This window comes from Streptomyces olindensis (assembly GCF_040645895.1).
Lineage (GTDB): Bacteria > Actinomycetota > Actinomycetes > Streptomycetales > Streptomycetaceae > Streptomyces > Streptomyces olindensis.
On the sequence record NZ_JBEYZD010000034.1, the window covers coordinates 1 to 55741 of the forward strand.

56 protein-coding genes (1 of these 56 cut by a window edge) are annotated in these 55741 nt (G+C 72.0%); 33 read left to right on the plus strand and 23 right to left on the minus strand.

Annotated features, from left to right (window positions below):
* The 6 genes from ABZ948_RS22175 to ABZ948_RS22200 all read left to right on the plus strand — a co-directional run.
* Nucleotides 1-1710: ICP22 family protein (locus ABZ948_RS22175; RefSeq protein ID WP_494487294.1), on the plus strand; the 1710-nt coding region annotated here is incomplete at its 5' end.
* Nucleotides 1711-1796: 86 nt separating this feature from the next.
* Nucleotides 1797-2726, plus strand: coding sequence for a hypothetical protein (locus ABZ948_RS22180; RefSeq protein ID WP_359762052.1), 930 nt, complete (start codon nt 1797-1799; stop codon nt 2724-2726).
* Between the two features lie 56 nt (nt 2727-2782).
* On the plus strand, nt 2783-3010 hold the full coding sequence (locus tag ABZ948_RS22185) for a hypothetical protein (RefSeq protein ID WP_359762054.1): 228 nt from the start codon (nt 2783-2785) through the stop codon (nt 3008-3010).
* Nucleotides 3011-3127: 117 nt separating this feature from the next.
* Entirely contained in the window at nt 3128-3511 is a 384-nt protein-coding gene (locus ABZ948_RS22190; protein ID WP_359762056.1) for a hypothetical protein, read from the plus strand.
* 90 nt (nt 3512-3601) lie between these two features.
* Nucleotides 3602-4300, plus strand: coding sequence for a hypothetical protein (locus ABZ948_RS22195; RefSeq protein ID WP_359762058.1), 699 nt, complete (start codon nt 3602-3604; stop codon nt 4298-4300).
* Nucleotides 4297-4848, plus strand: a complete 552-nt coding sequence (locus ABZ948_RS22200) for a pentapeptide repeat-containing protein (RefSeq protein ID WP_359762060.1) — start codon at nt 4297-4299, stop codon at nt 4846-4848. Before ABZ948_RS22195 ends, ABZ948_RS22200 begins: the two co-directional genes overlap by 4 nt.
* Nucleotides 4849-4980: 132 nt before the next feature.
* Here ABZ948_RS22200 and ABZ948_RS22205 read toward each other — a convergent pair whose 3' ends face one another.
* Nucleotides 4981-5859: a helix-turn-helix transcriptional regulator gene (locus tag ABZ948_RS22205; protein ID WP_359762062.1), complete on the minus strand. Its 879-nt coding sequence runs from the start codon at nt 5857-5859 to the stop codon at nt 4981-4983.
* 147 nt (nt 5860-6006) lie between these two features.
* Between ABZ948_RS22205 and ABZ948_RS22210 the strand changes: the two genes are divergently transcribed.
* Entirely contained in the window at nt 6007-6954 is a 948-nt protein-coding gene (locus tag ABZ948_RS22210) for an SDR family NAD(P)-dependent oxidoreductase (RefSeq protein WP_359762064.1), read from the plus strand.
* On the opposite strand, the gene ABZ948_RS22215 is transcribed toward ABZ948_RS22210, so the two are convergent.
* Together ABZ948_RS22215 and ABZ948_RS22220 are read right to left on the minus strand one after the other, a co-directional pair.
* Nucleotides 6936-7232, minus strand: coding sequence for a hypothetical protein (locus ABZ948_RS22215; RefSeq protein WP_359762065.1), 297 nt, complete (start codon nt 7230-7232; stop codon nt 6936-6938). The genes ABZ948_RS22210 and ABZ948_RS22215 overlap by 19 nt on opposite strands.
* Nucleotides 7232-7453: a hypothetical protein gene (locus ABZ948_RS22220; RefSeq protein ID WP_359762067.1), complete on the minus strand. Its 222-nt coding sequence runs from the start codon at nt 7451-7453 to the stop codon at nt 7232-7234. Before ABZ948_RS22220 ends, ABZ948_RS22215 begins: the two co-directional genes overlap by 1 nt.
* Before the next feature lie 129 nt (nt 7454-7582).
* On the opposite strand from ABZ948_RS22220, the gene ABZ948_RS22225 reads away from it, so the two are divergent.
* Together ABZ948_RS22225 and ABZ948_RS22230 are read left to right on the plus strand one after the other, a co-directional pair.
* Nucleotides 7583-8407, plus strand: coding sequence for a helix-turn-helix domain-containing protein (locus ABZ948_RS22225; protein WP_359762069.1), 825 nt, complete (start codon nt 7583-7585; stop codon nt 8405-8407).
* Nucleotides 8394-8612 carry a DUF397 domain-containing protein gene (locus ABZ948_RS22230; protein WP_359762071.1) on the plus strand — a complete coding sequence of 73 codons (219 nt, stop codon included), beginning with the start codon at nt 8394-8396 and terminating at the stop codon, nt 8610-8612. The genes ABZ948_RS22225 and ABZ948_RS22230 overlap by 14 nt, the downstream gene beginning before the upstream one ends.
* Here ABZ948_RS22230 and ABZ948_RS22235 read toward each other — a convergent pair.
* Nucleotides 8590-8760 carry a hypothetical protein gene (locus tag ABZ948_RS22235; protein ID WP_158761778.1) on the minus strand — a complete coding sequence of 57 codons (171 nt, stop codon included), beginning with the start codon at nt 8758-8760 and terminating at the stop codon, nt 8590-8592. The two genes, ABZ948_RS22230 and ABZ948_RS22235, sit on opposite strands and share 23 nt — an antisense overlap.
* 528 nt (nt 8761-9288) lie before the next feature.
* Here ABZ948_RS22235 and recD2 point away from each other — a divergent pair.
* Both recD2 and ABZ948_RS22245 read left to right on the plus strand, forming a co-directional pair.
* Nucleotides 9289-11571 (plus strand): SF1B family DNA helicase RecD2, encoded by a 2283-nt coding sequence (gene recD2, locus ABZ948_RS22240; protein ID WP_359762073.1) that lies wholly within the window; start codon nt 9289-9291, stop codon nt 11569-11571.
* A 178-nt stretch (nt 11572-11749) separates the two neighbouring features.
* Nucleotides 11750-13039, plus strand: coding sequence for a citrate synthase (locus tag ABZ948_RS22245; RefSeq protein ID WP_359762075.1), 1290 nt, complete (start codon nt 11750-11752; stop codon nt 13037-13039).
* Between the two features lie 630 nt (nt 13040-13669).
* Here the strand turns inward: ABZ948_RS22245 and ABZ948_RS22250 are convergent.
* Nucleotides 13670-15910, minus strand: coding sequence for a heavy metal translocating P-type ATPase (locus tag ABZ948_RS22250; RefSeq protein ID WP_359762077.1), 2241 nt, complete (start codon nt 15908-15910; stop codon nt 13670-13672).
* A 166-nt stretch (nt 15911-16076) separates the two neighbouring features.
* The gene (locus tag ABZ948_RS22255) at nt 16077-16316 is read right to left on the minus strand and encodes a heavy-metal-associated domain-containing protein (RefSeq protein WP_359762079.1); all 240 of its coding nucleotides are present in this window, start codon (nt 16314-16316) and stop codon (nt 16077-16079) included.
* A gap of 247 nt (nt 16317-16563) precedes the next feature.
* On the opposite strand from ABZ948_RS22255, the gene ABZ948_RS22260 reads away from it, so the two are divergent.
* Entirely contained in the window at nt 16564-17607 is a 1044-nt protein-coding gene (locus tag ABZ948_RS22260) for a zinc-dependent alcohol dehydrogenase family protein (RefSeq protein WP_359762081.1), read from the plus strand.
* Nucleotides 17608-17667: 60 nt separating this feature from the next.
* Here the strand turns inward: ABZ948_RS22260 and ABZ948_RS22265 are convergent, their stop codons facing one another.
* Nucleotides 17668-17868, minus strand: coding sequence for a helix-turn-helix transcriptional regulator (locus ABZ948_RS22265; RefSeq protein ID WP_114252715.1), 201 nt, complete (start codon nt 17866-17868; stop codon nt 17668-17670).
* 274 nt (nt 17869-18142) lie between these two features.
* On the minus strand, nt 18143-18358 hold the full coding sequence (locus ABZ948_RS22270; protein ID WP_435857567.1) for a helix-turn-helix domain-containing protein: 216 nt from the start codon (nt 18356-18358) through the stop codon (nt 18143-18145).
* A 268-nt stretch (nt 18359-18626) separates the two neighbouring features.
* Between ABZ948_RS22270 and iolC the strand changes: the two genes are divergently transcribed.
* The 10 genes from iolC to ABZ948_RS22320 all read left to right on the plus strand — a co-directional run bounded on the left by iolC (nt 18627) and on the right by ABZ948_RS22320 (nt 33645).
* Nucleotides 18627-19577 (plus strand): 5-dehydro-2-deoxygluconokinase, encoded by a 951-nt coding sequence (iolC, locus tag ABZ948_RS22275; RefSeq protein WP_359762083.1) that lies wholly within the window; start codon nt 18627-18629, stop codon nt 19575-19577.
* Nucleotides 19574-20455: a Cgl0159 family (beta/alpha)8-fold protein gene (locus ABZ948_RS22280; protein WP_359762085.1), complete on the plus strand. Its 882-nt coding sequence runs from the start codon at nt 19574-19576 to the stop codon at nt 20453-20455. The genes iolC and ABZ948_RS22280 overlap by 4 nt, the downstream gene beginning before the upstream one ends.
* 10 nt (nt 20456-20465) lie before the next feature.
* Entirely contained in the window at nt 20466-21278 is an 813-nt protein-coding gene (iolB, locus tag ABZ948_RS22285; RefSeq protein ID WP_359762087.1) for a 5-deoxy-glucuronate isomerase, read from the plus strand.
* Complete coding sequence (gene iolD / locus ABZ948_RS22290; protein WP_359762089.1) at nt 21275-23152, plus strand: 3D-(3,5/4)-trihydroxycyclohexane-1,2-dione acylhydrolase (decyclizing); 1878 nt, start codon at nt 21275-21277, stop codon at nt 23150-23152. The genes iolB and iolD overlap by 4 nt, the downstream gene beginning before the upstream one ends.
* 14 nt (nt 23153-23166) lie before the next feature.
* Nucleotides 23167-24669 carry a CoA-acylating methylmalonate-semialdehyde dehydrogenase gene (gene mmsA / locus ABZ948_RS22295; protein ID WP_359762091.1) on the plus strand — a complete coding sequence of 501 codons (1503 nt, stop codon included), beginning with the start codon at nt 23167-23169 and terminating at the stop codon, nt 24667-24669.
* A 160-nt stretch (nt 24670-24829) separates the two neighbouring features.
* Nucleotides 24830-26218 carry an APC family permease gene (locus ABZ948_RS22300; protein WP_359762093.1) on the plus strand — a complete coding sequence of 463 codons (1389 nt, stop codon included), beginning with the start codon at nt 24830-24832 and terminating at the stop codon, nt 26216-26218.
* Nucleotides 26219-26417: 199 nt separating this feature from the next.
* Complete coding sequence (locus ABZ948_RS22305) at nt 26418-29072, plus strand: CocE/NonD family hydrolase (RefSeq protein WP_359762094.1); 2655 nt, start codon at nt 26418-26420, stop codon at nt 29070-29072.
* Nucleotides 29069-29935 (plus strand): ABC transporter permease, encoded by an 867-nt coding sequence (locus ABZ948_RS22310; protein ID WP_359762096.1) that lies wholly within the window; start codon nt 29069-29071, stop codon nt 29933-29935. The genes ABZ948_RS22305 and ABZ948_RS22310 overlap by 4 nt, the downstream gene beginning before the upstream one ends.
* Nucleotides 29936-30084: 149 nt before the next feature.
* Nucleotides 30085-31593: a vWA domain-containing protein gene (locus ABZ948_RS22315; protein WP_359762098.1), complete on the plus strand. Its 1509-nt coding sequence runs from the start codon at nt 30085-30087 to the stop codon at nt 31591-31593.
* Nucleotides 31594-31719: 126 nt separating this feature from the next.
* Nucleotides 31720-33645, plus strand: coding sequence for an AMP-dependent synthetase/ligase (locus ABZ948_RS22320; protein ID WP_359762100.1), 1926 nt, complete (start codon nt 31720-31722; stop codon nt 33643-33645).
* 61 nt (nt 33646-33706) lie between these two features.
* Here ABZ948_RS22320 and ABZ948_RS22325 read toward each other — a convergent pair whose 3' ends face one another.
* Nucleotides 33707-34102, minus strand: coding sequence for a rodlin (locus tag ABZ948_RS22325; RefSeq protein ID WP_359762102.1), 396 nt, complete (start codon nt 34100-34102; stop codon nt 33707-33709).
* A 245-nt stretch (nt 34103-34347) separates the two neighbouring features.
* Between ABZ948_RS22325 and ABZ948_RS22330 the strand changes: the two genes are divergently transcribed.
* From ABZ948_RS22330 to ABZ948_RS22340, 3 genes are all read left to right on the plus strand, one after another.
* Nucleotides 34348-34743, plus strand: a complete 396-nt coding sequence (locus ABZ948_RS22330; protein ID WP_359762104.1) for a rodlin — start codon at nt 34348-34350, stop codon at nt 34741-34743.
* Nucleotides 34744-34930: 187 nt separating this feature from the next.
* Nucleotides 34931-35158, plus strand: a complete 228-nt coding sequence (locus ABZ948_RS22335; protein ID WP_114252689.1) for a chaplin — start codon at nt 34931-34933, stop codon at nt 35156-35158.
* Between the two features lie 106 nt (nt 35159-35264).
* A complete protein-coding gene (locus ABZ948_RS22340) occupies nt 35265-36086 on the plus strand; it encodes a chaplin (protein ID WP_359762106.1) in 822 nt (273 codons plus the stop codon).
* A gap of 53 nt (nt 36087-36139) precedes the next feature.
* On the opposite strand, the gene ABZ948_RS22345 is transcribed toward ABZ948_RS22340, so the two are convergent.
* Entirely contained in the window at nt 36140-36340 is a 201-nt protein-coding gene (locus ABZ948_RS22345; protein ID WP_359762108.1) for a hypothetical protein, read from the minus strand.
* Between the two features lie 49 nt (nt 36341-36389).
* Nucleotides 36390-37598, minus strand: coding sequence for a carboxylate--amine ligase (locus ABZ948_RS22350; RefSeq protein WP_359762110.1), 1209 nt, complete (start codon nt 37596-37598; stop codon nt 36390-36392).
* Between the two features lie 128 nt (nt 37599-37726).
* Here ABZ948_RS22350 and ABZ948_RS22355 point away from each other — a divergent pair, with 128 nt between their 5' ends.
* The gene (locus tag ABZ948_RS22355; RefSeq protein ID WP_359762112.1) at nt 37727-39073 is read left to right on the plus strand and encodes a glycoside hydrolase family 26 protein; all 1347 of its coding nucleotides are present in this window, start codon (nt 37727-37729) and stop codon (nt 39071-39073) included.
* A 38-nt stretch (nt 39074-39111) separates the two neighbouring features.
* Here the strand turns inward: ABZ948_RS22355 and ABZ948_RS22360 are convergent, their stop codons facing one another.
* From ABZ948_RS22360 to ABZ948_RS22400, 9 genes are all read right to left on the minus strand, one after another.
* Nucleotides 39112-40218 carry a GNAT family N-acetyltransferase gene (locus ABZ948_RS22360; protein WP_359762114.1) on the minus strand — a complete coding sequence of 369 codons (1107 nt, stop codon included), beginning with the start codon at nt 40216-40218 and terminating at the stop codon, nt 39112-39114.
* A complete protein-coding gene (locus ABZ948_RS22365) occupies nt 40215-40865 on the minus strand; it encodes a YveK family protein (protein WP_359762116.1) in 651 nt (216 codons plus the stop codon). Before ABZ948_RS22365 ends, ABZ948_RS22360 begins: the two co-directional genes overlap by 4 nt.
* Nucleotides 40862-42013 carry a glycosyltransferase gene (locus tag ABZ948_RS22370; protein WP_359762118.1) on the minus strand — a complete coding sequence of 384 codons (1152 nt, stop codon included), beginning with the start codon at nt 42011-42013 and terminating at the stop codon, nt 40862-40864. The genes ABZ948_RS22365 and ABZ948_RS22370 overlap by 4 nt, the downstream gene beginning before the upstream one ends.
* Nucleotides 42010-42771: a polysaccharide deacetylase family protein gene (locus ABZ948_RS22375; protein ID WP_359762120.1), complete on the minus strand. Its 762-nt coding sequence runs from the start codon at nt 42769-42771 to the stop codon at nt 42010-42012. The genes ABZ948_RS22370 and ABZ948_RS22375 overlap by 4 nt, the downstream gene beginning before the upstream one ends.
* On the minus strand, nt 42755-44434 hold the full coding sequence (gene murJ / locus ABZ948_RS22380; protein ID WP_435857571.1) for a murein biosynthesis integral membrane protein MurJ: 1680 nt from the start codon (nt 44432-44434) through the stop codon (nt 42755-42757). The genes ABZ948_RS22375 and murJ overlap by 17 nt, the downstream gene beginning before the upstream one ends.
* A 536-nt stretch (nt 44435-44970) precedes the next feature.
* Nucleotides 44971-46314, minus strand: coding sequence for an O-antigen ligase family protein (locus tag ABZ948_RS22385; RefSeq protein ID WP_359762122.1), 1344 nt, complete (start codon nt 46312-46314; stop codon nt 44971-44973).
* 7 nt (nt 46315-46321) lie between these two features.
* Nucleotides 46322-47746: an exopolysaccharide biosynthesis polyprenyl glycosylphosphotransferase gene (locus ABZ948_RS22390; protein WP_359762124.1), complete on the minus strand. Its 1425-nt coding sequence runs from the start codon at nt 47744-47746 to the stop codon at nt 46322-46324.
* A complete protein-coding gene (locus tag ABZ948_RS22395) occupies nt 47743-48906 on the minus strand; it encodes a glycosyltransferase family 4 protein (protein WP_359762126.1) in 1164 nt (387 codons plus the stop codon). Before ABZ948_RS22395 ends, ABZ948_RS22390 begins: the two co-directional genes overlap by 4 nt.
* 50 nt (nt 48907-48956) lie before the next feature.
* On the minus strand, nt 48957-49172 hold the full coding sequence (locus ABZ948_RS22400) for a hypothetical protein (RefSeq protein ID WP_359762128.1): 216 nt from the start codon (nt 49170-49172) through the stop codon (nt 48957-48959).
* Nucleotides 49173-49433: 261 nt separating this feature from the next.
* Between ABZ948_RS22400 and chpG the strand changes: the two genes are divergently transcribed.
* The 7 genes from chpG (at nt 49434) to ABZ948_RS22435 (ending at nt 53683) form a co-directional block, all read left to right on the plus strand.
* Nucleotides 49434-49673, plus strand: coding sequence for a chaplin ChpG (gene chpG, locus ABZ948_RS22405; RefSeq protein WP_359762130.1), 240 nt, complete (start codon nt 49434-49436; stop codon nt 49671-49673).
* 246 nt (nt 49674-49919) lie between these two features.
* Nucleotides 49920-50558 carry a hypothetical protein gene (locus ABZ948_RS22410; protein ID WP_359762132.1) on the plus strand — a complete coding sequence of 213 codons (639 nt, stop codon included), beginning with the start codon at nt 49920-49922 and terminating at the stop codon, nt 50556-50558.
* A gap of 154 nt (nt 50559-50712) precedes the next feature.
* Nucleotides 50713-50997 (plus strand): hypothetical protein, encoded by a 285-nt coding sequence (locus ABZ948_RS22415; RefSeq protein WP_359762133.1) that lies wholly within the window; start codon nt 50713-50715, stop codon nt 50995-50997.
* On the plus strand, nt 50994-51599 hold the full coding sequence (locus tag ABZ948_RS22420; RefSeq protein WP_359762135.1) for a vitamin K epoxide reductase family protein: 606 nt from the start codon (nt 50994-50996) through the stop codon (nt 51597-51599). The genes ABZ948_RS22415 and ABZ948_RS22420 overlap by 4 nt, the downstream gene beginning before the upstream one ends.
* A 117-nt stretch (nt 51600-51716) precedes the next feature.
* The gene (locus ABZ948_RS22425) at nt 51717-52235 is read left to right on the plus strand and encodes a hypothetical protein (RefSeq protein WP_359762137.1); all 519 of its coding nucleotides are present in this window, start codon (nt 51717-51719) and stop codon (nt 52233-52235) included.
* 103 nt (nt 52236-52338) lie between these two features.
* The gene (locus ABZ948_RS22430; protein WP_359762139.1) at nt 52339-52833 is read left to right on the plus strand and encodes a tyrosinase family oxidase copper chaperone; all 495 of its coding nucleotides are present in this window, start codon (nt 52339-52341) and stop codon (nt 52831-52833) included.
* Nucleotides 52817-53683: a tyrosinase family protein gene (locus ABZ948_RS22435; protein ID WP_359762141.1), complete on the plus strand. Its 867-nt coding sequence runs from the start codon at nt 52817-52819 to the stop codon at nt 53681-53683. Before ABZ948_RS22430 ends, ABZ948_RS22435 begins: the two co-directional genes overlap by 17 nt.
* A gap of 160 nt (nt 53684-53843) precedes the next feature.
* On the opposite strand, the gene ABZ948_RS22440 is transcribed toward ABZ948_RS22435, so the two are convergent.
* From ABZ948_RS22440 to ABZ948_RS22450, 3 genes are all read right to left on the minus strand, one after another.
* The gene (locus ABZ948_RS22440; RefSeq protein ID WP_359762143.1) at nt 53844-54125 is read right to left on the minus strand and encodes a chaplin; all 282 of its coding nucleotides are present in this window, start codon (nt 54123-54125) and stop codon (nt 53844-53846) included.
* Between the two features lie 119 nt (nt 54126-54244).
* Entirely contained in the window at nt 54245-55204 is a 960-nt protein-coding gene (locus tag ABZ948_RS22445) for a D-2-hydroxyacid dehydrogenase family protein (protein WP_359762144.1), read from the minus strand.
* Nucleotides 55205-55347: 143 nt separating this feature from the next.
* On the minus strand, nt 55348-55741 hold the 3' portion of the coding sequence (locus ABZ948_RS22450) for a DinB family protein (RefSeq protein WP_359762146.1). It continues 122 nt past the right edge of the window; 394 of the gene's 516 nt are visible here — the last part of the coding sequence; its start codon lies beyond the right edge, outside the window; it ends in the stop codon at nt 55348-55350.

Here is a 55741-nt window from a genome sequence, read left to right on the forward strand (position 1 = left end):
AAGGCGGGTGCGGTGGCGAAGGCGTTGTCGGTGGCGGGCAAGGCCGGCCGGGTCATCGACCCGATGACCTACATCGCCAAGGGCGCGGGCGCGGGCCTGTCGAAGATCGGCGACATCACCAAGGGCCTGAAGGGCGTCGGCAACATCGACATCCCGGCCCTGCCCGAGAACGCGGTCACGCTGCCCGAGGGCACGGTCAGACTCCCCGACGGCACGGTGCACCTGCCCGAAGGCGCGGCGATCCCGGACGGCGCGACGAAACTGCCCGACGGCAACGTCCGGCTGCCCGACGACGCCCCGGTCCTGCCCGAAGGCACCACGAAACTCCCCACCGAGGACGGCGCCCCGGCCCGCTACTACGACCCGGACGGCAACATCCTCGACGAGCACGGCAACGTCCTGCAGAAATCCGCCGATGGCCCCGGCGACGTCGTCGACCAGCCCCACATGCCCGACACGGACCCGCCGGCCTCGGGTGCGGACACGCCCCGCGTGGACTCCCCCGCCCAGCAGCCGGCCCTGGTCGGCGCGGGCACCCACACCGCGGAACAGGCGGGGCAGCACATCCGCTTGGGCGACGGTCTGGACAACAACCTTGGGGATGTGGGAAGGGTCGGCGAGGATGTGCCCACCGCCCCCGCGGTGCATGCTGGCGGTGATGTGCCGACCGCCGTCCACGCGGGCGGCGACCTGCCTGGCAGCGGGGTCGGTGACCACCTGCTGGGCGGAAGCGCGGACCACATGCCTGGTGGAACGGCCCACGAGCACGGTGCCGGGCCCTCCGCCAGCCATGAACCGCCGAGCGGTCACGGCGGAGACCATGGCATCGGTAGTCACACCGAGAGTTCTGGCAGTAGTACGCATGAGGCATCGGCCGGCGGCCACGAGCAGCCGTCGACCGGTGGCCACGCGGATCGGCCAGTGACCGGCGGCCACGAAGGTCCGGCCCCGGGTGGGGGTGACGGACCGATCGGCTCCGACGCAGGCCATGGCCCGGGTATCAGCGGGATGGACGAGCCAGCCGGCTGGGAGCGTCCGGCAGAGCCTACGGGCCCGCTGGAGCGCGGCGGTGAGCTTGAGCAGCAGGTGCGCGATCAGATCCGGGGAACGAAGGTCAAGTCCGGGGACGTGGATGCGATCATCAAGACGCTGAGCGGGGACCCCGCGGGCAAGGAGATTGCCGAAACGATCGCTTCCGGGCGCTTCAGGAGGGCCGACGGCTTTTCGGATGTGGTGTCCAACTTGACGCGTCCCAGTGATCTTCCAGGCGCTCTTGAGCAGATACGCCTTGGCAATCGTCTGCATGAGCACGGCATCACCGACATCTCGTTCGAGGTGAAGCAAGGCGGCCACGAAATCAAACCGGGCGTCGTCACCGGTCCCAAGACCGACATGGACGTGATGGCCCGGGACGCAGAAGGCCGGGCATACGCATGGCAGTTCAAGGACATGACCGGTTCGGAGTCTACGAGCGATGCGAGCAGGGTTGTCAGTAAGATTTATCAGAAGCTGCACCAGCTAACAGACTCTCATGCGGACGTCAAGACGTTCGTTGTCGACACCAAGGCCTCATTGGCTGATATGCAAGGGCAGATCAAGCGGCTGCAGCAAGGGTTCGAGGGCAAGGGCGTACAATTCGTTATCCGGACGCCAGACGGTAATGTATTCGTCCCCCCGGGAGGCACGTTCATGCCGGAGGAAGTACTGTGATTGCGAGCACGCCTGTTGCTGGATGGACGTGGGGCCGTGATGGCGACGAAACGGGAGATGCCCTTGTCGGTAGCCTCCGTGACTCCTTGGCTGCGTTGGAAGTCCTTGCTACGCACCGCTTCGTGGTCGGCGACGTGAAAATTCGAGTCTCTGTCACCGAGGTGGGAAATTCCAACAGCTATTTGTTCGACGGTTACTTCCTGCTTCCCGGCAATCAGGGATTCGGGCCATCGACGGCGGTAAGACTGGCTGGTGAAGTCAGAGAGGGGCTGCGCCCGGGGAGGGTCGGCTCCGTCGACACCTTCGTTGCGTGTACCGGCGTACTGATCACTGAGGAAGGGGAGGCTTCGCAGGACAGCCTCTTCCAGCTCGGAGCGTCGGCATTTGCCGATTTCGTGACGGTGAACCTGACGACTTCATCGGACGCGTGGATGCCCTGTGACCTGAAAGGGCGCCCGCAGCCCGGCGTATACAAAGGTAATGCTCGTCGCTTGGCTGCGGTGCTGCATGAGCTCGCGGAAGTCCTCGGTTCTGAGACGGACCCGGACGACCCGACCTACTTCGGTCGGCCGACTGAACAGGGCGTCGAGAATCTCTACGACACCGATGGCCAGGTTCCCGACTTGTGGCGAGGACGTGAAATTCCCTACCGAAACCGGGTCTTCCGATTTGCGCCTCCTTTTGTTGAGGGGTATCGGCGCTCGGTAGACGGTGAAGTGCTGTACGTTCCCGTACGTGGCGCAGCTGGCCAGGTGTTGGGTTACCTCTGGGCTTCGGACGCACATGATGCCGCGAGCTTCGAGCCGAGGGATGATTCGGAGGAGTATGGATACAAGGCCGGCTTGGTGTGGCTCGACCGCCTGCGTTCAGCACATGACCGTGGCTTCTCCCCATCGGTGGCGCTTACCGAACTCTCCCGTCTCCCTGACGAATCCGGGTCAGGCCGGGTAGACACGGAAGCCCGGCCTCACGCCGTGGATTTGATGACGCTACGAGAATGGGCTGCTGAGGACTGAAAGTCTCGTGGCAGCGCGGTCAGGGCGGCAACGCGGTCGGCCTGCCGGTGGGCAGCGTGAAGCTGCCCACCGACGAGGGCGCCCCGGCCCGCTACATGGACGGGGACGGCAGCCTCCTCGACGAACACGGCAACGTCCTGCAGCGCGCCCAGGACGGCCCCGGCGACAAATCGTCGACCAGCCCGACATGGGCAACCCGGCCGCCGGCGCGGACGCCCCGCGCGTGGACTCCCCCGCCCACCCGCGGGATGTCGGCGATGACGGGACTTACCATGCCGGGTTGATCTGGCTGGAACGGCTGCGGTCGGCGCATGACCGGGCGTTGTCGCCATCGGCGGCTCTGGCTGAGTTGTCGGCGACGTCTGGCACGAGCGCAGGTCGAGTGGTAGAAAAGGCTGCTCATGAAGATTGCGGATCACTTTCAAGAGCTATGGTCGCCTTCTTTTGGGATGCCCAGAGGGAGAGTGCGGGATTTCGTTGCCGATGCCGCATACGTAGATGAGCGAGAGATTGTCCATTATTTGCTGGCCGGGCATGACCTTTTCAGTGTCATGGGTTCCTCCGAGGATGTTCTGGGTTCCGGCGAGACCATCATGGGGGGCGACTCCATCTACTCGGATGGAGAATGGGTGTGGCGAGGAGGTCTCTGGTTCTATGTGAGGACCCATCACGTCTGTCTGCCGACCGAGTTCTTGGAGCGGATCAGGGCCTTTGACTACGTCATGCCGGCTGAGGAATTGTCGAGTCTCATGGAAATCGCCAAGGAAATCCGCCCTCGATTGTGAGGTGACCGGCAGAGTGGCCCAACGGTTGGGTGGAACCGGTCGTGGCCCCGTCATTCTGTGGAAAGCTCAGGCCTCATGTGGGAGTAGAGAGTGCCCGACAGCCAGGCTTCGTGGGAACCGAGCACCCGAGTCGCCCTCGACGGCGGTTACAGGGACCGCTCCGAGGCCCTCAGGCAAGTCCTGCGAGACTCGGATGAGGACCCGGCAGGGCGTTTTCTGGCGTGTGTCGCGCTGACACGCTGGGGTGACGCGATCGGGTACGAAGAGGTGGTCGCTGCCGCTCATTCGCCCGGAGCAGTCGCCTGGCGGGGCGCCTCGTACGACAGAATGCACGGCGAGGACGACACCTTCGGAGTGCTCGCGGATGCTGTCGGAGACAGCGTCGACATGGTGGACGAACGCGGCACGGGTGGCGAGCGGGTAAGGGCCGCAGAGGCATTGCTCGGAGTGCTTGACTCCGTTCAATTCGACCGGCACAGCTCCCTGCTGCGTGAGGACCTCGTCGTGGCCTCTCTGCCGGTGATCAAAGAAGCGGTCGCACGCGGCACTACGAGGTTGAAGCAAGGGCGCATTTCATACGATCTCGGTCTTCAGTTGGCCTTGACGATCACTGCGGCTCGTCATATCGACGCGGACTGGGCTCTGAACGCGGCGCGCGGTCTTGTGGCGGCTGATCCCGGTGAGCGGGCGTTGGAAGAACTGCGCGAGGACTTCCCGGACGATGGGCTCCGGCTCGGTTTCCGGCGGACGACGTCGCGGTCCGGCGCCTGCGCGAGTGGCTCCACGTGAGCAGGGGCGGACTGGACGCCGTCGGCCTTGATCTCAGTGGAGCGGACCTCTCGCACGGTGATCTCTCGGAATCGTGGTTCACCGACGCCAAGTTGAGGAACTGCAACCTGACGGGCGCGGAGTTGTACCGTTCGGATGCTCAAGGGGCCGATCTGGAGGGCGCCGACCTGACGGCCGCCTCCCTCGTGCGCGTCAACCTTGATGACGCGGTACTGCGGTACGCGACGCTCGACCGCGCCAATCTGGTAAAGGCATCAATGTACGGAGTCGATGCATTCGGCGCCACATGTCGAGGCACTCGTTTCATGGGATCCTCACTGTTGGAAGTCGATTTCCGATCCGCAGATCTTCGAGATGCTGTGTTCGATCAGAACGCATTCCAGGTGATCATCGACCACGATACGCAGGTAGAAGGTGCTTCGGGATCCGTTTTCGGGCCGGTGGTGCTTGTAGACGAGGGCTTCGATCGAGAACTGTCCGGCCCTGAACTTCAGGAGTGGATTCGACAGCGCGGCGGTAGCCTTCAAGTGGTGACCGGAGGGCGCTGACCTCGGTCCGGGACTTCACGTGGGCGGGTCATGGTCGCCGAACGGGTGTGTCGGCAGCTGACTCGTTTGCGTTTTCCCTTCTTCGCCCCTGCACCCACGATGGCCCGGCGGGCGTCTGCTCGCATGTCGAGATCAGGGCTGGTGCGTCCGCAGGCTGTGAGCAGTACGGAGCCCTGTGATGCGGAGAAGGCCGAGCTTGTCCGCGTCGCTGCTTCCGGCCGCTGCCGTGTAGGTGACCATGCGCAGATCCGCGCCGGGGACGACGAGGACGTCGCAGTCGAGCCGGATGTCGCCGACCTCCGGGTGCCGGATCGTCTTCTGGTCGGTCGTGTGCTGGATGGCGGTCGTCCGGGTGGCCCAGAGTTCGGCGAAGGCGTCGGACGTCTCTCGCAGTTCCCGCACGAGACGGTCGAGCCGGACGTCCGCGGGGTAGCGCGAGACGGCGTCCTTGAGGTCGGCCACGATCGACGCGGCGAAGGCGTCCTGTCCACGCTCGGACCGGACGGGAAGCATCGCGGCGTGAGCGGCGCCGTCTCCGAACAGGGCCCGGGCGAGGTTCCGTTCGGTGGCCGGGAGGACGGTGGGGTCGCCGTGCAGGGCGCTCCACGTGGCGTTCCACCACACCAGGGTCCAGTCGGCGGCGAACACCCCGATCGGAACGTCGCCCAGGCGCGCGGCGAGCCGTTGAATCCCCGGAGGCACGTGGGTGCTCACCGTCCCGTCACGGGGCGGCAGGAGCCCGGCACTCCGGTACAACTGGTCGCGCTCGGGCCGGGAGAGCTGAAGGGTACGGGCGAGAGCGCCGACGACCTGGTCCGAGGGGTTCTTCGCGCGCCCCTGCTCCAGACGCAGGACGTAGTCGACGGAGAGTCCGGCCAGTTGTGCCAGCTCCTCGCGGCGCAGTCCCGGGGCGCGACGGCCTTCCGTCACGGTGAAGCCGGCGTCGGCGGGGGAGAGGCGGTCGCGCCAGGCGCGCAGGAGTGCGGCGAACTCGGGCTGGGTGGAAGCCATGACTCATTCTAGCCGCGCGGTGCCGGAGGGGCCTGGGTACTGCCGGTCCTAGTGACGGGGACGGCACTGGTCGGACGGTGGCGTCAGCGGCGAACGTCGAGGTGCGTCCGACCGGACGTCGTCGGCTGACCAGCCAAGGAGCCTGCCATGCGGCACACCATCGTGATGACCGGCGCGAGCGGCGGGATCGGCCGCATCGCCGCGGAGCACATCCTGCGCCGGTCGCCCGGCGCGCACCTGCTCGTCGTCGCCCGTGGTTCCTCCGGCGCCCGGCTCGCCGCGGAACTCGCGGCGGGCGGGCACACGGTCTCGCACGTCCCGGCAGACCTCGGCTCACTGGAGAGCGTCCGCTCGGCCGCCACCGAGATCCGTGACCGACTCGACGGCGGTGGACTCCCGCCGCTGCGCGGCTTCGTCGGCAACGCGGGCACGCAGTACACGAACGCGCTGACCGAGGGACCCGACGGGTTCGAGTCCACCTTCGCCGTCAACGTGCTCGCCAACCACCTGTTCGTCCGCCTGCTCCAGGACCGCTTCACCGCTCCCGCCCGGATCGTGATCACCGCCAGTGACACCCATTTCGGCGACTTCAAGCACAACATGGGCATGGTGCCGGGCCCGCTCTGGAAGTCCCCCGACGCTCTCGCCCGCACGGGCGCCTTCCCCAGGGCCCACACCACGGCCGCCGGGCGCACGGCGTACTCCACCAGCAAGCTGGCCACCATCTACCTGGTGCACGAGTACGCGCGCCGGCTGCCGGCCGGGATCGACGCCGTCACCTACAACCCCGGATTCGTCCCCGGCACCGGCCTCGCCCGCAACGCCGGCCCCCTGTCCCGGTTCGCCATGCGGCGCGTCCTGCCGTTGCTGGCCCTGACGCCGTTCGCCACCAGCCGTGGCGTCGCAGGCCGCCACCTAGCCGACGTCGTCCTCGGTACGACCGAGGCGCCGACCGGGTCCTACGTCGACCGCGGGAGCGCGGCCCGCTCGTCGGAGGAGTCCTACGATCCGCGGCGCGAGCGCGAACTCTGGGACGCCGCCGAACGGTTCACCGCGGCGCACAACCGCCCGGCCCCTCAACCGCCTTCCCGGTAACGGCCTTTGCCCTCGGCCAGCCGGGCTCCTCTGCTCTCCGCGACCCGTTTGACGTCCCGCAAAGACTCGGTGAGCCGCTGGGCCAGATAGTGCAGCTCCGCGTTCGTCACCCGACGCTCCGCGAGAAGTGCGGCGGCATGGCCGAGAAGGTCCTCCGCCATGTCCAGCTGCACGGCTTCGATGTCGTCGGCCATGCGTGAGACGTAGCCCGTCCCGTCGCCCACGAGGAAGCACGGCCCGCCCTCGGCCGTCGTCCAGGGCAGCAGACGCCCGGCCATCACGCGCTCACCTCCGCCGACAGGTAGGGGCGGACCAGTCGGTTGTCCTCCCCGCGCAGCGGACGCTCGTCCGGGCGGCGGGCCCGGACCACCGCGCCGGCCTCCTTGCCGCCGCGGCAGTACGGGCACGGCGGCGGCGCCGGGGAACGCCGTCGCCGTCCCCGCGGCGGGAACAGGACGCGGAGGAGCGGTTCGAGGGCCCGGGCGAGGAGGTCTGTCATGGGGCGTGCGCCTTCCACCTGCGGTGACTGCGTTCTGTGCTGAAGCACTCACAGAGTGGGGTCGTCCCTCGCTACGCTGCCAGACGCTGGAGCTTGACATCGCGCTTGTCAGGAAAAGGAGTTGGCCGCATGGACGAACGCCATCCGATTCGAACGCCGCGTCAGAAGTACGGTGAGGAACTGCGCCTGAGGCGGACCGCCGCCCGGCTCACCCAGGAGGAACTGGGTGACCAGGTCGTCTGCTCACCCACGCTGATCAGCCATTTCGAGGCCGGGAGACGTCTTCCCAAGCCGGATGACGCGCAGCGGATCGATCGCGTGCTCGGAACGGACGGTTTTTTCGCGCGGTGGCTCGAGGACCTGGAGTCGAAGTACACCGACCACTTCGCAGCCGTGGCCGAGCTTGAGCAACTGGCCTTGGCCATCCAGCAGTTCGCGTTGTCGCTGGTGCCCGGGGTGCTCCAGACCGATGGCTACGCACGGGCCCTCTTCAGCGCGTACCGACCGAACCACACGGCCGAGGAACTTGACGAGCTCGTTGTCATCCGAACAAAGCGGCGGCGCCTCCTTGACAGTCCGGTACGGCCCGTCGTCTGGACTCTGCTCGACGAGGCGGTCCTGCGGCGCTGCGTCGGCGGACCGCAGGTCATGGCGGAGCAGTTGCACAGGGTCGCGGACATGGCCGAGTCGGGACGACTCCGCTTGCACGTTCTGCCGTACGGCGTAGGGGCGCACGCGCTCATGCAGAGTCTGCTCACGCTCATGACGTTCGAGGACTCGGCGCCGGTGGCTTACGTCGAGGGCTTCCAGACCGGGAACCTGATGGACGATCCGGCCCTGGTGAGCACCTGTCAAACCGCTTACTCTCTCGCCCTGAGCGACGCCTTGTCGCAGCAGGAGTCACTCGCCCTCGTCAGGGCGGCAGCGGAGGAACACGCGCATGGCCACGACTGAAGGCACCATCACGGGCTGGTGCAAGTCCAGCTACAGCGGCGGCGACCAAGGGGAGTGCCTCGAATTCGCCCCTGGCCACCCCCACATACCCATCCGCGACAGCAAAACCCCCGACAGCCCCATCCTGCTCCTCTCACCACCCTGCTGGACGGCATTCGTCACCGCCGTGAAGCACGGGCACCTCACCGCCGCAAGCTGTAACTGACCATCGACGCCCCCACCACCGACCCGAACGCCGGCAGCAGGAACTGCGCGAAGGCCTCCCAGCCCCACACGATCCCCGCGCACGCCGCCGTGATGTTGATGGCCAGGGACAAGATCCACAGGGCGACGCTCTGGGCCTGGGGTGACATCGTTCCTCGTCGTCATTCGGGTCCGGGGAGAAGGGAACGGGCGGAGTGGAATCAGCCCGGCCCCGGGCTCGGAAGGGGGCGGAATTCCGGCTTGGGCGTCCGGTTCAAAGGGGGAGTGCCGGGGGTGTTCTCGTGCCGCGCCGAAGGGCCCGGTGCCACGACCGCGCGGTCTCCGGACAGCCCCGGAGCCACCACGAGCAGCGTCAACGTGCTGACGGCGCACAGGCCGACGAGAAGCGTCCCCGCGGTGTACGCGCGCCGAGGGGCGTGGGGGCCGGGGGGAGGCATCGGCATCACGGTCGCTCCGGAATCGAGTCCGCCCCCCTTTGATGAACTCCTGGATTCTCCCACGGGAAAGGAGAACAAAAGGGGCAGCTCATATTCTTGAACTGTAAAGCTTCCGGTTTTCCTGTGAATTCGCCGTGAAGCCTGAGCCCTTGTCCGCATACTGATCGGTCGCTTTATACGGGGCCGTTTGCGAAGTCCGCGCCCGCCGCCGGTGTCGTACCCGGGCGGTACGGTCGGATCATGACCGATCAGGCGGGGGCCTCCCAGACGGGCGAGCGGCGACTGGCCACCCTGGAAGGCGTGCTCGAGCGCATCACGTACGCCAACGAGGAGAACGGCTACACGGTCGCCCGGGTCGACACCGGCAGAGGCGCCGGCGACCTCCTCACGGTCGTCGGCGCGCTGCTCGGCGCCCAGGTCGGGGAGTCCCTGCGCATGGAGGGCCGCTGGGGCTCCCACCCGCAGTACGGCAAGCAGTTCCACGTGGAGAACTACACGACGGTCCTGCCGGCCACGGTCCAGGGCATCCGCCGCTACCTCGGTTCCGGCCTGGTCAAGGGCATCGGCCCGGTCTTCGCCGACCGCATCACGCAGCACTTCGGCATGGACACCCTGAAGATCATCGAGGAGGAGCCCAAGCGGCTCATCGAGGTCCCGGGGCTGGGTCCCAAGCGCACGAAGAAGATCGCCGACGCCTGGGAGGAGCAGAAGGCCATCAAGGAGGTCATGCTCTTCCTCCAGACGGTCGAGGTGTCCACGTCCATCGCCGTGCGCATCTACAAGAAGTACGGCGACGCCTCCATCTCCGTCGTGAAGAACCAGCCCTACCGGCTCGCCGCCGACGTCTGGGGCATCGGCTTCCTCACCGCCGACAAGATCGCCCAGTCCGTCGGCATCCCGCACGACAGCCCGGAGCGCGTCAAGGCGGGCCTGCAGTACGCCCTGTCCCAGGCCACGGACCAGGGCAACTGCTACCTCCCCGAGGAGCGGCTGATCGCGGACGCGGTCAAGCTGCTCCAGGTCGACACCGGGCTCGTCATCGAGTGTCTCGCGGAACTGGCCGAGGTCCCCGAGGACGGCGGCGACCCCGGGGTCGTACGCGAGAAGGTCCCCGGGCCCGACGGCGGCTCGGAGCCGGTCACCGCCGTCTACCTCGTGCCCTTCCACCGCGCCGAAGTCTCCCTCGCCGCCCAGCTGTTGCGCCTCCTGCGCACGGAGGAGGACCGGATGCCGGGCTTCCGGGCGGTGGCCTGGGACAAGGCCCTCGGCTGGCTGAGGACGCGCACCGGTGTCGACCTCGCCCCCGAGCAGGAGGCCGCCGTCAAGCTGGCGCTGACCGAGAAGGTCGCCGTCCTCACCGGCGGGCCCGGCTGCGGCAAGTCCTTCACGGTCCGCTCGATCGTGGAGCTGGCCCGCGCCAGGAAGGCGAAGGTCGTGCTCGCCGCCCCGACCGGCCGGGCCGCCAAGCGCCTGTCCGAGCTGACCGGAGCCGAGGCCTCCACGGTCCACCGCCTGCTGGAGCTGAAGCCCGGCGGCGACGCGGCCTACGACCGCGACCGTCCGCTCGACGCCGACCTGGTGGTGGTCGACGAGGCGTCCATGCTGGACCTGCTCCTCGCCAACAAGCTGGTGAAGGCCGTCCCGCCGGGGGCGCATCTGCTCTTCGTCGGGGACGTCGACCAGCTGCCGAGCGTGGGGGCGGGAGAGGTCCTCAGGGACCTCCTGGCCGACGGCAGCCCCCTCCCGGCCGTCCGTCTGACGAGGGTCTTCCGGCAGGCCCAGCAGTCCGGCGTGGTGACGAACGCGCACCGGATCAACGCCGGCCAACACCCCGTCACCGACGGCATGAAGGACTTCTTCCTCTTCGTCGAGGACGACACGGAGGCCGCCGGGCGGCTCACCGTGGACGTGGCGGCCCGTCGCATCCCCGCCAAGTTCGGCCTGGACCCGCGCCGCGACGTCCAGGTCCTCGCCCCCATGCACCGCGGCCCGGCGGGCGCCGGCACGCTGAACGCCCTCCTCCAGCAGGCCGTCACCCCGGGCCGCCCCGACGTGCCCGAGAAGAGATTCGGCGGACGGGTGTTCCGCGTCGGCGACAAGGTCACCCAGATTCGCAACAATTACGAGAAGGGTGAGAACGGGGTCTTCAACGGCACCGTGGGCGTGGTGACCGCGCTCGACCCGGTCGACCAGCGCCTGACGGTGCTGACGGACGAGGACGAGGAGGTTCCGTACGAGTTCGACGAGCTCGACGAGCTGGCCCACGCGTACGCCGTGACGATCCACCGCTCCCAGGGCAGCGAGTACCCGGCGGTGGTCATCCCGGTGACCACGGGCGCCTGGATGATGCTCCAGCGGAACCTGCTCTACACGGCGGTCACCCGGGCCAAGCAGCTGGTCGTCCTCGTCGGTTCGCGCAAGGCGATCGGCCAGGCGGTGCGCACGCTCTCGGCGGGCCGGAGGTGCACGGCACTCGACTTCCGGCTCGGTTCAAAGAAAAATGATCGATCAAATGAGTCGTGAAGGTCACAAGGCACTTCCAGAAGGGGAACACAGGGGGCAGGATGAGCAAGTTGGCGGCACTCAGTGCCGTCAGTAGGCCCGATGGTCGACCCCGAGTGCACTCTCCTGAGCCAAGTGGGGGATGGTAGAGACAGTCAGGGCACCTCGAAGATGAGGCACAACGTCGGTGAGGGAAGACGTGAGCGACAACTCTGTAGTACTGCGGTACGGCGACGGCGAGTACACCTACCCGGTGATCGACAGCACCGTCGGTGACAAGGGCTTCGACATCGGAAAGCTCCGCGCCCAGACCGGTCTGGTGACGCTGGACAGCGGTTACGGCAACACCGCCGCGTACAAATCCGCCATTACCTACCTGGACGGCGAAGCGGGGATCCTGCGGTACCGGGGCTACCCGATCGAGCAGCTGGCCGAGCGCTCCACCTTCCTGGAGGTCGCCTACCTGCTGATCAACGGCGAGCTGCCGACCGTCGACCAGCTCTCGGCGTTCAAGAACGACATCACGCAGCACACCCTGCTGCACGAGGACGTCAAGAACTTCTACCGGGGCTTCCCGCGGGACGCCCACCCGATGGCCATGCTGTCCTCGGTCGTCTCGGCGCTGTCCACGTTCTACCAGGACAGCCACAACCCGTTCGACGAGCGCCAGCGCAACCTCTCCACCATCCGCCTGCTCGCCAAGCTCCCGACGATCGCGGCGTACGCGTACAAGAAGTCGATCGGTCACCCGTTCGTCTACCCGCGCAACGACCTCGGCTACGTCGAGAACTTCCTCCGCATGACCTTCTCGGTCCCCGCGCAGGAGTACGAGCTCGACCCGACCGTGGTCTCGGCGCTCGACAAGCTGCTGATCCTGCACGCGGACCACGAGCAGAACTGCTCGACCTCCACGGTCCGCCTGGTCGGCTCCTCGCAGGCGAACATGTTCGCCTCGATCTCCGCCGGCATCAACGCCCTGTGGGGCCCGCTGCACGGCGGCGCCAACCAGTCCGTGCTGGAGATGCTGGAGGGCATCCGCGACTCCGGCGGCGACGTCGACTCCTTCATCCGCAAGGTGAAGAACAAGGAGGACGGCGTCCGGCTGATGGGCTTCGGCCACCGGGTCTACAAGAACTTCGACCCGCGCGCCAAGATCATCAAGGCCGCCGCGCACGACGTGCTCTCCGCGCTCGGCAAGTCCGACGAGCTGCTGGACATCGCGCTGAAGCTGGAGGAGCACGCGCTCTCCGACGACTACTTCGTCTCGCGCAGCCTCTACCCGAACGTCGACTTCTACACGGGCCTGATCTACCGGGCCATGGGCTTCCCGACCGAGATGTTCACGGTCCTGTTCGCCCTCGGCCGCCTGCCGGGCTGGATCGCCCAGTGGCACGAGATGATCAAGGAGCCGGGCTCCCGCATCGGCCGTCCGCGCCAGATCTACACGGGCGTGGTCGAGCGCGACTTCGTTCCCGTCGAGGAGCGCTGAGCCGCAGTACCGCTTCGGGCCCCCGTATCCGGTTGCCGGGTGCGGGGGCTTCCGCGTGCTCAGGGGTCTCCGGGCGCTCCGGGCGGGACGGTGCGGGAAACGTAGAAGGCGCCCCGGAGCGCCGGTCCCCCCACGGGCCGACGACCAGGGCGCCTTCCCAGTCCCGGTTCGGATTCCCCCCACGGGATCCGGCCGGGCGTCTGTGAGGACAGCGCCTGAATCGCTGTGTGAGCACAACGAGCAAAACTCGCCGTACTGCTGTGGTGTGCGATCTGCCGGGACAGCGCACGCCCGGGAGGGCCGCTCAAAGCTTCCCGGTGTACGTGCCCCGGCAACGCATCTCTGGAGAGGTCCCCCAAGACATCTCCAGATGCCAGGTGGCGCCCCCCAAGACGCTCCCTGACATCGTCAACTTAGACCTTCGAACCCCTTGAATGGTTACGTTCACATCACTGTGATCTGCGTCTCTTGCGTATGTCCGTTAGATGCGCAAGAGCCCGGATATGGCGACCGGGGCTCAAGCGTAAGGATGATGCGCGAGCCTTGTGAAGAGCTTATGTGAGCCGGGCCCGGGACTCCAGAGGGGCTCAAATCACGTTCGCCGCGAACTTAGGGCGAATTCGGGAGACTTCACCGGAATGTCCGCAGTCGCAGGCTGTTCGTCACGACGAAAACGGACGAGAAGGCCATCGCGGCCCCCGCGATCATCGGGTTGAGCAGCCCCGCGGCGGCCAGGGGCAGCGCCGCCACGTTGTAGCCGAAGGCCCACACCAGGTTGCCCTTGATCGTGGCCAGTGTCCGGCGGGACAGCCGGATCGCGTCCGCGGCCACCCGCAGGTCCCCGCGCACCAGCGTCAGATCGCCCGCCTCGATCGCCGCGTCCGTGCCGGTGCCCAGGGCCAGGCCCAGGTCGGCGGTGGCGAGCGCGGCCGCGTCGTTGACGCCGTCGCCCACCATGGCGACGACCCGGCCCTCGGCCTGCAGCCGCCGTACGGCGTCCACCTTGTCCTCGGGCAGGACCTCCGCCACCACCCGGTCGATCCCCACCGTGGCGGCCACCGCCTCGGCCACCGCCCGGTTGTCCCCGGTCAGCAGCACCGGCGTGAGCCCCAGCGCGCGCAGCTCGCGCACCGCCTCGGCGCTGGTGTCCTTCACGGCGTCCGCCACGGTCAGCACGGCCCGCGCCGCCCCGTCCCAGCCGACGGGCACCGCCGTACGCCCGGCCCGCTCCGCCTCGTCCCGCGCGCGGGCCAGCTCCGGCGGTACGACGTCGAAGAGCCGTCCCACGGCGACCTCACGGCCCTCCACACGCCCGCGTACGCCCCGCCCGGGGACGTTCCGGAACTCCTCGACCTCCGGGAGCTGTCCGGCCCTCTCCTCGGCGCCCAGGGCGATCGCGCGGGCCACCGGGTGCTCGGAGGCGTGCTCGACGGCGCCCGCGAGCCGCAGCACCTGCTTCTCGTCCACGCCCTCGGCGGCGTACACCTCCTGGAGGGTCATGCGGCCGGTGGTGACCGTGCCGGTCTTGTCCAGGACGACCGTGTCGATCCGGCGCGTGGACTCCAGGACCTCCGGGCCCTTGATGAGGATGCCGAGCTGGGCGCCCCGGCCCGTGCCGACCATCAGCGCGGTCGGCGTGGCCAGGCCCAGCGCGCACGGGCAGGCGATGATCAGCACGGCGACGGCCGCGGTGAACGCGGCGACGCCGTCGCCGGTCGTGCCGAGCCACACCCCGGCCGTTGCGGCGGCGATCAGCAGCACGACCGGCACGAAGATCCCGGAGATCCGGTCGGCGAGCCGCTGCACCTCGGCCTTGCCGTTCTGCGCGTCCTCCACCAGCTTCGCCATCCGCGCGAGCTGCGTGTCGGCGCCGACCCGGGTGGCCTCGACGACGAGCCGGCCGCCCGCGTTGACCGTCGCGCCGGTGACCGTGTCCCCGGCCGCCACGTCCACCGGCACCGACTCGCCGGTCAGCATCGAGGCGTCCACCGCGGCGGCCCCTTCGACGACCGTGCCGTCGGTGGCGATCTTCTCGCCGGGCCGGACGACGAACCGGTCGCCGACGGCCAGCCGCTGCGCCGGGATCAGCACCTCGCGGCCGTCGCGCAGGACGGCCACTTCCCTGGCGCCCAGTTCCATCAGCGCCTTCAGGGCGGCCCCGGCGCGGCGCTTGGAGCGGGCCTCCAGGTAGCGGCCCAGCAGGATGAAGGCCGTCACGCCGGAGGCGACCTCCAGGTAGATCGAGGAGGCGCCGTCCCCGCGCGAGACGGTGAACTCGAAGGGGTGCCGCATGCCGGGCATGCCCGCGTCGCCCAGGAACAGCGCCCACAGGGACCAGCCGAACGCGGCCAGCGTGCCGAGGGAGACCAGCGTGTCCATGGTCGCGGCGCCGTGCCGGGCGTTCGTCCAGGCCGCGCGGTGGAAGGGCAGTCCGCCCCAGACGACGACCGGGGCGGCGAGGGTGAGCGAGAGCCACTGCCAGTTGTCGAACTGCAGCGCCGGGACCATGGCCAGCAGGACCACCGGGACGGCGAGGGCGGCCGAGACGAGGAGACGCCGGCGCAGCGCCGACAGCTCGGGATCCGCCTCCTCGGCCGCAGGCTCCTCCTCCCGCGGCGGCGCGGGCTCCTCGGCGGTGTACCCGGTCTTCACCACGGTGGCGATCAGATCGGCGACCTCGGTTCCCGCGGGGTAGGTGACGCGGGCCTTCTCCGTCGCGTAGTTCACCGTGGCCGTGACGCCGTCCATGCGGTTGAGCTTCTTCTCGACGCGGGCCGCGCAGGAGGCGCAGGTCATCCCGCCGATGAGCAGCTCGACCTCGGCGAGGGCGGGCTCTTCGCCCGTCGGCGCCTTGGCGGTGGTGCTGGTCATGTCCGTACTCCAGGAGGTGCGGGGCGCCCGGGAAGCGGGACGGGCCGTACGGGCCGGGTGCGGCGGCGTACGGCCCGTACGGGGGTACGAGTGCCGGGACTGGTACCCGGACACGAGTGCCAGGACTGGCCGGTCTCAGACCCGGTTGCTTGCCCGGACCGGGGTGTCAGGCCCTGCCGGCCAGTTCGAAGCCGGCCTCGTCGACGGCGGCGCGCACGGCCTCGTCGTCGAGCGGGGCCGTCGAGACGACGGTGACCTCGCCGGTCGAGGCGACGGCCGTCACCGAGCTGACGCCGGAGAGCTGGGAGAGCTCGCCGGAGACGGCGCCCTCGCAGTGGCCGCAGCTCATGCCGCTCACCTTGTAGACGGTGGTGACGGAGCCCGTGGTGTCGGTCTGGGCGGTCATGTCGTTACTCCTCGTCGAGGCGTGTGGGGCTGTGGGGACCCGTGGGGGTCCCACCACTCCACTGTACCCCTAGGGGGTATCAGTCCACGACGACGCGGTCGCGAACGGGGCGAGGAGCGCCTCGGGCCCCGGGCCGGGACAAGGGCAGAGCGTCGGCGGGCTGACCGTTAGCGTTCCCCGAGGCGCTGACTGCCCGGGCCGCGCGGAACATGGCGCGGCCCGGGCCCGGACGGAAGGCGGGTGGGCCATGCGGGCCGTGGTGTTCGAGCGGTACGGGGAGACGGCCGAGGTGCGGCAGGTCGCGGATCCGCGGCCGGCGGAGCACGGGGTCGTCGTGCGGGTCGAGGCCACCGGGCTGTGCCGCAGCGACTGGCACGGCTGGCAGGGCCACGACCCCGACATCGCCCTGCCGCACGTGCCCGGGCACGAACTCGCCGGGACCGTCGAGGCGGTGGGCGCCCGGGTGGGCCGGTGGCGCCCCGGCGACCGGGTCACCGTGCCGTTCATCTGCGCCTGCGGCACCTGCCCGTCCTGCGCGGCCGGCGACCACCAGGTGTGCGAGCGCCAGACCCAGCCCGGCTTCACGCACTGGGGCTCCTTCGCCCAGTACGTGGCGCTGGACCACGCCGACGTGAACCTCGTGGCGCTGCCCGAGGACCTGTCGTTCACGACGGCGGCCTCCCTCGGCTGCCGGTTCGCCACGGCCTACCGGGCGGTGGTGCGGCAGGGCCGGGTCGCGGCGCTGGAGTGGGTCGCGGTGCACGGCTGCGGCGGGGTCGGGCTGTCGGCGGTGATGATCGCGGCGGCGTCGGGCGCCCGGGTCGTGGCCGTCGACGTGTCGGCCGAGGCCCTGGAGCTGGCGCGGAAGTTCGGCGCGGCGCACTGCGTGGACGCGCGAGCCGTGCCGGACACCGCGGCCGAGGTCCGCGACCTCACCGGCGGTGGCGCCCACCTCTCGCTCGACGCCCTCGGCGCGCCCGCCACCTGCGCCGCCTCCGTGAACGGCCTGCGCCGCCGCGGCCGGCACGTGCAGGTGGGCCTGCTGCCCTCGCCGGACGGCACGACCCCCGTGCCGATGGCCCGCGCGATCGCCCTGGAGCTGGAACTCCTCGGCAGCCACGGCATGGCCGCGCACGCCTACCCGCCGATGCTGGAGCTGGTCCGCAGCGGTGTGCTGCGCCCGGACCTGCTCGTGACGTCCACGATCCCGCTGGACGGGGCCCCGTCCGCGCTGGCCGCGATGGGGACGGCGCCGGGAGCGGGGGCGACGGTCATCGAGCCGTGGAGCTGACGGGCCGGTGGACGACCGTGCCCCACGCGGTGGTGGGGCACGAGGTGGGGGCGGAGCGGATCAGTCGGCTCTTCGGGCACGGTTGCCGGGCCTGGAGGCGACCCAGGCCCGGACGGTGTCGGCGTACCAGTAGGGCTTGCCGCCCTCGACGTGGTCGGGCGGAGGCAGCAGGCCGTGCTTGCGGTAGGACCGCACGGTGTCCGGCTGCACCCTGATGTGCGCGGCGATCTCCTTGTAGGACCAGAGCCTTCGGTCGGTCATGACGTGCACCTCCCCGCGAGCACCACGGCGGCGGCCGGGGGCGGCCGTCCGGGGGAGCCGGGTGCTGCGCTGGCGATCAACAAGCCTGTGACCGGTCAACGACACCCCGTGACACAGGGCAGGGCCTGTCGGCCGGGTGTGACGGAAGGCCCGCGTACGCGGGACATGCGTGACAGGAAGGGGGCGTTTGTGACACAGCCGGGGCAAAGGCGTGCGCCGGAGCGTCGGCGCGGCGCCTTGACGAAACCCGCACCGGACACCGGCCCGGCCGGCCTCAGCCGTCCAGCAGCCGCCAGCTGGTGAGGGCGAGGCCGGCCCGCAGCAGGCCCGTCGGCTCGGTCGGTTCGAAGCCCAGGGCCTTGCCGATCAGTTCCCGCCTCCGCGCCACGCTGCTGTGGTGCAGATGCAGTTGATCGGCGGCCCGGCGCAGGGAGCCCGTGGCGCAGCAGGCCTCCAGTGTCCGGAGGTACTGAGGGGCGTCGGCGCGCACCTTCCACGCCCGCGTTCGACCCCGAGCAGGACAGCTGGCAGCTGATGACCTTGCCGCGCGGCAGCCGCCTGGAGAGGCGGACCGACACGTAGCGCCGAAGACTACGGAAGAGAAGGACACGGAACAGAAGGACACGGAGCACAAGGCCCCGGACCAGGTCGTACCGAAAGCGCTGTCATGATGTGGTCCGAATGTCCGGACAAAACATTGACAGGGCTTCGTGAAGGGGGCTACAAAGCCGGGGAGAGCCGACACCGAGGGGACACCGATGGCGTACGACCTGATCACCATGGGGCGGATCGGAGTGGATCTGTATCCGCTCCAGACGGGCGTCCCGCTGCCGCAGGTCACGTCCTTCGGCAAGTTCCTCGGCGGCTCGGCGAGCAACGTCGCGGTCGCCGCGGCCCGCCTGGGGCGGCGGACCGCGGTGATCACCCGCACCGGCGACGACCCCTTCGGCACCTACCTCCACGAGGCCCTGGCGGACTTCGGCGTGGACGACCGCTGGGTCACCCCGGTCCCCGGCCTGCCCACCCCGGTCACCTTCTGCGAGGTCTTCCCGCCGGACGACTTCCCGCTGTACTTCTACCGCCGGCCCAAGGCCCCCGACCTGGAGATCGACGCCCACGAGCTGGACCTCGACGCGATCCGCGACGCACGCGTCTTCTGGGTCACCGGCACGGGCCTGAGCGAGGAGCCCAGCCGCACGGCGACCCTCGCGGCCCTCGCCCACCGCGCCAAGTCCGGCACGACGGTGTTCGACCTCGACTGGCGCCCCATGTTCTGGACCGACCCGGAGGCGGCCCGCCCCTTCTACGAGGAGGCCCTGCGCCACACCACCGTCGCCGTCGGCAACCTCGACGAGGTGGAGGTGGCCACGGGCGTGCGCGAACCCCACGCCGCCGCCCGCGCCCTCCTGGACGCCGGGGTCGAACTGGCCGTCGTCAAGCAGGGCCCCAAGGGCGTCCTCGCGGTGAACAGCGCCGGCGAGAGCGCCGAGGTCCCGCCGCTGCCCGTGAACGTCCTCAACGGCCTCGGCGCCGGCGACGCCTTCGGCGGCTGTCTGGTCCACGGCCTGCTGGCCGGCTGGGACCTGGAGAAGACCATGCGGCACGCCAACGCCGCCGGCGCCATCGTCGCCTCCCGCCTGGAGTGCTCCTCCGCGATGCCCACCGAGGCCGAGATCGAGGCGGCCGTCACCGCGGGGGCCGTCCAGTGACCGTCGACGTCTTGGAACTCGTCCGCCTGCGCAGCCACCGCCCGGAGGCGATCGCCGAGGCCGCCGCCCGCCGCACCCGGCGCCCGCTGCTGAACGACAACGGCCGGCTGATGATCGTCGCCGCCGACCATCCGGCCCGCGGCGCCCTCGGCGTCGGCGGCCGCAGCATGGCCATGGCCAACCGCGCCGACCTCCTCGAACGCCTCTGCCTGGCCCTGTCCCGCCCCGGCGTGGACGGCGTCCTCGCCACCGCCGACATCCTCGACGACCTGCTGCTGCTCGGCGCGCTCGACGGCAAGGTCGTCATGGGCTCGATGAACCGCGGCGGTCTCCAGGGCGCCCGCTTCGAACTCGACGACCGCTTCACCGGCCACCGCCCCGAGGACATCGAGCGCCTCGGCTTCGACGCGGGCAAGCTGCTGCTGCGCATCGACTACGACGACCCGGGCTCGCTGACCACCCTGGAGTCCACCGCACGGGCCGTCGACGCCATGGCCGCGCGCAAGCTCCCCGTGTTCGTCGAGCCGTTCATCAGCCGCCGCGACGAGACGGGCCGGCTGCGCAACGACCTGTCCGCAGAGGCCGTCACCAGGTCCATCGCCATCGCCTCGGGCCTCGGCGGCAGCTCCGCCTACACCTGGCTGAAGGTGCCGGTCACCGACAACCCCGACGACATGGCCGAGGTCATGGCCGCCTCCACGCTGCCCGCCGTACTCCTCGGCGGCGAAGTGGGAGACGACCAGGACGGGGCGTACGAGAAGTGGCGCGGCGCCCTCCAACTGCCCACCGTGCGCGGGCTGGTGGTCGGCCGCTCGTTGCTGTACCCGGCGGACGGTGACGTGGCCGCCGCCGTGGACACCGCCGTAGGACTGCTGTGAGGGCCGTTTCATGACCAGTGAGCTGTACGTGCCCAAGGGCACGACCGCCGATGTGAACTACGTCCTGGACATCGACCCCAAGCGGGCCGGCTGGACGCACAGCAGTCTGCGGATCGTGGAGCTGACGCCCGGCGGCACGCACACCTTCACCACCGGGGGCAGCGAGTGGATCCTGCTGCCCCTGTCCGGCGCGTGCACCGTGCGCGTCGAGGACGAAGAGTTCACCCTCTCGGGCCGGGAGAACGTGTTCGCGTCGGTCACCGACTTCGCGTACGCGCCCCGTGACGCCCGGGTCCAGATCGCCTCCGGCGCGGGAGGCCGCTTTGCTTTGGCAGGAGCGAAGTGCGAGCGACAACTCCCCGCCCGCTACGGCCCCGCGCCGGAGGTCCCCGTCGAGGAACGCGGCAGCGGCACCTGCCTGCGCCGCGTCCGCAACTTCGCCTCCGCGGACGCCTTCGACTGCGACAGACTCATCGCGGTCGAGGTGATCACGCCCGGCGGCAACTGGTCCTCGTACCCGCCGCACAAGCACGACGAGCACCGGCCCGGCGAGGAGTCGGAGCTGGAGGAGATCTACTACTTCGAGATCGACGGTCCGAACGGTTTCGGCTACCAGCGCGTATTCCCCTCGCGTGAGGGCGGATCCGACGTCCTCACGGAGGTCCGCTCCGGCGACGCCGTCCTCGTCCCCGACGGCTGGCACGGCCCGTCGATCGCCCAGCCCGGCCACGACATGTACTACCTGAACGTGATGGCCGGCCCGGGGGAGACGCGGGAGTGGCGGATCTGCTTCCACCCGGACCACACGGAGGGGTACCGATGACCACCCGTCTGACCGTCGCACAAGCGCTGGTCCGTTTCCTCGCCGCCCAGTACACCGAGCGTGACGGCGTCCGGCAGCGGCTCATCGGCGCCACCTGGGGCATCTTCGGCCACGGCAACGTCGCCGGCCTCGGCCAGGCGCTGCTGGAGCACGCCGAGCGGATGCCGTTCCACCAGGGCCGCAACGAACAGGCCATGGTGCACGCGGCGGTCGGCTACGCCCGCCAGTCGAACCGCCTCTCCACGCACGCGGTGACGACCTCCATCGGCCCGGGCGCCACCAACCTCGTCACCGGCGCCGCCCTCGCGACCATCAACCACCTGCCGGTGCTGCTCCTGCCCGGCGACGTGTTCGCCACCCGCCCCGCGGACCCGGTCCTGCAGCAACTGGAGGTGCCGTACGCGGGTGACGTGTCGGTCAACGACTGCCTGCGCCCGGTCTCCAGGTACTTCGACCGGATCACCCGCCCCGAGGCCCTGATCCCCTCGGCGCTGAACGCGATGCGCGTGCTCACCGACCCCGTCGAGACCGGCGCCGTCACCCTCGCCCTGCCACAGGACGTCCAGGCCGAGGCGTACGACTGGCCCGAGGAGTTCTTCGCCGAGCGCACCTGGACCGTCCGGCGGCCCGGCCCCGACCCGACGGAACTGATGGACGCGGTGCACACGATCCGCGCGGCGAAGCGCCCGTTGGTCGTCGCGGGCGGCGGCGTCCACCACAGCCGGGCCGAGGAGGCGCTCGCCGAGTTCGCCGAGGCCACCGGCATCCCGGTCGCCTCGACCCAGGCCGGCAAGGGCTCCCTGCGCCACGACCACCCCCAGGACGTCGGCGGCATCGGCCACACCGGCACGGCCACGGCGGACGAACTGGCCCGCACGGCCGACCTGGTGATCGGCGTGGGCACCCGCTACACCGACTTCACCACCGCCTCCGGCACCCTCTTCGCCCACCCGGACGTCCGGTTCCTGAACCTCAACATCGCCCCCTTCGACGGCCACAAGCTCGCCGGGCAGACCCTGATCGCGGACGCCCGCAGCGGACTGCAGGAGCTCACGGACGCCCTGCGCCTGCACGCGCACCGGGTCGCCGGCGGCTACGCCACCGAGTACACCGAGGACAAGGAGCGCTGGGAGCAGCGCGTCGACGCCTGCTACGAGGTGGACGAACCGGACACCCGCCCCACCCAGCCGCAGGTCCTCGGGGCCCTGGACGCCCTCGTCGACGAGTCGGACATCCTGATCAACGCGGCCGGCTCCCTCCCCGGCGACCTGCACAAGCTCTGGCGAACCCGGTCCCGCGACCAGTACCACCTGGAGTACGGCTACTCCTGCATGGGCTACGAGATCCCGGCCGCCATCGGCGTCAAGATGGCCGCCCCGGACCGGCCCGTGTGGGCGCTGGTCGGCGACGGCACGTACCTGATGATGCCGACGGAGATCGTGACGGCCGTCCAGGAGGGCGTCGCGATCAAGGTCCTGATCATCCAGAACCACGGCTACGCCTCCATCGGCGGCCTGTCCGAGTCGGTGGGCGGCGAGCGCTTCGGCACGGCCTACCGCTACCCCTCGGAGGACGGCTCGTACACCGGCCCGCCGCTGCCCGTGGACCTCGCCGCCAACGCGGCCAGCCTCGGCATGCGCGTACTGCGCGCCAAGACCGTGCGGGACCTGCGCGAGGCCCTCGCCGAGGCCCGGGCCGCCGACACTCCCACATGTGTCTACGTGGAGACCCAAACGGCAGACACAGTGTCGGGCGCGCCCCCCGCTCAGGCCTGGTGGGATGTACCCGTGGCCGAGACCGCGACACGGCCGTCCGCGGTCAAGGCACGTGAGCTGTACGAACGGCACGTCTCCACCCGACGCCGCCATCTGTGAAGGAGTTCCCGGCCATGACGAAGATCGTCAACCACTGGATCGGCGGCAAGACCGTCGAAGGCGCCTCGGGCACGCACGGGCCGGTGACCAACCCGGCGACCGGCGAGGTCACGACGAAGGTCGCGTTCGCCTCGGTCGACGAGGTGGACGCGGCGGTCGCGGCCGCCAAGGAGGCCTTCGCCACCTGGGGCCAGTCCTCGCTGGCCCAGCGGACCTCGATCCTCTTCAAGTTCCGGGCGCTGCTCGACGCCCACCGCGACGAGATCGCCGAGCTGATCACCGCCGAGCACGGCAAGGTCCACTCCGACGCCCTCGGCGAGGTCGCCCGCGGCCTGGAGATCGTCGACCTGGCGTGCGGCATCAACGTCCAGCTGAAGGGCGAGCTGTCCACGCAGGTGGCGAGCCGCGTCGACGTCTCCTCGATCCGCCAGCCGCTCGGCGTCGTCGCGGGCATCACGCCGTTCAACTTCCCGGCGATGGTGCCGATGTGGATGTTCCCCATCGCCATCGCGTGCGGCAACACGTTCGTGCTGAAGCCCTCGGAGAAGGACCCGTCGGCGTCGGTCAAGCTCGCCGAGCTGCTGGCGGAGGCCGGTCTCCCGGAGGGCGTCTTCAACGTCGTCCACGGCGACAAGGTGGCCGTCGACCGCCTCCTGGAGCACCCGGACGTCAAGGCCGTCTCCTTCGTCGGCTCGACCCCGATCGCCCGCTACATCCACACCACCGCCTCCGCCAACGGCAAGCGCGTCCAGGCGCTCGGCGGCGCCAAGAACCACATGCTGGTCCTCCCGGACGCCGACCTCGACGCCGCCGCCGACGCGGCGGTGAGCGCGGCCTACGGCTCGGCGGGCGAGCGCTGCATGGCGATCTCCGCGGTCGTCGCGGTCGGCGCGATCGGCGACGAACTGGTGGAGAAGATCCGCGAGCGCGCCGAGAAGATCAAGATCGGCCCCGGCGACGACCCGGCCTCCGAGATGGGCCCGCTGATCACCAAGGTCCACCGCGACAAGGTCGCCTCCTACGTCGAGGGCGCGGCGGCCGAGGGCTGCGAGGTCGTCCTGGACGGCACCGGCTACAGCGTCGACGGCCACGAGGACGGCCACTGGATCGGCATCTCCCTGCTCGACAAGGTCCCGACCTCCGCCAAGGCCTACCAGGACGAGATCTTCGGCCCGGTCCTGTGCGTGCTGCGCACGGAGACCTACGAGGAGGCCCTGGACCTCATCAACAACTCGCCGTTCGGCAACGGCACCGCGATCTTCACGCGGGACGGCGGCGCGGCCCGCCGCTTCCAGCTGGAGGTCGAGGCCGGCATGGTCGGCGTGAACGTCCCGATCCCGGTCCCCGTGGGCTACCACTCCTTCGGCGGCTGGAAGGACTCGCTCTTCGGCGACCACCACATCTACGGCAACGACGGCACGCACTTCTACACCCGAGGCAAGGTCGTCACCACCCGCTGGCCGGACCCGGCCGACGCCCCGGCGGGCGTGGACCTGGGCTTCCCGCGCAACCACTGAGAATTTTTCCCGGGGGTGCCTGCGGTTCTCGCAGGCATCCCCGGACCAGTTCCTGTTGACAACTTGCACTCAAAAGGACAGTCGAGCTGCCGGTTCGCTACGGATTTCGTAGGTGAACACCCATTGACGTGATGGTTTCCGTCGATGTTGCATCCCTCACGTGACCGACACCCTCACCCCTGTCGAGGCCGCCGTCGCGCAGGCGTCGGGCGGCCCCAAGAAGCTCAAGCGCTCCATCGGAGTCGTCGGCGGCACCCTCCTCACCCTCTCCTGCGTGACCCCGGCCTCCACGCTGTTCGTGGTCGTCCCGGACCTGTTCGGCTCGCTCGGCACCGCCACGGCCCTGACGATCGCCATCGGCTCCCTGCTCTGCGTCGCCGTGGCGTTCTGCTACTCGGAGCTGGGCACCCTCGTCCCCAGCGCCGGCGGCGAGTACGCCATGGTCTCGACGCTGGCCGGACGCCTCGCCGGCTGGCTGGTCTTCGTGCTGTCCCTGCTGGTCGTGATGATCGTCCCGCCGGTCATCGCGATGGGCACGGCCGACTACCTCGCTCCCCTCGTCCACCTCGACCCGTCCTGGACGGGCGCCTCGGTCATGCTCCTCGCGACCCTCGCCGGCCTGCTCGACCTGCGGGCCAACGCCTGGATCACCGGCGTCTTCCTGGTCCTGGAGGTCATCGCGGCGGCGGTCGTCGCGGTCCTCGGCTTCACCCACGCGGAACGAGGCGCGGACAGCCTGGTCTCGATGCGGGTGGCGGGCCCCGACGGCGCCCCCGACACGGTGACGGCCCTGCTCGTCGTCTCCGGCCTCGCCATCGCCCTCTTCGTCACCCAGGGCTTCTCCACGGCGGTCTACCTCTCCGAGGAACTGGAGAACCCCCGCCGCTCGGTGGCCCGTACGGTCCTGGCCACCCTCGCCATCTCCGCCGTGATCATCCTGGTCCCGGTCGCGGCCATCACCCTGGGCGCCCCGGACCTGGCCGCCCTCACCGGCGGGGACATCTCCACGATGGTCACCGCCTGGTCCAACACGGCCGTCGGCACGTTCGTCAGCCTCTGCGTGGCCCTGGCGATCATCAACGCCGGGATCGTCATGGTCATCCAGAACTCCCGCGTCCTGTTCGCCTCGGCCCGTGACAAGGCCTGGCCCGCCCCGGTCAACACCCTCTTCTCCCGACTCGGCCGCTTCGGCTCCCCCTGGGTCTCCACCCTCGCGGTCGGCGTCCCCGGCGCGGCCCTGTGCTTCGTGAACCTGGACACCCTGTACGGCGTCACGGGCGTCTCGGTGACGGGCATGTACCTCCTGGTCGCCGTCGCCGCCCTGCTCTCCCGCCGCGGCCCCCACCGCCACACCCCGGCCTGGCGCATGCCCCTGTGGCCCGCGGCCCCGCTCGTGCTGATCGTGGTCCTGCTCTACGTCCTGATCCAGCAGGAGACGACGTACCTGCTGTGGACGGGCGGCATCACGGCGGCGGCCACCCTGTACTGGGCGCTGTATCTCCGCCCGCGCAGGGAGACCCGCTGGCTGGTGTCGGTACCGGAGGCGTAGGGGCCTGCTTTTCAGGGGCGCGGGGAACTGCGCGAAAGGCCACAACGCACCCCGCGCCCGGCAACGCACAGCCCCCGCCGAGCTCGCAGCCGTACACCACCCGCAGTACGCCGAAAACTCCGTGTACACCCCTGGAAGGCCCCGCACTTCGGTCTCCGGTCGACAACTCATCGACAGGTTCACCCCGTACCGTTGACGCATGGATCTTCGACTGCCCGCACTGAACGGGCTGCTTCGGAGGCCCCGGAGGCTCCTCGCCGCCGGGGCCGCCGTCGTCGTGCTCGCCGGCGCGGGCACATGGACGGCGGTCGCGAACGACGAGACGCCCCCGGTCCACCGCGAAGACCGGGTCCTGCCCACCGGCGACGGTGTGCGCATCGACACCTCCTTCTTCACCTCCGGAGGAGACCGCCGCCGCCCCGCCGTCCTCCTCGGCCACGGCTTCGGCGGCAGCAAGAACGACGTGCGGCAGCAGGCCCAGGACCTCGCCCGGGACGGCTACGCGGTCCTGACCTGGTCGGCCCGCGGTTTCGGCAAGTCGAACGGCAAGATCGGCCTGAACGACCCCAAGGGCGAGGTCGCCGACGTCTCCGAGCTCATCGACTGGCTGGCGAAGCAGCCCCAGGTCGAGCTCGACAAGAAGGGCGACCCCCGCGTCGGCATGGCCGGCGGCTCCTACGGCGGCGCCATCGCCCTGCTCACGGCCGGACACGACCGGCGCGTGGACGCCATCGCCCCGGCGATCACGTACTGGAACCTCGCCGACGCGCTGTTCCCGAACGGCGTGTTCAAGAAACTGTGGGCGGGCATCTTCGTCAACTCCGGCGGCGGCTGCGAGAAGTTCGAGCCCGCGCTGTGCCGGATGTACGAGCGGGTCGCCGAGTCGGGCAAGCCCGACGCCGAGGCGCGCAAGCTGCTGGACGAGCGTTCGCCGTCCGCCGTCGGCAAGAACATCAAGGTGCCGACGCTGCTCCTGCAGGGCCAGTCCGACTCCCTCTTCCCGCTCGGCCAGGCCGACCAGGCCGCGAAGACCATCCGTGCGGGCGGCGCCCCCGTCGACGTCGACTGGATCGCCGGCGGCCACGACGGCGGCGACATGGAGACCGGCCGCGTCCAGAACCGCGTGAAGACCTGGTTCGACCGCTACCTGAAGGACGACAAGGCCGCCGACACCGGCCCCGCCTTCCGCGTCACCCGCACCCTCGGCCTGGGCTCCGGCGACGGCGAACCCCGCCTCACCGGCGTGACCTCGGACCGCTACCCCGGCCTGGAGAGCGAGCAGCGCTCCATCGCCCTGGCCGGCCGCGAGCAGAGCTTCGACAACCCGCCCGGCGCCAGCCCGCCCGGTGTCTCCGCCCTCCCCGGCCTCGGCGGCGCCGGCGGCCTGAGCCAGCTGTCCACGCTCGGCATCGGCGTCTCCCTCGACTTCCCCGGCCAGTTCGCCGCGTTCGAGTCGGCGCCACAGCACGAGGACCTCCAGATCACCGGCTCGCCCACCGCGACCGTGCACGTGAAGTCCACCAGCGACGACGCCGTGCTCTTCGCCAAGCTCTACGACGTCGGCCCCGGCGGCACCCAGCCGGTGCTGCCCTCCCAACTCGTCACGCCCCTCAGGGTCGAGGGCGCCAAGGCCGGCAAGGACGTCACCATCACGCTCCCGGCGATCGACCACGAGATCGACGACGGCCACCGCCTGCGCCTGGTGCTCGCCTCCACCGACCTCGGCTACGCCTCCCCGACGGCCCCGGCGACATACACCGTCTCCCTCAAGGGCGACCTGAAGGTCCCCTCCGCCCTCGGCCAGAGCAACACGCAGGGCCCGCTGCCCGCCTGGGTGTGGTGGCTGCCGCTCGCCGGCGCCGGCATCGCCCTGGCGCTGGTCCTCACGGGCCGCCGCCGCACCGCCGCCCCCGCCCCGCCCGACCCCGCGCTCGCCGAGGTCCCCCTCCAGATCACCGACCTGACCAAGCGGTACGCCAAGTCCTCCGACCGGTACGCCGTCAAGGACCTGTCCTTCCGCGTGGAGAAGGGCCAGGTGCTGGGCCTCCTCGGCCCCAACGGAGCGGGCAAGACGACCACCCTGCGCATGCTGATGGGCCTCATCAAGCCGGACGGCGGCGAGATCCGCGTCTTCGGCCACGCCATCAGCGCGGGCGCCCCGGTGCTCTCCCGCGTCGGCGCCTTCGTCGAGGGCGCGGGCTTCCTCCCGCACCTGTCCGGCCGGGAGAACCTGGAGCTGTACTGGCGCGCCACCGGCCGCCCCGCCGAGGACGCGCACATGGAGGAGGCCCTTCAGATCGCGGGCCTGGGCGACGCCCTCGCCCGCGCGGTGCGCACCTACTCCCAGGGCATGCGCCAGCGGCTCGCCATCGCCCAGGCCATGCTCGGCCTGCCCGACCTGCTCATCCTCGACGAGCCGACCAACGGCCTCGACCCGCCCCAGATCCGCGAGATGCGCGAGGTGATGATCCGCTACGCCGCCGCGGGCCGCACGGTCATCGTCTCCAGCCATCTCCTCGCCGAGGTGGAGCAGACCTGCACCCACCTGGTCGTGATGGACCACGGACAGCTCGTCCAGGCGGGCCCGGTCGAGGACATCGTCGGCTCGGGTGACACCCTCCTGGTGGGCACGGCCACGCCCGTGGACGAGCCCGTCGTCGAGAAGGTCGCCGCCCTGCCGGGCGTCGCCTCGGCCGTACGCGCCGACGAGGGCCTCCTCGTCCAGCTCGACGCCGACGGCACCCCGCAGCGCCTGGTCGCCGACCTCGTACGGCTGGACGTGGCGGTGCGCTCGGTCGGCCCGCACCGCCGCCTGGAGGACGCCTTCCTCACCCTGATCGGAGCCGAAGCATGAGCACGCTCGCCGAGCCGCCCGTCGAGGTCGCCGACGGCTACCGCGCGGGCCGCACCCTGCCGTTCCGCGTGGAGCTGGTGCGGCAGCTGAAGCGGCGCCGCACCCAGGTCATGGGCGGCGTCCTGTTCGCCCTGCCGCTCATCCTGCTCGTCGCTTTCCAGGTCGGCGGCGAGCCGGGCGGCGGCAACCAGCGCGTGAACCTCATGGACACGGCGACCGCGTCCGGAGCCAACTTCGCCGCGGTCAACCTCTTCGCCTCCGCCGGGTTCCTGCTCGTCATCCCCGTCGCCCTGTTCTGCGGCGACACCGTCGCCTCGGAGGCCAGCTGGTCGTCCCTGCGCTACCTGCTCGCGGCCCCCGTGCCCCGGGCCCGGCTGCTGTGGTCCAAGCTCTCCGTCGGACTCACCCTCAGCCTGGCCGCGCTCGTCCTGCTGCCGGTCGTCGCCCTGATCGTCGGCACGGCCGCCTACGGCTGGGGCCCGCTCCAGCTGCCCACCGGCGGCACGCTCCCGACCGGCACCGCCGCCCAGCGCCTGCTGATCGTCGTGGCGTACATCATGGTGTCCCAACTGGTCACCGCCGCCCTGGCGTTCTGGCTGTCGACCCGGACGGACGCCCCGCTCGGCGCGGTCGGCGGCGCGGTGTTCCTCACCATCATCGGCAGCGTCCTCGACGAGGTGACGGCCCTCGGCGACTGGCGCCACTTCCTGCCGGCGCACTGGCAGTACGCCTGGCTCGACGCCGTCCAGCCGCAGTTGCAGTGGACGGACATGATCCAGGGCACCTCGATCTCGGTAACGTACGCGCTCGTGCTGTTCGCCCTGGCCTTCCGCGGTTTCGCCCGCAAGGACGTCGTCTCCTAGGTCAACGGAGGATCACCCACCGGTCTCGAAGGGCGGCCTCCGTGGCCGCTTCGAGACGCTTCCGCAACCCCCCGTACCGCACGTTCCGGCCCCCCGCGCCGTCACAGTCGCAAGAAGCGCGACACCAACGGACCCAGGGGGTACGGACGATGGAGCGGTACCGGACACGAGAACTGCTGCTCGCCCTCACGGCGGCGGGCGGCCTGCTGCTCACCGCGTGCAGCGGGGGCGGCGACACCGGCGAGGGCAGCAAGGCTGCCGACCGCCCCCGGTACGGCACGGGCGAACCCGCACCCGCCCACGGCGACGAGGACGGCACGAGCGAGCGGGACGACGACCTCCGCGAAGACCCCGACCACCTCTCCACCTTCGCCCTCGACGTCGACACCGCCTCCTACGACTACACCCGCCGCACCCTCGCCGACGGCCGCCTGCCCGACCCCTCGACGGTCCGCCCCGAGGAGTTCGTCAACAGCTTCCGCCAGGACTACGAACGCCCCGACGGCGACGGCTTCTCGGTCACCGTCGACGGCGCCCGCACCGACGACGAGGACTGGTCCCTGGTCCGCGTCGGCCTCGCCACCCGCACCGAGCAACGCACCGGCGAACGCCCGCCCGCCGCCCTGACCTTCGTCATCGACGTCTCCGGCTCCATGGCCGAGCCGGGTCGCCTGGACCTCGCCCAGGAGTCCCTCGCCGTGATGACGGACCGGCTGCGCGACGACGACTCGGTCGCGATCGTCACCTTCAGCGACGAGGCCGAGACGGTCCTGCCCATGACCCGCCTCGACGGCAACCGCGACGAGGTCCAGGACGCCATCGACGACCTGGACATCCAGAACTCCACCAACCTCGGCGCCGGCGTCGAGACCGGCTACGAGACCGCCGTCGAGGGCCTGCGGAAAGGCGCCACCAACCGGGTCGTCCTGGTCTCCGACGCCCTCGCCAACACCGGCGACACCGACGCGGACACCATCCTGGAGAAGATCGCCGGCGAACGCCGCGAGCACGGCATCACCCTCTTCGGCGTCGGCGTCGGCAGCGACTACGGCGACGACCTCATGGAGACCCTCGCCGACAAGGGCGACGGCCACACCGTCTACGTCTCCGACGAGGACGAGGCCCGCGAGGTCTTCTGCGAGGAACTCCCGCGCCACATCGACCTCACCGCCCGCGACGCCAAGGCCCAGGTCGCCTTCGACCCCGAGACGGTCGAGGAGTTCCGCCTGATCGGCTACGACAACCGCCGGGTCGCCGACGAGGACTTCCGCGACGACCGCGTCGACGGCGGCGAGGTCGGCCCCGGCCACACCGTCACCGCCCTGTACGCCGTGCGCACCGAGCCCGGCGCCGAGGGCCACCTCGCCACCGCCACCGTCCGCTGGCTCGACCCCGACACCCGCGCCCCGCACGAGGAGACCGGCGACCTGGAGACCGACGGCCTCGACGACTCCGTCTGGAGCGCGAGCCGGGGCCTGAAGACCACCGCCACGGCCGCCTACTTCGCCGACGCCCTCGGCGACGACGGCCCCTCCCTGCCCGGCGCCCCACGGCTCGGCGAACTCTCCGAGCACGCCGACGACCTGGCGGACCGCACGGAGGACGAGGAGATCCGCCGCCTCGCCGAGGCGATCGGCACCGCGAACCGCCTGAAGTGACCCCGCCCCATTGACCTATCCTTACGCGTGAGTAAGTTGACTCCAGAGTAAGTACTCGTGAGTACCAGCGCGTACGAGGGAGTACGAGCGGCAGCACGTCAGCCTCATCCGCGACCGGGAGCCGTCATGGGCGTACGCAAGGATCTGAAACGGGCGAAGCAGCGCACCGACCTGGCGATCCGCACGAAGGCAGAGACCACCAGGGACGAGCGGGGCGTCGTCCGCGAGGCCCGCGTGGCGCCCCTCGCGCCCCGCCCGACGACCGGCAGCATCGCCGACCTCCCGTACACCAACGCCGCCGAGGCCGCCGACGCCGTGGTGCTGCGCCGCGAACGGCACGGCACCTGGCAGCCCGTCACGGCGGCGGCGTTCGCCCGCGAGGTCACTGCCGTGGCCAAGGGCCTGATCGCGGCCGGACTCGAACCGGGCGGCCGCGTCGCCGTGATGTCCCGCACCCGCTACGAGTGGACGGTCCTGGACTTCGCGATCTGGTCCGCCGGCGGCCAGACCGTCCCGGTCTACGCCACCTCCTCCGCCGACCAGGTGGAGTGGATCGTCCGCGACTCGGGCGCCCGGCACGTCGTCACGGAGACGGCCGAGAACGCCGACACGGTCCTGACCGGCACGGCCGGCCACCCGCGGCCCCCACGCGTCTGGCAACTCGACGGCGGCGCCCTCGACGACCTCACCGCCCTCGGCCGGGACGTCCCCGACGAGGAGGTCACCAAGCGCCGCACCGCCCTGACCCCCGACACCACCGCGACCCTCTGCTACACCTCCGGCACCACCGGCCGCCCCAAGGGCTGCGTCCTCACCCACGCCAACCTGCACGCCGAGGCCGCCAACACCGTCGAGCTGCTGCACCCCATGTTCAAGGAGGTCACCGGCGAGACCGCCTCGACGCTCCTCTTCCTCCCGCTCGCCCACATCCTCGGCCGCACCCTCCAGATCGCCTGCCTGATGGGCCGCATCGAGATCGGCCACTGCCCGAGCATCAAGCCCGACGAACTCCGCCCGGCCCTCAGGGCGTTCCGCCCGACCTTCCTGGTCGGTGTCCCGTACCTGTTCGAGAAGATCCACGACACCGGCCGCGCCACCGCCGAGAAGATCGGCCGCGGCGCCTCCTTCGAGCGCGCCCACCGCATCGCCGTCCGCTTCGGCCAGGCCCACATGAACGCGTTCCTGGGCCGTGGCAAGGGACCGGGCCCCGGCCTGCGCGCCGCCCACGCCCTGTACGACCTGCTGGTCTACCGCCGCATCCGCAAGGAACTCGGCGGCCGCATGCGCTACGCCATCAGCGGCGGCAGCCCCCTCGACCGCGAGCTCAACCTCTTCTTCTACGCGGCCGGCATCCTCATCTACGAGGGCTACGGCCTCACCGAGACGACCGCCGCGGCCACCATCGTCCCGCCCCTGGCCCCCCGCCCCGGCACGGTCGGCCTGCCGGTCCCCGGCACCGCCGTCCGCATCGCCGACGACGGCGAGGTCCTCATCAAGGGCGGCATCGTCTTCACCGCCTACTGGAACAACCCGGCCGCGACCGGCGAGGTCCTGGACGACGGCTGGTTCGCCACCGGCGACCTCGGCTCCCTCGACGAGGACGGCTACCTCACCATCACCGGCCGCAAGAAGGACATCCTCGTCACCACCGGCGGCAAGAACGTCTCCCCGGCCGTCCTGGAGGACCGCCTGCGCAGCCGCCCGCCCGTCGGCCAGTGCCTCGTCGTCGGCGACAACCGCCCCTACGTCGCCGCCCTGATCACCCTCGACCCGGAAGCCCTGGCCCACTGGCTGGCGGTCCGCAAACTCCCCGCCGACACCCCGCTGTCCGAGCTGGTCCACGACGAACGCCTGCGCGCCGACGTCCAGAAGGCCGTGGACCACGCCAACGAGGCCGTCTCACGTGCCGAGTCGATCCGCGCCTTCACTCTCGTCGAGGGCGACTTCACCGAGGAGAACGGGCTGCTGACCCCGTCCCTGAAGGTCAAGCGCCAGGCGGCGACGGCCGCGTACGCGGAGCAGATCGAGGCGCTGTACGCGCACCGGTCCTGACCGCAAAGGGGGCGGGCCGCCGAGCAGTCGCTCGGCGGCCCGCCCTTTCGGCGCCGCTGCGTCAGTCGCCGTTCGCCGACAGGATCGACACGTCCTCCAGCAGGTGCGCCAGCGCACCGTCGCGCTTGGCGTTGGTGGAGTTCTCGGCACACTGCTGCTGCTGGTGGTCCGACAGGATCGGGATGTCCTGGATCGGGATACCGATGAGCGCGCCCACACCGATCGGCAGGTCGTTCACGGCGATGCACGGCTTGTTGAACGAGCCCTGGATCAGCGCCATCTGCGGGCTCATGTTGCCGTACGTGGACGAGTTGCCGAAGCTCTGCATCGCCCCGTTGCCGTTCACGCTGGACGGACCGCTGTCGTCGCCGACAGCCAGCGCCTGCGGGGCCGCGGCGGCGGAGGCTCCCATGACGGAAGCGGCGATCGCCGCGGTGGCAATAACCTTCTTGATCACTGACCAGTCCTTTCTGAGGAAACCCCGTCCTCCGGAGCGTTCTGGTCAACTGCACGGGCGGTGCATGGTTTCTCCTCATCACTCTGTCAGCCCATGCCAGGACAGTTTGTGTGTTCTTCGTTCCCGGTGATTATCAGGGCTTTTCCGGGCTGCGGGCCAACCGGGTGAACACCCGCAACCAATTATCCCGGGCCGGGTTGATGAGGCCGTAGGACAGTGCGTCGCTACGAGGAAAGGAACGCGAAGTGCTCAAGAAGGCAATGGTCGCCGCGGCGGCCGCCGCCTCTGTCATCGGTATGTCGGTGGCGGCTGCTCCCCAGGCTCTTGCCGTCGGGGACGACTCCGGACCGTCCGTCGCCAACGGCAACGGCGCCTCGTCGTCGTTCGGCAACTCGGCGACCAAGGGCGACATGAGCCCCCAGCTCTCGCTGGTCGACGGCACGCTCAACAAGCCGTGTGTCGGTGTCCAGGACATCGACGTCGGCGTCGCCGTCCTCATCGCCGCGGTGGTCCAGGACATCCCGATCCTGTCGGACCACGTCCAGCAGCAGTGCGCGGACAACTCCACGAACACCAAGCGGGACGGTGCGCTCAACCACATCCTGGAGGACCTCTCGGTCCTGTCGGCGAACGGCGACTGACCCGTACCGTACGCAGCCCGGGCGGCCCGCCGGATCCACGGCGGGCCGCCCGGCCGTACCCGGGCTTTTCCTGGGGCATTCGAGTGAATTCCCCGGCGTCGTACGTTCCTTGGTTTCTTCAGATGTCAATTCCTCGTTTGCAGGCTGCAGGTCATGAGGGGCATGACCGCAGAGAAGGGAAAAGTTCATGAAGAAGAGCGCTGCTGTCGTCGCAGGCGCGATCATGGCTCTGGGCATGGCCACCCCGGCCGTTGCCGACGCCGGCGCCCAGGGTGCCGCGGTCGGTTCCCCGGGTGTCCTCTCCGGCAACGTCGTCCAGATTCCCGTGCACATCCCGATCAACGTGTGCGGCAACACCGTGGACATCATCGCCGCCCTGAACCCGGCGTTCGGCAACGAGTGCGAGAACGACTGACGCCGTAACGCACCGGCAGTACCGGCTGCGAACTGGCCGGCCCTGGGACAGACCGTTCGTTCCAGGGCCGGCTTTTCCCACTTCTACCAGCAGGAAGACCACGAGATTGCGACAGACCCTGAGCAGGGGAATGGTCGCGGCGGCGGCCGCGACGGGCATCCTGTCCCTGTGCGGTGGCGCCGCCCTCGCCGACGCGTCGGCCGACGGGGTGGCCAAGGGCTCGCCGGGCGCCGCGTCCGGCAACAACGTCCAGGCCCCGGTCACCGTGCCGGTGAACGCCTGCGGCAACACCGTCGACGTGATCGCCGCGCTCAACCCGGCCTTCGGCAACTCCTGCGCCAACGAGGCGGAGAGCGGCGGCGGTCACCGGGACGGCGGTTACGGCGACGAGGGCCGCGACGGCGACGGCGGCCGTGACGGCCACGACTCCTCCGGCATCTCCGAGGACGACGACTGGAGCGGTCACTCACCCGGTGCCGGCTCCGGCTCCCATGAGGGCTCCGGTGAGGGCTCCGGCGCGGACTCCGGCGAGGACTCCCGTGACGGCTCCCGTGGCAGCGACGGCGACGGCGACGGCGGTTACGGCGACGGCGGCTACGGGTACGGCGACACGCCTCCGACCAAGCCCCCGCACACCACCCCGCCGACCAAGCCTCCGCACACGCCCCCGACGAAACCCCCGCACACCACCCCGCCGACCAAGCCCCCGCACACACCCCCGCCGGGCGGCCACCACACCCCGCCGCCCCCCGGTGGGGACCACACGCCTCCCGGTGGGGACCACACGCCCCCCGGAGGGACGGAGCAGCCGCCCAGTCTCCCCGAGACCGGTACCGGGGAACTGCTCGGTGCCGCGGCCACCAGCGCCGCGCTGATCGCGAGCGGCGTCGTGCTCTACCGACGCGGCCGGGCCGCGCAGCACCGCTGACACGCGACGGGTGCCGGACGCTCAGCGCCCGGCACCCGTGGAGTCCTCTGGGATCAGCACTTGCCCGGGAAGAAGAACCCGAGCAGCGGGATGCCCAGCAGGGTCAGCCCCAGGCTGTCGTGCTTGTGGCACTCCCTGGAGTTCGAGTGGTCGTCGCCCCGGTGGTGGACGTTCGCTTCGGCGGCGGTCGCGGTGCCGCCGAGGACGGCGGCACTGAGGGCGAGGCTGCAAAGCACCGTGGTGGTGCGCTTCATGTGAGTCATAAGAATAAAGTAGGCATTTCTCCACAAAAGGCACGTACTTCTATCGCGCCAGTCGGGTGAAGCGCCCCGTCGGGCCCTGGCGCAGCCGGTCGCGCAGGCGGCCCGCGGCATGCCGCCCCCACAGGTGCCACATCGCCCGCCCGGGGGCCCGGTCGTCCGGGGCGTGCCACGCCAGCTCGCGGCCGGCGGGCGCGGGACGCAGCGCGCTCAGCGGCGCGTAGTTCTCCACCACGAACGCCCGGCCCGGCCGCGGCGCCCCCTCCGGCAGCGGACGGTGCGTCAGGTCCAGGTGCAGGGCCCGTACGACGTCCAGGCCCGCCGTGTCCGTGAAGAGCCGGAACTGGGCCCCGGGGCGCGGGTTGAAGTCGAGCAGGTGGTAGCGGCCCGTCCGCCCGCAGCGGCGGAAGTCCAGGTCGAGGATGCCGCGGTAGCCCAGCGCCTCGGTGATCCGCTCGGCGAGCACGTGCACCTCCGGATTGTCCGTCCAGCGGCCCACCGACGTCAGGCCCGCCCCCCGCGGCCGGGCGCGCTGCTTGCGGCCGGTGCCCCCGGCCCGCACCAGCCCGCCGCTGTCGGCGTACCCGTGGAAGAACCAGTCACGGTCCGGGCCCGGCGGCAGGAACGCCTGGAGGAGCAGCCGGCTGCCCGCCTCCCCGGCGCGTGCGTACAGCTCCCGGGCCTGCTGCGCGGAGCGCACCAGCACGGTGCTGCGCAGCCCGCTGCCCGCCGGCACCAGCCAGGGCCTGCTCCACTTCGCCACCGCCGGCAGCCCGAGCCGCGCGACGGCCGTGGCGGCCTCGCGCGCGCTGTCCGGGACGAGCGTCTCGGGGTGCGCGACGTCCAGCGAGGCGCACATCCCGGCCAGTTCCGCCTTGTCGGCGACCCGCTCGGGCAGCGCGCCCGGCATCGCGGGCAGCAGGTAGACGGGCGCCAGTTCCGCCCGCGTCCGGCCCACCGCGACGGCGCCCGCGTCGTCCATCGGGATCAGCACGGCCGGACGCCCGACACGGGTGGCGACGCGGTGCAGCACGCGTGCGACCTCGGCCGGGGAGGCCCCGGGCGGCGGCGGTGCGTGCATCCCGCGGACGAAACAGGACCGGCGTACCGGGCTGCCCTCGCAGTCGGCGACGACGTGCACCTCCACGCCCGCCCGGCCGAGCGAGCGCACGGCACCCAGCGTTCCGTGGTGAAAGGGATTCCGGTCGATCCGCAGCAGAACCGCGGGGACGCGAATGTCGAGCAGCGACACGGGCTTTTCCTTCGAACTGGGTCACCGGTGCGGGCGAGGGGAACACTCGAAAGCCTTAGTGGCGGTGGCGTGAATCCGTTTCATATGACTGGGTGTCAGTAAGCGGAGTCCAACGAAAAGGGGCGGCCATGGCCACACAGCAGCGGTGCGCACGGTCCCGGCGGCTGGCATTCGTCGCGGCGGCGGTCGCCGCGTCGGCGGCGCTGGCGTCCGGCCACACGGTCGCCGCGGGCGCGGGGGCGGCACGGTCGGACGAACCGCCGTCCGCACCGGCACCCGTGGCCACCCCCGCGGCCCCCGCGGCACCCGCCGTCCCGTCGGCCCCGTCCGTCGTGCCGGCACCGGCCGCCACGGAACCGGCCGCGGACCCCGCCGCGAAACCCGCCACGGGACCCTCCGCGACCCCCACCGCTCCCGCCCGGCCCGCTCCCGCGTTCGGCGCCTACCTCGACTACGGCCCCCGCGGCGTGACCCGGATGGCGCAGCTCAGCACCTGGCTCGGCGGTGCCGAACTGCGCGTCGGGCACACCTACCTGCCGGGCGACCGCTGGAGCAACATCGAGGGCCGGCCCGGCTTCCTCGACGTGTGGGCGAACTGGCGGCGCGAGAAGGCCGACCGGCTGCTCGTCCTCAACGTGCCCATGATGGAGCGCAACGAGGAGGGCGTGCCCGACCACGAGGTGCGCCGGCTGCTGCGCGAGGGTGCCGCCGGCCGGTTCGATCACCACTTCCGCGCGCTGGCCGAGCGGCTCGTCGAGCTGGGGGTGCCGGACACGGTCCTCGTGCTCGGCTGGGAGATGAACGGCATCACGTACACCCATCGCTGCGGGCCCGACCCGGAGGCCTGGAAGCAGTACTGGAACAGGATCGTCACCACCATGCGTGCGGTGCCGGGCCAGGAATTCCGGTTCGACTTCACGCCGAGCCGCGGCCGCGACGCCGTTCCCTGGACGCAGTGCTACCCGGGGGACGACACGGTCGACATCATCGGAATGGACGCGTACGACCAGCCGCGCGGAATGTCGTTCGACGAACAGGTGAAGGAGCCCTATGGGCTTCAGCAGCACGTGGAATTCGCGAAGGCCCACGGCAAGGCCATTTCCTTTCCGGAATGGGGACTCTTCCGCAACGGCGACAACGCCGAGTACATGAAGCGCATGCTCGCGTGGATGGACGAGCACAAGCCGCTGTACCAGACGCTGACGGACTACTGCCCGCACGGCGTGTGGCAGTGCGACGCCAACCCCAGGGCGTCCCAGGTCTACCGGTCCTTCCTCTTCGGCCGCGACGACGCCCCCGACCCGGCCCCCACGACCCCGGCCCTGCCACCGGCCCCGACGCCCACACCGCAGCCCACCAAACCCGCCCCGGAGCGTCCGGCCGGCTGCTCGCCGCTGGATCTCGGCGACTGGGTCGAGTACTGGATCGGCGGGAAGCTGTGCCTGCGCCTCGACTGGTGGTCGCGCACCAGGTAGCCGGGGACGAGGCGCCCGGTCCGCGGCGGCGGGCCCGGTCAGGGCCGGCCGCCGCGGTCGCGTTCCCGCAGGCGGCGCAGCAGCTCCTTGCCCCGCCGGCGGGCGGACGCGTCGCACAGCGCCGCCGACAGCAGGGGCGCCGTGCGCCGCCGGGCCAGCAGCAGCCGCTGGTTCACCACCGTCTCGGGACGCCAGTGGTGCTTGTAGGGCTCGTTGCCGCGCAGCAGGCTCAGCGTGCCGAGCGTGCCGTCCTTGGTGTGGGTGGCGGTCGAGTCCAGCAGCATCGCCGCCACGTCCGCCTTGTGCTCACGCAGCACCGGGTCGGCGCCGTACAGGTAGCCGCCCGCGAGCCGCGCCGAGAGCAGCGTCAGGTCCACCGCCACCACCTCGTCGTCCAGCCGGAACTCGGTGACCACCGCGTCCCCGGAACGCACCATCGGCCCGACCGAGCGCACCAGATGCTCACGGAACCGCGCCCGCAGATGCTCCGGCGTCACCTTCCGCCCCTGCCACTGCAGCCGGTGCAGCTCCAGCAGCCGCAGCAGCGCCGCCTCCACCTCGTCGGGGCCGACGACCCGGCGCTGGATGCCGAGCGCGTCCAGTCTGCGCAGCTTGGCGCGCAGCCGCTGCTGGGTCTTGGACGGCAGCCGGGCGATCAGCTCGCCCATCGGCACGGCCGGCAGCTCCAGGCACACCGAGTCGTCGACCCGGCCGCGGGGCCCGGGCCACCGCTCGTAGACCCGCTCGGCGGCACCGCCGGGCCGGACCTCGCGCAGGTCGATCAGCGCGCTGCGGGCGGCGGCCGAGAGGGCGCCGGTGAGCGCGGCCACCGCCGCCTCGCCGTGCTCGTCGTCGACCAGCACGTCCCCGTAGTCGGAGATCGCCCCGCCGAGCGGCACCAGAGCCGGCAGCGGACGCCGTACGAGCCTCAGCGGCGCGGCGGCGACGAGGTCACCGCCGTCCCCGGCGCGCACCAGCACCACCCGCAGCCGTCCGCGCCCGCCGTACGACACCCACCACGAACGCAGCCAGGCGTGGCTCTGGAAGGGGGTGGCGGCGGCGTACCGCCGGTGCAGCCGGTCCCAGTCGGCGCCGAGGCCGGCGAAGGCGCGCTCGTCGGTGACCAGTTCGGCGGTGTACGTCACAGCTGCCCGTGCGCGTCGGCGGCGACGGCCGGGCCGGGCACGGCGGCTGCCCGCCCGGCGGGGTCGGCGGCCCGCCGGGGCCGGACCAGCAACGCCAGCCCGCCGAGCAGCCCGCCCGCGCTCGCGCCGACCAGCCCCGTCACCGTGGCCGTCGCCGAGGACGGCTCGGCGGGCCGCACCGCGCGGGCGAACTGCTGGAGTTCGACGTGGGTGGACTGCTCGGTGTCGCCCGCGTGCCGGGTCAGCGCCCGGGCCACGGCGTTGGCCATGTCGGCGGCCAGGTCCGGACGGGAGGAGGTCGCCGTGACCGCCACCATCGGCGCGTCCGGCGAGGTCGCCGTCCGGACGCTGTCCTGGAGCGTCTTCACGGGCACCCCCGCCCACACCTGGGCGTCCCCGAGCACGGCGAGTTGCGGGGCGACCCGGCCGTAGGCCTGGGCGAAGCCGAGGGCGGTGGCGGTGTCGGACTTCGCCGTCGGCACGGCGACGACATAGCTGGTCGCCGTGTACTCCGGGGTCCTGACCAGGCCGTACGTGCCGCCGAGCAGCCCCCCTGCCACGGCCCCGGCCGCGAGCAGGGACCAGGGGGGCAGGGACCTGGCGAGGGCGGTGACCGGGTGGTGCTGCCTTGCGGGGGTGTCGGTCATGAGGTGCGGGCTTCCTGGAACGAGGGGGACAGGGGGCGGGAGACCGCGCCGGCGTACACGTCCATGAGCCGGGCGGCGCTGCGGGTGATGCAGTAGTGGCGGGCGGCCTCGGGCACCGTGCGCGGCCCCGGGCCCTGCCGGCGTACGTCCGTCAGGGCCCGGGCGAACGCGTCGGGGCCGCCGGTGACGCGCCGGGCGGCGGGAGCGGCGGACGCGGGCAGGTCCTGAAGGGCGGGGCAGGAGGCGTAGAGCACCGGCAGGCCGGACGCCAGCGCCTCCACGACGGCCAGGCCGAAGGCCTCCTCCGGGGACGGCGAGGCGAGGACGTCCATCGCGGCGGTCAGCGACGGCAGGTCGGGTCCGGGCGAGCCGTCCGGCACGCAGGGGCGTTCGCCGGTGAACAGCACCCGGTCGGCGACCCCGGCGGCGCGGGCCGTGCGCCGCAGCACGTCCTCCTCCGGGCCGCCGCCGACCAGCAGCAGCCGGTGGTCGTCGGGGAGTTGCGCCAGTGCCCGGACGAGCACGCCGAAGCGCTTGCCGGGCGCGAGGCGGCCGACCGCGCCGATGACGAACGCGTCGTCCGGCAGGCCGAGCCGGCGGCGCGTGTCCCGGCGGCGGGCCGGGTCGAAGCGGAAGCGGGCCAGGTCGATGCCGTTGGGCACGACCTCGATGCGCGGCCCGGGCACGCCCCAGCGCCTCAGCCGCTCGGCGACCGTGGGGGAGACGGCGACCGTCGTACGGCCGAGCCGCTCGCCCGCCAGGTACAGGGCGCGCACCCCCGCGTTCAGCGGGCGTCCCTCCATCTGCGAGTCGCCGAGGGAGTGCTCGGTGGCGACGACCGCCCGGACCCCCGCGAGGCGCGCGGCGATCCGGCCGTAGAGGCAGGCGCGGTAGAGGTGGGTGTGCACGAGCTGGTAGCCGCCCGCGCGGATGACCCGCACCAGGCGGGGCAGGGCGCCCAGGTCGCGGTTGCCCGCCATGCCGAGGTGGTGCACGCGCACCCCGTCGGCGCGCAGCCCGGCGGCCACCGGGCCCGGGTTGGTCAGGGTCACCACGTCGCAGTCGACGGGCAGGTGCCGCAGCAGCAGCCGCAGTTGCTGCTCGGCGCCGCCGACGCCGAGGCCGGTGATGATGTGCAGGGCCCTCACCGCGGCTCCTCGACGGGTCGGCGGCGCAGCCGGTGCAGCCGGTGCTTCAGGAACAGCCGTACGGCGGTGTCGTTCTGGCCGATGTGCACCCGCGGCAGGGCGTGCGGGCCGCCCAGCGGGCCGGGGTCGATCGCGCAGCCGTAGCTGTAGCCGGCGTCCCGAACGGCGTCGACGGCACGCCGGTCGACCGTGCCGTAGGGGTAGCAGAAGCCGGCGGGCGGGGTGCCGGTCAGCTCCGCGAGCACCGTCCTGCTGCCCTCGGCCTCCGACTTCAGCGCGATGTCGTCCGCCTCGGTCAGGTCGACGTGGGTGAGGCCGTGCGAGCCGATCTCGACGCCCTCGGCCGCCGCGTGTCGGACGCCGTCGGCGGTCAGCAGCGGCTTGCGCGGGCCCAGCGGGTCCCAGGCGTTGTCGCCGCCGAGCCGGCCCGGCAGCACGAACAGGGTGGCGCCGCAGCCGTGGCGGCGCAGCACGGGCAGGGCCTCGGTGACGAAGTCGGCGTAGCCGTCGTCGAAGGTGAGCCCGACCAGGTCGCGGCCCTCGCCGCGGGCCCGGGCGGCGAGCAGCTCGGCCATGGAGACCCCGCGCAGCCCACGCCGCCGGAACCAGCCGAGCTGCCGGTCCAGCCGCTCGGGCGAGACGGTGATGCGGTACGGGTCGTCCGAGGGGTCGCCGACGGAGTGGTACATCGCCACGAACGGGACCGGGCCGGGTCTGACGCGGGTGCCGGTGTCCGGGGAGTCAACGGGAGCGGCCATGAGGGAGCCTTCGTGAGACGGAACGGAGGGATTTCAGCGCGGTGCCGCAGCCCTGGTCGCCCAGGGCCCGGCCGAGCAGGAGGAAGACGGCGGCGACGGTGACCGCGCCGGCGGTGAGGGCGAGGGCGGGGGAGTCGAAGCGGCCCGCGGCCCAGGCGCCCGCGAGCGTCGCGGCCACCGCCGCGACGACCGGCCGGCACAGCTCCGGCAGCATGCGCCGGGTGCGGATGGGGATGCTGCGCGGGCCCATGCCGGCGAGCAGCAGGGCGGCCGTGACGGTGATGCCGGCGGCGTTGGCGGCGGCGATCCCCCGCACGCCCCAGGGGCCCACCGCCCAGGCGCCGGCGGCGGCGGTGACGACGAGACCCGCCGCCATCGCGCCCAGCGGGTACCAGGTGGCCCGCCCCGCCGAGAAGTACGAGCGGATCAGGGCGCCGACCAGGGTCTGTGCCAGCAGCCCTAGGGCGTAGACCCGCATCACCCCGACCGTGGCCGCCGTGTCCCGGCCGGTGAACGCGCCGCGCTGGAAGAGCAGTTCGATGATCTGCGGGGCGCAGGCCACGACGACCGACGCGCCGGCCAGCACCAGGCACGCGGCCAGGGCGAGATCGCGTTCCACGCGGTCGCGGGCCCGCTCGGTGTCGCCGTCGGCCAGGGCGCGGGCGACCACCGGGAAGGTGACCGTGCACAGCATCAGCGACAGCGTCATGGGGATCTGGGCGACCTTCTGCGCGTAGTTCAGGTGCGAGATGGCGCCGGCGGGCAGGGTGGAGCCGAGGAACCGCTCGATCAGGACCTGCGACTGCCGGCACAGCGCGAACAGCAGCACGGCGGCGATCAGCGCCAGCCCCATCGGACGCCCGCCGCCGCCCTCCCCACCGGCCGGTCCGCCCACCGTCGCCGACCGGCCGCTCAACTCCCGCCACAGCACCGGCAGTTGCGCCACGACCATCAGACAGCCGCCCGCGGCCACCCCGAACGCCGCGGCGCGCACGCCCCACCGCCCGCCGAGCACGAGCACCGCGGTGATGATGCCGGTGTTATAGGCGACGTAGATCGCCGCCGGGGCGAGGAACCGGCGGTGGGCGCGCAGGGCCGCGCTGCAGTACCCGGCCAGCCCGAAGGTCAGCACGCAGGTGGCGGTGAGCCGGGTGCAGTCCACGGCGAGCGCGGGGTCGGGCAGGCCCGGGGCCAGCACGCGGACGACCTGCGGTGCCAGGGCCGCCAGCAGCGCGGCGACGGCGGCGAAGGCCAGGGCCAGCCGGGGCAGCGTACCGGCGACCAGCGAACGGACCGGGTCGCCGGGGGCGCCCTGCGCGCGCCGGGCCAGGGCCATGCTGAACGCCGGGATCAGCGCGATGGCCAGCCCGTCCTCGATGAGCAGGGTGGCCGCGAACTCCGGCACGGTCCACGCCACGAGGAACGCGTCCGTCGCACTCCCCGCCCCGAACATCCGCGCCAGCGCCTGGTCCCGCACCAGCCCGAGCAGCGCCCCGGCGGCGGAGAGGACGGCGGTGACCAGGGTGGCCCGGGCGAGGAACCCGCGGGTGACGGGGGCGTCGGCGGGGGAGGGGCGGAGAGCGGCCGAAGACTGGGGGGGAGCCGGGGTCTCGGAGTCGGCGGGCAGGCGGGAGGCGGTGGGCAGGCGGGGGTCGGTGGGCAGGCGGGGGTCAGTGGGCAGGCGGGAGTCGGCCGGCGGGCGGGAGCCGGCGGAAGCCGGGGAGAGGGCCGTACTCCCGGCCGCGGCCGAAGCCTGCGGGGCGCTTGAGGGCCGGCTCGCCGCCGAGGCATGCGGGGTGGTTGAGGGCCCGGCCGGCGCCGAGGTGTGCGGGACGCGTGGGGGCCGGCTCGCGGTCGAGGCATGTGGGTCGCGTGGGGGCCGGCTCGCGGTCGAGGCATGTGGGTCGCGTGGGGGCCGGCTCGCGGTCGAGGCATGTGGGTCGCGTGGGGGCCCGCTCGCGATCGAGGCCTCCGGGGCGCGTGGGGGCCCGCTCGCCGCCGAGGCATGCGGGTCGCTTGAGTGTCCGTTCGCGGTGGGAGCCCCTGGTGCCGCCTCCGCGAGGCTCGCGGTCGGTGGCCGTGGGGCGGTAGAGGGACCACTCGCGGTCGGAGATCCTGGTGCGGCCGGGGGAGCGCTCGCGCTCGCAGCCCCGCAGACCGTCGTCTCCCTGCCCGGCTCCGTCTGTTCAGGCGTCACCGTCATCGTGCCGGTGCCCCCTCCGCCAGACCCCGGGCGCTCGCCCCGGCCGGGTCCCGGCCGGACACCCCCGGGGCGTCGGCGGCGGACAGACCCCACCACGCCGCCAGGCCGAAGCACATCGCGGTGAGGACCGTCGACGGGCCCCCGATGTCGGCGTAGGCGAAGTCGGTCAGCTGCCAGACCAGCAGGCCGCAGGCGATCAGGCCGCAGTCGAGGCCCGGTCCGCCGGCCCGGCGGGTCCGCCACAGGGCGCGCACCGCGCACAGCAGCAGCGCCAGCCAGCAGCCCGCCAGGGCCAGCAGCCCGAGCAGCCCCTGCTCGGCCAGGATGAGCAGGTACATGTTGTGGGGGGACAGCAGCGGCTGCCTGCGGAAGGCCGCGCCCGCGCCCTCCGTGTCGCTGCCCGCCGAAAGGGCGAGCGAGGCGTGCGAGTCCCGGTGTTCGGGGAAGCCCTTCAACCCCACCCCGGTCAGCGGATGCTCGCGCCACATGCCGGTCGCCGCCGCCCACATCGTGTACCGGTCGGTCACCGACTGGTCGGGCGCGTCCGCGACCCGGGTGATGCTGCTGATCCGCTCCTGGAGCATCGCCGTACCGAGCCCGAAGCCCCCCACCAGGACCACGCTCACCGCGGCCACCACCGCCCCGGCCGCCAACGCCCGCCGCAGCCCGGCCAGCAGCAACTGCGCCGAGACCGCCACCGCCGTCGCGATCCACGCCCCGCGGCTGAAGGACAGCGCGAGCGGCGGCAGCAGCGCCAGCGCGCAGGCCAGCGCGACGATCCGCTGCCGTACGGGCGCGGCCCCGAGCGCGAGACCCACCGCGCACACCAGGCCGAGGGAGACGACCGTGGCCATGCCCATCACGTCCTGCGCCCCGAACGTGCCCACGGCCCGCACCGGCCGCCCCTGGTACGAGGCACCGGTCCCGGTCGCGTACTGGTGCACGCCCACCGCCCCCTGCCACCCCGCCAGCGCCACGAACGACCAGGCCAGCAGCCGGAAGTCGCCCCGGTCCCGCAGGAGGAGCAGCACGGCGGCGGGGACCAGCACGAAGACCTGGAGATAGCGGCCGAGGCCGATGAGCCCCTCGCCCGGCGAGACCGCTCCCGTCGCGGCGACGGCGACCCCGAGCACCGGGAGGCCCAGCACCACGGCCGCCGTGGGCGACAGGGGCCGCCGCCGGTCCCGTACGACACGGACCGCGCAGTACAGCACGACCAGCGCGGACACCGCGTCGGCGGGTCCGGCACCGCCCTCGCCGCCCGGCCCCAGCGGCAGGGCGAGCAGGACGACGACGGCCAGCAGCGGCAGCACGGGCGCAAACGCCCCAGCCCGGATCATCGGCCGCTCAGCTCCCCGTCGGACGCACGAGCGCGGCGGCCGTACGCAGCAGGAGGCACACGTCCTGCCACAGGGACCAGTCGTCGATGTACGCGTTGTCGAAGCGGGCCCGGTCCTCGATCGAGGTGTCGCCGCGCAGCCCGTGCACCTGGGCGAGACCGGTGATGCCGGTCCGTACCCGGTGGCGGGCCGCGTAGCCCGGGTAGGTCTGGCCGAACTTGGCGACGAAGTAGGGGCGTTCGGGGCGCGGGCCGACCAGGCTCATGTCGCCGCGCAGCACGTTCCACAGCTGGAGCAGCTCGTCCAGCGAGGTGCGGCGCAGGAAACGGCAGAACCACGGCATGCGGCGTTCGTCCGCCACGCTCCAGCGGGTCGCCGACTCGTGCTCGTCGACCGGGCGGTGGGTGCGGAACTTCAGCAGCGTGAAGGGCCGGCCGTCCTTGCCGATCCGCTCCTGCCGGAAGACGACCCCCGGCCCGTCGGTCGTCCGCAGCACCACCGCGCACACCAGCAGCAGCGGGCTGACCAGGAGGAGCAGCGCCCCCGAGACCAGCACGTCGAGCGCCCGCTTGCCGGCGCTGCCGCGCTGCCCGGCCCCGAGGTCCAGGCGACGGCAGGGGAACCCGGCGAGCCGGTCCCCCGACCGGTACGACGGCACGTCCGGGTCGACCTCCCACACCGTGCAGCCCGACTCGGCCAGCGCCCGCAGCAGCGGCCCCTGCCCGGACCGCGCCGAGGGGTGCACGGCCAGCACCTCGCGCACCCCGTTCTGGACGATCGCCCGCTGGACCTCCTCGCCCGTGGTCAGCACCGGCAGGCCCTCGCCGCCGTCCGGCTCCTCGGCGACGATCCCCACCGGCCGCACCCCGTCCCGGGGATGACGCAGCACGGCCGCGGCCACGCGCTGCGCGGTGGCGGCGGGCCCGACGACGAGCGCGGCCCGCGGCCGGCGCAGCAGCCCGGCACGCCGCCAGGCGTGCACCGCGCCGCGCCCGGCGCAGCTCGCCGCGGTCTGGAGCAGGAAACCGGTGAGCAGCGTCCGGACGGACAGCGCGTGGTGCGGCGCGTACGCCGCGGCGAACGCCCCGAGCGCCAGCCATGCCACGGCGATCCGGCCGCACACGGCGGGCAGTTCGTCCAGCACGGCCGGCACGCGCGCGGGCCGGTGCGGGCGCAGGAGCAGCGAGGCGGCCAGCAGCACCGCCACGAGCAGCGGGCGGCGCTGGCCGCCGGTGAGCGCCAGCAGGCCCAGCACGGCGGCGGTGAGGTCCGCGGCGAGCAGGGGCAGCGGTGACGCGGCCCGGACCGGGGATCGGCGGACGGGGAGGCGGAAGCCCGCCGCGGCGCCGCGCGGCGGCAGGAGCGTCACGGGCGTGGAGCCGAGGTCCCGCGGCTGTCCGGCGGGAGTGGGAACGGTGCTTTCCGCGGTCACGAGTGGACTGACTCCCTGTACTCGGTGGACACGGCGTCCGCGCCCAGGAGTTCGCGGTACACGTCGGCGACCGCCTGGGCAGTGCGGCGCACGTCGTGTGTGGACAGGACGTGCCGGCGCGCCCGCCGGCCTAGCGACTCGCGCAGCGGCGGATCGAGCAGCAGCCCGGAGACGGCCCCGGCCAGTGCCGCCGGGGCGACGGCGGGGACCAGGCAGTGCGGCGCGTGCCCGGGCGGCAGGCTCTCGCGGGCCCCGCCCACGTCCGTCACCACCACCGGCCGCCCGCACGCCATGGCCTCCAGCGGCGCCAGCGCCATGCCCTCCCAGCGCGACGGCAGGACGACCAGGTCCGCCGCCTGGTACCAGGGCACGACATCGGCGACGTCCCCCGCGAACAGCACGGAACGGGGGGCCAGGGCCCGCAGCCGGCCGTGGTCCGGCCCGTCGCCGACCAGCGCGAGGCGCGCCCCGGGCACCCGCCGCAGCACGGAGTCCCACGCCGTCAGCAGGACGTCCTGCCCCTTCTGCCGGCACAGCCGTCCCACGCACACCACGAGCGGGGCCCCCGGATCCAGGTCCGGCACCAGGGCCGCCCGTACGGCGTCCGCGGCGGCCGGGCGGAAGCGTTCGACGTCGATCCCGTTGGGGACGACGCTCCACCGCCCCCGGACCCCGGCCGCCGCCCCGAGCCGGCGCTCGGCCTCGCTGACGCACACCACCCTCGCCGCCCAGCGCGCCCCCGACCGCTCCCAGCCGCGGGCGAGGGCCGCGGTGGCCCCGCCGACCGCCTCGAACGACCAGGCGTGCGGCTGGAACACCGTCGGGATCCGTCCCCGCACGGCGAGCCGCCCGGCCAGCCCGGCCTTCGCGCTGTGCGCGTGCACCAGGTCGGGCCGCACGTCCGCCACGACACGGGCCAGCCGCCGCGCCTCGCCCATCAGGGAGGGCCCCGGCTGACGCGTCGCCGCCCAGTGCCGTACGTCCGCGCCGAGCGCCGCGAGCCGGGCCGCGAGGGGGCTGTCGGGGCAGGCGACCGTGACGCGCAGGCCGGCGGCGAGCTGGGCGCGGGTCAGGTCCGTCACGACACGGGCCACCCCGCCGTCCACGGGCTGGGTGACGTGCAGGACCCGTGGCGGAGGGTCGGTCGGTGACAGGTGCATGCGCGGTTTTCCTCGCTCACGGACGGCGCTCGGGACGGCGGGAACGCGCCTCACTGCCGGATGCCGGCAGCGCCGAAGAGCGCGCCGGCGCACGCCGCGTTCCGCTGGGGAACGAGCCGGAAGGCCACCTGGTCACCACCACACCGCAGGGCTTCGCGGAACGTGGTCTCCCCTGGGCGGTCGGTCGAAAGGGCGAGCGAGACGCCGGTGCCGCCGGGGCCGGCCTCCCTCGCACGGAGCAACGGCGGGACCGGGGAGTTGCGCATGACCGGCGTGGCCTTTCGGAGACGGGTCAGGGGGCCGTCATCAGTGCGATCTGCTTGCTGTCGGGGTGCGTTGAGAGGTGCGCAACTGTAGTCGCCATCCGTACTATTCCGGAGAAACCGGACGAGTGTGTCGGAAGCGTGAAGAGCGCCCCTGTGCCGGGATCACTCCTTTGGCGGCACAACTCGCGCGCACGCCACGCGTTGACACAACGCCGGGCATCCGCCCGGATGTTTGTGTCAACCCCCAAGGAGCACCTCTCCATGTCGCGTATCGCGAAGGGCCTGGTCCTGACCTCCGCTGCCGCTGCCGCTGTCGCGGGCAGCACCGGCATCGCCGCCGCCGACGCCGGCGCGCAGGCCGCCGCCGCCCACTCCCCGGGCGTGCTGTCCGGCAACGTCGTCCAGGTGCCGCTGCACATCCCGATCAACGTCTGCGGCAACACGGTCGACATCATCGGCCTGCTGAACCCGGCGTTCGGCAACGAGTGCGAGAACGACTGACGTCGTTCGCGGAACACCTGGCCGGCCGCCCTCCCGTGGGACCACACGGAAGGGCGGCCGGTTCGCGTTGCGCCGAACGGGCGCGGCGGGGCGGCCCGGCGGGCGGGGCCGCGCACGCCGCCTACCAGGGGGGACGCCGCCAACCCCGGGAGGCGGCGCTGACCTGGTGCGTTCTCTCGGTTGCGGAGCGTTCCGGCCGCTCGCACGGTGGGCACAAGATCCGACGCACCACCGAAAGGAACCCCCATGCGTCTGCCCGCACGGCGAATCGCGACCCCCGCGCTCTGCGCCACGCTGCTGCTCGGGGTCACCGGGCCCGCGGCTGTGGCCGCCGACAGCGCATCGGCCCCGGAGCACACCCACGCGGCGACCCGGGCCCCCGTCCCCGAGGCGGACGAACTGCTCGGCCAGGTCGAGATCCTGGGCGACCTCGGCGGCGTGCTCACCCCGGTCGCCGACCTGCTGAGTGCCGTGCTCAAGGCGGACGGCGGCCAGTTGGCGCCCTCGCAGGCGGCCAAGCTCGGCACCTCGGTGCAGGACGCCATCGACCAGGCGACCGCGCCCTCTCCCGCGGCCCCGCCGGCCGTGGCCCAGCCGGACGCCGCGGCCCCGAGCAGCCCGCTGCCGCAGGCCAGCACGCTGCCCGCGCCCGTCGACGACCGGGCCGAGGTGCCGGACGGACTCGCGGCCGAGGCACTGGCCGCCCTGGAGAAGGCGACCGACGGTCTGCTCAAGGCCGTGACGTCCGGTGACGCCGCCAAGGTGACCCCGGCCGTCGACTCGGTCGTCTCCGGCCTCGTCAACACGGTCGCCGCCACCCTGGCCGGCAGCAGGCTGCCCGCCCCCGACCTGGCCGGCCTGCCCTCACTGCCGAAGGCCCCCTGACAGCTTCCCGTTTCAGCTTTCTGTTTCAGCGGCTTTCTGTTTCAGCGACTCATATGAGGTTCCGGCCACGGGGTTTCCGCTCCGCACAGGCCTCGTTAGGCACGTCGTCAGGATTCCCCGCCGGTGACACCCGTCGCCGAAGAAAGGATTCACGATGAAGTCCCTGAAGGCTGCCGCCGTCGTCGCCGGTTCCCTCGTCGCCGCAGCCGGCGCCGCCCCCGCCCACGCCGCCTACGACCCCGACCACGTGACCCCCACCAGCCTCAACGGCGCCGTCAACGCGCTCACCCGGGAGCCCATCGACCCGATGCCGCTCAAGCACCAGTCGAACGCGCTCGACACCGAGAACGAGGACTCCGTGCTCAGCACGGTCAAGAAGGCGACCACGAAGCTGAACCAGAACGGCGGGCTGCTCGGCGGGCTTCCGCTGCCGAAGTGACCCCGCCCGCGCACGACGCGGCACGCACGGCGGGCGCCGGCCGGGCGTTCGCCCTGCTGCTGGTCGTCACGGGCGCGGCGGGGCTGCTGGCGTCCTGGATCATCACCCTCGACAAGTTCAAGCTGCTCGAGGACCCGGACTTCACCCCCGGGTGCAGCATCAACCCCGTGCTGTCCTGCGGCAGCGTCATGGAGAGCGACCAGGCCGAGGCCCTCGGGTTCCCCAACCCCATGCTCGGACTGGTCGCCTACGGCGTCGTCGTCTGCGTCGGCGTGAGCCTGCTGGCCGGTGCCCGCTTCCCCCGCTGGTACTGGCTCGCCTTCGACGCCGGGTGCCTCTTCGGCGTGGGGTTCGTGTCGTGGCTGCAGTTCGAGTCGCTGTACCGGATCAACGCGCTGTGCCTGTGGTGCTGTCTGGCGTGGGCCGCGACGATCCCCCTGTTCTGGTACGTGACGTCGTTCGCCGTGCGCCACGCCTTCCTGCCCGCGCCCGGCCCGGTGCGCCGTTTCCTCGACGAGTTCAGCTGGCTCCCGCCGGTGCTGCACCTCGGCGTCGTCGGCATGCTCATCCTGACGCGCTGGTGGGACTTCTGGACGAGCTGACGGACACCCCGTCGTATTACTGCGGCAGTCGGGGGAATTGTGCGCTGGTGCGGTTCCCCGGCTCGTTACTCGGTACGCACGCTGAGCCCCCGACACGTGAAAGGGACCGTACTCCAGATGAAGTCGACCACCCGAGGAACCCTCGCCGCAGTGATCACGTGTGTGGCGGCCGCGGCCGGCGCCGCCACCGCGACCCCCGCCGCCGCGGTCGGCACGGTCCCCGTCCCCGTGCCGCTGGGCGGCGCCGAGAAGGCCCTCAACGTGGAACTGCCCGAGGCCACCGGAGAGCTGCCCGTGCCGATGCCGGGCTCGCCCGACGGGCCCCGCTACGTCGAGGGCCGGCTCATCCCCGAGCGGGCGATCCCCCAGCTGCCGGTCCACGGCGGACTGCCCGGCGCCGACCTGCGGGCGCCCCTGCCGCACATCCTCGGAGCCGGCTTCGACCACATCGGCGTCGACGCCCCCGCCTCCGACCTGCGGACGCTGGCGCCCGGCGTCTCCGTCGACGCCCCGCTCAGCTCGCCCAACGCGGACGGCTTCGGCCTGCCCCAGCCGCAGCTCCCGCAGGTGGGCGTGCTGGCCCCGGTGGTGCAGGCGGTGCCGACGGCGGACCTGGGTCTCGGCCCCGGCCTGTAGACCGGCCGCCGTACCGGGTGTTCTCGTGTGGCCCTCGCGGTGGTGACCGCGGGGGCCTTCGGGCTGTTACCGCTACGACAACCGAACGGACGAGGAGCACAGGATGGTCGTAGGGGTCGGCGGAGTACCGGTAGGGGCGGAGCGCGGGCCGGTGAGGCCCGCGGCGGACGCGGGCGTGAAGCGGCGGGATCTGGCGCGGGGGCTGCTCGGCGCGGTGTCCGCCGTCGCCCTCGCCCCCGTCGTCGCCGCCTCCCGGCCCGGGGAGTCCGGGGCCGGGGGCACGGAAGTACGGGCCGGGGACGGTGTGTTCGACGAGGTCTACCGGGGCCGCCGCATCCGCGGTGTCCTCGCCCCCGTGCCGGAGCGCGCCACCGGCGACGTGGAGTGGCACGTCACCGTGGACGGCCGGCCGCTGCACCTGATGCGCCGTGCCGACGGCAGCTGGCTGAGCATGGTCGACCACTACCGCTCCTACCCCTCCCCGCTGGCGGCGACCCGCGCGGCCGTCGACGAGCTGGGCCCCGGCAGCCGCCTGCGCGAGGTGGGCGGCCACGGCCCGGGGCACCTGGAGGGGGGACCCCATGGCGTACACGCGTAAGGACGTCAGCACCCTGACGCGCACCGAGAAGCGCCGGTTCGTCAAGGCGATGCTGGAGGTGAAGCGGCGGGGCGAGTACGACGAGTTCGTGCGCACGCACATCGAGTACTACACCGCCGACGGCGAGGACGGCCTGCGCACGGCCCACATGGCGCCCTCCTTCCTGCCCTGGCACCGGCAGTTCCTGCTGGAGCTGGAGAAGGCGCTGCGCCGGGTCGACGCGTCGGTGTCCGTGCCGTACTGGGACTGGACGCGCGACCGCACGACCACGTCGGCGCCCTGGACCGCCGACCTCCTCGGCGGCAACGGGCGGCGCTCCGACCGCCAGGTGATGACCGGGCCGTTCGCCTACGCGGAGGGCAACTGGACCATCAGGGAGGGCGTCACCGACGAGGAGTTCCTCACCCGGGACCTCGGCCGCGCCCGCGACCCGATCAAACTGCCCACCAGGAGCGAGCTGGAATGGGCCCTGAAGGACCCGGTCTACGACGTCTCGCCCTGGGACTCGACGGCCGGCAAGGGCTTCCGCAACAAGCTGGAGGGGTGGGGGAGCGGGCGGGGCAGCGCCTCCTGGCACAACCACAACCGGGTGCACCGCTGGGTCGGCGGTGCCATGGTCGGCGGCGCGTCCGTCAACGACCCGGTCTTCTGGCTGCACCACGCCTTCATCGACCTGGTCTGGTCCCGCTGGCAGCGGCGTCACCGCAACCACCGCTACCTGCCGGCGAAACCGCCCGGCCCGGCCGGCGCGCAGCACCGGCGGGTGGTGGCCCGGCACGAGAAGCTGCCGCCGTGGGATGTGACGCCGGATCAGTTGGAGGACCACGGGCGGATCTACCGGTACGCGTGAGGCACCGCCGGGCGGGACGGCGGGCAGTGCTCGACGTCGGCCGGTTCCGTGGCTCATGCGCCGGTTCCGTGGCTCATGCGGCCGGTTCCGTGGCTCATGCGGAGAGCCCCGGCGCTCGAGGTGCCGGGGCTCTCCGTGGGTGCGCGGGGGTGCGCAGTGATCAGTGGCCGTACCCGTGGCCACCGTGGTGGCCCTTGTGGTCGTCCTTGTTTTCGCACTCGTTGCCGAACGCCGGGTTCAGCAGGCCCACGATGTTGACCGTGTTGCCGCAGAGGTTGATCGGCACGTGGACCGGCACCTGCAGGACGTTGCCCGACAGGACGCCCGGCGACCCGACGGCCTTGCCCTGGGCGCCCGCGTCGGCCAGGGCCAGACCGGCTCCGCTGATCACCACGGCACCCGTGCCGAGCGCGACACCGGCTGCCTTCGCGATGCGAGACATCACGTTCTCCTTCTGACTCGGTGAGCACGGCGGCAGGAGGCGCGCCGCACTTCCCGTTCAACGCGCCCGTTCACCGCGGGTCACGGCGATCATGGCCGGATCACCCGTCCTGGAGGCGGTCAGGGGAGCCGTCGTACCGGAGTGCCGTCGAGGAAGGCCCGGATGTCCTCCACGGCCTGCCCGTAGTAGGTCGCGTAATTGGCGCGGGAGACGTACCCGAGGTGCGGGGTGGCGAGGAGGCGGGGAGCCGTGCGCATCGGGTGTCCGGCGGGCAGGGGCTCGATGTCGAAGACGTCCACCCCGGCGCCCGCGATCCGGCCGGCGTGCAGGGCGTCGAGGAGGGCGTCCTGGTCGACGATCGCCGCGCGCGAGGTGTTGACCAGGTAGGCGGTCGGCTTGAGGAGGGCGAGTTCGGCGGGGCCGAGCAGACCGCGGGTGCGGTCGCTGAGCGCGAGGTGGACGGAGACGAAGTCGCTCTCCGCGAGCAGTTCCTCCTTGGAGCCGGCGAGTTCCACGCCGACCTCCTCGGCGCGCTCCCGGGTGAGGTTCTGGCTCCACGCGGCGACCCGCATGCCGAAGGCGAGACCGACCTGGGCGACGCGGCTGCCGATCTTCCCCAGGCCGAGGAGCCCCAGGCGGCGGCCGTGCAGATCGGCACCGACGGTGCTCTGCCAGCGGCCGCCGGTGCGCAGGGCGGTGTTCTCCTCGACGATGCCGCGGGCGAGGCCGAGCAGCAGCGCCCAGGTCAGTTCGACCGGCGGGGTGGAGGAGCTGGCCGTGCCGCAGACGGTGACACCGTGTGCCTCGGCGGCCGCGTAGTCGATGACCGAGTTGCGCATGCCGGAGGCGACGAGCAGTTTCAGCCGGGGCAGCCGGGTGATCAGCGAACCGGGGAACGGTACGCGCTCGCGCACGGTCACCACGATGTCGAAGTCGGCCAGGGCCGCGGCGAGGGCGTCCTCGCCGTCGATGTGGCTGTCGAAGCAGACGACCTCCACGTCGTCCGCGACCACCGACCAGTCGGCGACCTCCGTCGCCACCTTCTGAAAGTCGTTCAGCACAGCACAGCGCAGCCGCACGTCGTCGTCTCCCTCTCGCGGACAGGGGCTTGGAGAACTGACTCTACGACGGGCTGTTCCGCCTTCTGCGGCCTGGCCGCCGCCCCCGGTCTTCCCGGGGTGGGGGGCTGACCGGCGGCACTGGACGCCGGTCAGCCCGTCCGTCAGACGCCGGTCCGTCCGTCGACGAGCTCTCGCACGATGTCGAGGTGCCCGTTGTGCCGGGAGATCTCTTCGATGAGGTGCAGGATCACCCAGCGGAGATCCACATGGCGGCCGTCGCCGATGGGGCGCTTGGCCTTGGTGTTCACATCGTGCTCGGACAGCAGACGACGGTAGCGGTCGCTCTGCTCCTCGTATTCGGCGAGCAGCCGGGGCAACGGGATGTCCACCGCAGTCCGCATCTCGGGGTCGGGGTCGTCGTCGGTCGCCTGCGTGAGCGGACCCTCGGGTTCCTCCCCCAGGAACATCACTTGGATCCAGTGGTATTCGACCCACCGCAGATGGCTGATCAGCCCGCACAGGGTCATCAACGGTGAGTTCGGAAGCGGGGCTTTC

What these genes read in the sequence shown, in the direction of transcription:
- ABZ948_RS22220 (WP_359762067.1), bottom strand. Translation starts at nt 7,453, where the DNA reads ATGACAGACCTCCTCGCCCGGGCCCTCGAACCGCTCCTCCGCGTCCTG.
- iolC (WP_359762083.1), top strand. Translation starts at nt 18,627, where the DNA reads ATGGCGTACGACCTGATCACCATGGGGCGGATCGGAGTGGATCTGTAT.
- ABZ948_RS22190 (WP_359762056.1), top strand. Translation starts at nt 3,128, where the DNA reads ATGAAGATTGCGGATCACTTTCAAGAGCTATGGTCGCCTTCTTTTGGG.
- ABZ948_RS22365 (WP_359762116.1), bottom strand. Translation starts at nt 40,865, where the DNA reads ATGACCGACACCCCCGCAAGGCAGCACCACCCGGTCACCGCCCTCGCC.
- ABZ948_RS22345 (WP_359762108.1), bottom strand. Translation starts at nt 36,340, where the DNA reads ATGAAGCGCACCACCACGGTGCTTTGCAGCCTCGCCCTCAGTGCCGCC.
- recD2 (WP_359762073.1), top strand. Translation starts at nt 9,289, where the DNA reads ATGACCGATCAGGCGGGGGCCTCCCAGACGGGCGAGCGGCGACTGGCC.
- chpG (WP_359762130.1), top strand. Translation starts at nt 49,434, where the DNA reads ATGTCGCGTATCGCGAAGGGCCTGGTCCTGACCTCCGCTGCCGCTGCC.
- ABZ948_RS22225 (WP_359762069.1), top strand. Translation starts at nt 7,583, where the DNA reads ATGGACGAACGCCATCCGATTCGAACGCCGCGTCAGAAGTACGGTGAG.
- ABZ948_RS22440 (WP_359762143.1), bottom strand. Translation starts at nt 54,125, where the DNA reads ATGTCTCGCATCGCGAAGGCAGCCGGTGTCGCGCTCGGCACGGGTGCC.
- ABZ948_RS22265 (WP_114252715.1), bottom strand. Translation starts at nt 17,868, where the DNA reads ATGACCGACCGAAGGCTCTGGTCCTACAAGGAGATCGCCGCGCACATC.
- ABZ948_RS22320 (WP_359762100.1), top strand. Translation starts at nt 31,720, where the DNA reads ATGGGCGTACGCAAGGATCTGAAACGGGCGAAGCAGCGCACCGACCTG.
- ABZ948_RS22260 (WP_359762081.1), top strand. Translation starts at nt 16,564, where the DNA reads ATGCGGGCCGTGGTGTTCGAGCGGTACGGGGAGACGGCCGAGGTGCGG.
- mmsA (WP_359762091.1), top strand. Translation starts at nt 23,167, where the DNA reads ATGACGAAGATCGTCAACCACTGGATCGGCGGCAAGACCGTCGAAGGC.
- ABZ948_RS22415 (WP_359762133.1), top strand. Translation starts at nt 50,713, where the DNA reads ATGAAGTCCCTGAAGGCTGCCGCCGTCGTCGCCGGTTCCCTCGTCGCC.
- ABZ948_RS22210 (WP_359762064.1), top strand. Translation starts at nt 6,007, where the DNA reads ATGCGGCACACCATCGTGATGACCGGCGCGAGCGGCGGGATCGGCCGC.
- ABZ948_RS22435 (WP_359762141.1), top strand. Translation starts at nt 52,817, where the DNA reads ATGGCGTACACGCGTAAGGACGTCAGCACCCTGACGCGCACCGAGAAG.
- ABZ948_RS22315 (WP_359762098.1), top strand. Translation starts at nt 30,085, where the DNA reads ATGGAGCGGTACCGGACACGAGAACTGCTGCTCGCCCTCACGGCGGCG.
- ABZ948_RS22215 (WP_359762065.1), bottom strand. Translation starts at nt 7,232, where the DNA reads ATGGCCGGGCGTCTGCTGCCCTGGACGACGGCCGAGGGCGGGCCGTGC.
- ABZ948_RS22430 (WP_359762139.1), top strand. Translation starts at nt 52,339, where the DNA reads ATGGTCGTAGGGGTCGGCGGAGTACCGGTAGGGGCGGAGCGCGGGCCG.
- ABZ948_RS22355 (WP_359762112.1), top strand. Translation starts at nt 37,727, where the DNA reads ATGGCCACACAGCAGCGGTGCGCACGGTCCCGGCGGCTGGCATTCGTC.
- ABZ948_RS22385 (WP_359762122.1), bottom strand. Translation starts at nt 46,314, where the DNA reads ATGATCCGGGCTGGGGCGTTTGCGCCCGTGCTGCCGCTGCTGGCCGTC.
- ABZ948_RS22400 (WP_359762128.1), bottom strand. Translation starts at nt 49,172, where the DNA reads ATGCGCAACTCCCCGGTCCCGCCGTTGCTCCGTGCGAGGGAGGCCGGC.
- ABZ948_RS22235 (WP_158761778.1), bottom strand. Translation starts at nt 8,760, where the DNA reads ATGTCACCCCAGGCCCAGAGCGTCGCCCTGTGGATCTTGTCCCTGGCC.
- ABZ948_RS22305 (WP_359762094.1), top strand. Translation starts at nt 26,418, where the DNA reads ATGGATCTTCGACTGCCCGCACTGAACGGGCTGCTTCGGAGGCCCCGG.
- ABZ948_RS22425 (WP_359762137.1), top strand. Translation starts at nt 51,717, where the DNA reads ATGAAGTCGACCACCCGAGGAACCCTCGCCGCAGTGATCACGTGTGTG.
- ABZ948_RS22410 (WP_359762132.1), top strand. Translation starts at nt 49,920, where the DNA reads ATGCGTCTGCCCGCACGGCGAATCGCGACCCCCGCGCTCTGCGCCACG.
- ABZ948_RS22250 (WP_359762077.1), bottom strand. Translation starts at nt 15,910, where the DNA reads ATGACCAGCACCACCGCCAAGGCGCCGACGGGCGAAGAGCCCGCCCTC.
- iolD (WP_359762089.1), top strand. Translation starts at nt 21,275, where the DNA reads ATGACCACCCGTCTGACCGTCGCACAAGCGCTGGTCCGTTTCCTCGCC.
- ABZ948_RS22230 (WP_359762071.1), top strand. Translation starts at nt 8,394, where the DNA reads ATGGCCACGACTGAAGGCACCATCACGGGCTGGTGCAAGTCCAGCTAC.
- ABZ948_RS22310 (WP_359762096.1), top strand. Translation starts at nt 29,069, where the DNA reads ATGAGCACGCTCGCCGAGCCGCCCGTCGAGGTCGCCGACGGCTACCGC.
- ABZ948_RS22255 (WP_359762079.1), bottom strand. Translation starts at nt 16,316, where the DNA reads ATGACCGCCCAGACCGACACCACGGGCTCCGTCACCACCGTCTACAAG.
- ABZ948_RS22205 (WP_359762062.1), bottom strand. Translation starts at nt 5,859, where the DNA reads ATGGCTTCCACCCAGCCCGAGTTCGCCGCACTCCTGCGCGCCTGGCGC.
- ABZ948_RS22335 (WP_114252689.1), top strand. Translation starts at nt 34,931, where the DNA reads ATGAAGAAGAGCGCTGCTGTCGTCGCAGGCGCGATCATGGCTCTGGGC.
- iolB (WP_359762087.1), top strand. Translation starts at nt 20,466, where the DNA reads ATGACCAGTGAGCTGTACGTGCCCAAGGGCACGACCGCCGATGTGAAC.
- ABZ948_RS22375 (WP_359762120.1), bottom strand. Translation starts at nt 42,771, where the DNA reads ATGGCCGCTCCCGTTGACTCCCCGGACACCGGCACCCGCGTCAGACCC.
- ABZ948_RS22395 (WP_359762126.1), bottom strand. Translation starts at nt 48,906, where the DNA reads ATGCACCTGTCACCGACCGACCCTCCGCCACGGGTCCTGCACGTCACC.